This window comes from Gardnerella sp. DNF01157, from assembly GCF_049244225.1.
GTDB lineage: Bacteria > Actinomycetota > Actinomycetes > Actinomycetales > Bifidobacteriaceae > Bifidobacterium > Bifidobacterium leopoldii.
The window spans coordinates 1384115-1441785 of record NZ_CP058388.1; the positions used below are offsets into that span (position 1 = coordinate 1384115).

At 42.1% G+C, this 57671-nt stretch carries 55 protein-coding genes and 1 tRNA gene (2 of these 56 running past the window's edge); 5 read left to right on the top strand and 51 right to left on the bottom strand.

Annotation, left to right across the window (positions count from 1 at the left end):
• The 17 genes from HXT38_RS05395 to HXT38_RS05475 all read right to left on the bottom strand — a co-directional run.
• Window positions 1-252 carry the start of a Fe-S-containing protein gene (locus HXT38_RS05395; RefSeq protein ID WP_410294578.1) on the bottom strand. Its footprint begins 1020 nt before the window's first position, so the window shows 252 of its 1272 coding nt (coding positions 1-252); its start codon is at window positions 250-252; its stop codon lies off the left edge, out of view.
• A 72-nt stretch (window positions 253-324) separates the two neighbouring features.
• On the bottom strand, window positions 325-969 hold the full coding sequence (locus HXT38_RS05400; protein WP_064340620.1) for an iron transporter: 645 nt from the start codon (window positions 967-969) through the stop codon (window positions 325-327).
• Between the two features lie 95 nt (window positions 970-1064).
• Window positions 1065-2783 carry an FTR1 family iron permease gene (locus HXT38_RS05405; protein WP_064340277.1) on the bottom strand — a complete coding sequence of 573 codons (1719 nt, stop codon included), beginning with the start codon at window positions 2781-2783 and terminating at the stop codon, window positions 1065-1067.
• A gap of 256 nt (window positions 2784-3039) precedes the next feature.
• Complete coding sequence (locus HXT38_RS05410) at window positions 3040-4071, bottom strand: FAD:protein FMN transferase (RefSeq protein WP_421791780.1); 1032 nt, start codon at window positions 4069-4071, stop codon at window positions 3040-3042.
• A gap of 344 nt (window positions 4072-4415) precedes the next feature.
• Window positions 4416-4625: an ATP-binding protein gene (locus HXT38_RS05415; RefSeq protein WP_004574165.1), complete on the bottom strand. Its 210-nt coding sequence runs from the start codon at window positions 4623-4625 to the stop codon at window positions 4416-4418.
• A 126-nt stretch (window positions 4626-4751) separates the two neighbouring features.
• Complete coding sequence (locus HXT38_RS05420) at window positions 4752-5471, bottom strand: Fic/DOC family protein (protein WP_101892180.1); 720 nt, start codon at window positions 5469-5471, stop codon at window positions 4752-4754.
• A 20-nt stretch (window positions 5472-5491) separates the two neighbouring features.
• Entirely contained in the window at window positions 5492-5677 is a 186-nt protein-coding gene (locus HXT38_RS05425; RefSeq protein ID WP_004105736.1) for an antitoxin VbhA family protein, read from the bottom strand.
• 394 nt (window positions 5678-6071) lie between these two features.
• On the bottom strand, window positions 6072-6311 hold the full coding sequence (locus HXT38_RS05430) for a hypothetical protein (protein WP_421791782.1): 240 nt from the start codon (window positions 6309-6311) through the stop codon (window positions 6072-6074).
• Between the two features lie 278 nt (window positions 6312-6589).
• Window positions 6590-6904, bottom strand: a complete 315-nt coding sequence (locus tag HXT38_RS05435) for a F0F1 ATP synthase subunit epsilon (protein ID WP_032835331.1) — start codon at window positions 6902-6904, stop codon at window positions 6590-6592.
• A gap of 2 nt (window positions 6905-6906) precedes the next feature.
• Window positions 6907-8394, bottom strand: a complete 1488-nt coding sequence (gene atpD, locus HXT38_RS05440) for a F0F1 ATP synthase subunit beta (protein ID WP_004105740.1) — start codon at window positions 8392-8394, stop codon at window positions 6907-6909.
• A 6-nt stretch (window positions 8395-8400) separates the two neighbouring features.
• Window positions 8401-9405, bottom strand: coding sequence for a F0F1 ATP synthase subunit gamma (locus tag HXT38_RS05445; protein WP_004574170.1), 1005 nt, complete (start codon window positions 9403-9405; stop codon window positions 8401-8403).
• A gap of 3 nt (window positions 9406-9408) precedes the next feature.
• A complete protein-coding gene (atpA, locus tag HXT38_RS05450) occupies window positions 9409-11070 on the bottom strand; it encodes a F0F1 ATP synthase subunit alpha (RefSeq protein ID WP_415707394.1) in 1662 nt (553 codons plus the stop codon).
• 16 nt (window positions 11071-11086) lie between these two features.
• The gene (locus tag HXT38_RS05455; protein WP_421791784.1) at window positions 11087-11668 is read right to left on the bottom strand and encodes a F0F1 ATP synthase subunit delta; all 582 of its coding nucleotides are present in this window, start codon (window positions 11666-11668) and stop codon (window positions 11087-11089) included.
• 98 nt (window positions 11669-11766) lie between these two features.
• Entirely contained in the window at window positions 11767-12309 is a 543-nt protein-coding gene (locus HXT38_RS05460) for a F0F1 ATP synthase subunit B (RefSeq protein WP_004105751.1), read from the bottom strand.
• A 60-nt stretch (window positions 12310-12369) separates the two neighbouring features.
• Entirely contained in the window at window positions 12370-12603 is a 234-nt protein-coding gene (gene atpE, locus HXT38_RS05465; RefSeq protein ID WP_004105752.1) for an ATP synthase F0 subunit C, read from the bottom strand.
• 100 nt (window positions 12604-12703) lie between these two features.
• Window positions 12704-13558 (bottom strand): F0F1 ATP synthase subunit A, encoded by an 855-nt coding sequence (gene atpB / locus HXT38_RS05470; RefSeq protein WP_004105753.1) that lies wholly within the window; start codon window positions 13556-13558, stop codon window positions 12704-12706.
• A 199-nt stretch (window positions 13559-13757) separates the two neighbouring features.
• Complete coding sequence (locus HXT38_RS05475; RefSeq protein WP_032842366.1) at window positions 13758-14789, bottom strand: homoserine O-succinyltransferase; 1032 nt, start codon at window positions 14787-14789, stop codon at window positions 13758-13760.
• A 155-nt stretch (window positions 14790-14944) separates the two neighbouring features.
• On the opposite strand from HXT38_RS05475, the gene HXT38_RS05480 reads away from it, so the two are divergent.
• A tRNA-Met gene (locus HXT38_RS05480) sits at window positions 14945-15018 on the top strand.
• A gap of 99 nt (window positions 15019-15117) precedes the next feature.
• Here the strand turns inward: HXT38_RS05480 and HXT38_RS05485 are convergent.
• Genes HXT38_RS05485 through HXT38_RS05495 form a run of 3 tightly spaced genes read right to left on the bottom strand, consistent with a single transcriptional unit; the run spans window position 15118 to window position 19038 of the window.
• Window positions 15118-16143 carry a tetratricopeptide repeat protein gene (locus HXT38_RS05485; RefSeq protein WP_004574175.1) on the bottom strand — a complete coding sequence of 342 codons (1026 nt, stop codon included), beginning with the start codon at window positions 16141-16143 and terminating at the stop codon, window positions 15118-15120.
• Between the two features lie 41 nt (window positions 16144-16184).
• Window positions 16185-17249 carry a hypothetical protein gene (locus HXT38_RS05490; RefSeq protein WP_004574176.1) on the bottom strand — a complete coding sequence of 355 codons (1065 nt, stop codon included), beginning with the start codon at window positions 17247-17249 and terminating at the stop codon, window positions 16185-16187.
• Window positions 17242-19038 (bottom strand): hypothetical protein, encoded by a 1797-nt coding sequence (locus HXT38_RS05495; RefSeq protein ID WP_415688526.1) that lies wholly within the window; start codon window positions 19036-19038, stop codon window positions 17242-17244. Before HXT38_RS05495 ends, HXT38_RS05490 begins: the two co-directional genes overlap by 8 nt.
• A gap of 79 nt (window positions 19039-19117) precedes the next feature.
• Between HXT38_RS05495 and HXT38_RS05500 the strand changes: the two genes are divergently transcribed.
• Window positions 19118-20104, top strand: coding sequence for an FKBP-type peptidyl-prolyl cis-trans isomerase (locus HXT38_RS05500; RefSeq protein ID WP_064340281.1), 987 nt, complete (start codon window positions 19118-19120; stop codon window positions 20102-20104).
• Window positions 20105-20201: 97 nt separating this feature from the next.
• On the opposite strand, the gene nucS is transcribed toward HXT38_RS05500, so the two are convergent.
• From nucS to HXT38_RS05620, 24 genes are all read right to left on the bottom strand, one after another.
• Window positions 20202-20909, bottom strand: coding sequence for an endonuclease NucS (nucS, locus tag HXT38_RS05505; protein ID WP_004105764.1), 708 nt, complete (start codon window positions 20907-20909; stop codon window positions 20202-20204).
• 36 nt (window positions 20910-20945) lie between these two features.
• Window positions 20946-22379 (bottom strand): amino acid permease, encoded by a 1434-nt coding sequence (locus HXT38_RS05510; protein ID WP_100066591.1) that lies wholly within the window; start codon window positions 22377-22379, stop codon window positions 20946-20948.
• Between the two features lie 225 nt (window positions 22380-22604).
• On the bottom strand, window positions 22605-25358 hold the full coding sequence (locus tag HXT38_RS05515; RefSeq protein WP_421791786.1) for an FtsX-like permease family protein: 2754 nt from the start codon (window positions 25356-25358) through the stop codon (window positions 22605-22607).
• A gap of 13 nt (window positions 25359-25371) precedes the next feature.
• On the bottom strand, window positions 25372-26073 hold the full coding sequence (locus HXT38_RS05520; RefSeq protein ID WP_004105770.1) for an ABC transporter ATP-binding protein: 702 nt from the start codon (window positions 26071-26073) through the stop codon (window positions 25372-25374).
• A 109-nt stretch (window positions 26074-26182) separates the two neighbouring features.
• Window positions 26183-26803, bottom strand: coding sequence for a DUF5701 family protein (locus HXT38_RS05525; protein ID WP_004105772.1), 621 nt, complete (start codon window positions 26801-26803; stop codon window positions 26183-26185).
• A 52-nt stretch (window positions 26804-26855) separates the two neighbouring features.
• A complete protein-coding gene (locus HXT38_RS05530; RefSeq protein ID WP_101885840.1) occupies window positions 26856-27923 on the bottom strand; it encodes an aspartate-semialdehyde dehydrogenase in 1068 nt (355 codons plus the stop codon).
• A gap of 92 nt (window positions 27924-28015) precedes the next feature.
• Entirely contained in the window at window positions 28016-28585 is a 570-nt protein-coding gene (locus HXT38_RS05535; protein ID WP_004105778.1) for an ACT domain-containing protein, read from the bottom strand.
• A 63-nt stretch (window positions 28586-28648) separates the two neighbouring features.
• Entirely contained in the window at window positions 28649-29413 is a 765-nt protein-coding gene (locus HXT38_RS05540) for an aspartate kinase (protein WP_112928851.1), read from the bottom strand.
• A 129-nt stretch (window positions 29414-29542) separates the two neighbouring features.
• Complete coding sequence (recR, locus tag HXT38_RS05545) at window positions 29543-30151, bottom strand: recombination mediator RecR (protein WP_004105782.1); 609 nt, start codon at window positions 30149-30151, stop codon at window positions 29543-29545.
• A 6-nt stretch (window positions 30152-30157) separates the two neighbouring features.
• Entirely contained in the window at window positions 30158-32563 is a 2406-nt protein-coding gene (locus HXT38_RS05550; RefSeq protein WP_004574186.1) for a DNA polymerase III subunit gamma and tau, read from the bottom strand.
• Window positions 32564-32668: 105 nt separating this feature from the next.
• Window positions 32669-33073 carry an Rv3654c family TadE-like protein gene (locus HXT38_RS05555; protein ID WP_004574187.1) on the bottom strand — a complete coding sequence of 135 codons (405 nt, stop codon included), beginning with the start codon at window positions 33071-33073 and terminating at the stop codon, window positions 32669-32671.
• Window positions 33070-33450, bottom strand: a complete 381-nt coding sequence (locus tag HXT38_RS05560; RefSeq protein ID WP_032835337.1) for a TadE/TadG family type IV pilus assembly protein — start codon at window positions 33448-33450, stop codon at window positions 33070-33072. Before HXT38_RS05560 ends, HXT38_RS05555 begins: the two co-directional genes overlap by 4 nt.
• Before the next feature lie 29 nt (window positions 33451-33479).
• On the bottom strand, window positions 33480-33755 hold the full coding sequence (locus HXT38_RS05565; protein WP_004574189.1) for a DUF4244 domain-containing protein: 276 nt from the start codon (window positions 33753-33755) through the stop codon (window positions 33480-33482).
• A gap of 138 nt (window positions 33756-33893) precedes the next feature.
• Complete coding sequence (locus HXT38_RS05570; RefSeq protein ID WP_064340586.1) at window positions 33894-34541, bottom strand: type II secretion system F family protein; 648 nt, start codon at window positions 34539-34541, stop codon at window positions 33894-33896.
• Window positions 34542-34544: 3 nt separating this feature from the next.
• Window positions 34545-35120 carry a type II secretion system F family protein gene (locus tag HXT38_RS05575; RefSeq protein ID WP_421791789.1) on the bottom strand — a complete coding sequence of 192 codons (576 nt, stop codon included), beginning with the start codon at window positions 35118-35120 and terminating at the stop codon, window positions 34545-34547.
• A 29-nt stretch (window positions 35121-35149) separates the two neighbouring features.
• Window positions 35150-36226, bottom strand: coding sequence for a CpaF family protein (locus tag HXT38_RS05580; RefSeq protein ID WP_012913743.1), 1077 nt, complete (start codon window positions 36224-36226; stop codon window positions 35150-35152).
• Window positions 36213-37388, bottom strand: coding sequence for an ATPase (locus HXT38_RS05585; RefSeq protein ID WP_012913742.1), 1176 nt, complete (start codon window positions 37386-37388; stop codon window positions 36213-36215). The genes HXT38_RS05580 and HXT38_RS05585 overlap by 14 nt, the downstream gene beginning before the upstream one ends.
• Window positions 37389-37511: 123 nt before the next feature.
• Window positions 37512-38879 carry a ClC family H(+)/Cl(-) exchange transporter gene (locus HXT38_RS05590; RefSeq protein ID WP_012913741.1) on the bottom strand — a complete coding sequence of 456 codons (1368 nt, stop codon included), beginning with the start codon at window positions 38877-38879 and terminating at the stop codon, window positions 37512-37514.
• A 39-nt stretch (window positions 38880-38918) separates the two neighbouring features.
• On the bottom strand, window positions 38919-39329 hold the full coding sequence (locus HXT38_RS05595; RefSeq protein WP_004574195.1) for a fluoride efflux transporter FluC: 411 nt from the start codon (window positions 39327-39329) through the stop codon (window positions 38919-38921).
• Window positions 39329-39748 carry a fluoride efflux transporter FluC gene (locus HXT38_RS05600; protein WP_012913740.1) on the bottom strand — a complete coding sequence of 140 codons (420 nt, stop codon included), beginning with the start codon at window positions 39746-39748 and terminating at the stop codon, window positions 39329-39331. The genes HXT38_RS05595 and HXT38_RS05600 overlap by 1 nt, the downstream gene beginning before the upstream one ends.
• 179 nt (window positions 39749-39927) lie before the next feature.
• Window positions 39928-41229: an adenylosuccinate synthase gene (locus HXT38_RS05605; protein WP_012913739.1), complete on the bottom strand. Its 1302-nt coding sequence runs from the start codon at window positions 41227-41229 to the stop codon at window positions 39928-39930.
• Between the two features lie 116 nt (window positions 41230-41345).
• Window positions 41346-42401, bottom strand: coding sequence for a class II fructose-bisphosphate aldolase (gene fbaA, locus HXT38_RS05610; RefSeq protein ID WP_004105911.1), 1056 nt, complete (start codon window positions 42399-42401; stop codon window positions 41346-41348).
• Window positions 42402-42548: 147 nt separating this feature from the next.
• On the bottom strand, window positions 42549-42890 hold the full coding sequence (locus tag HXT38_RS05615) for a chorismate mutase (RefSeq protein ID WP_421791792.1): 342 nt from the start codon (window positions 42888-42890) through the stop codon (window positions 42549-42551).
• Window positions 42891-42895: 5 nt separating this feature from the next.
• Window positions 42896-43357, bottom strand: coding sequence for an Lrp/AsnC family transcriptional regulator (locus HXT38_RS05620; protein ID WP_004105907.1), 462 nt, complete (start codon window positions 43355-43357; stop codon window positions 42896-42898).
• A gap of 282 nt (window positions 43358-43639) precedes the next feature.
• Here HXT38_RS05620 and HXT38_RS05625 point away from each other — a divergent pair, with 282 nt between their 5' ends.
• On the top strand, window positions 43640-44845 hold the full coding sequence (locus HXT38_RS05625; protein ID WP_064340313.1) for a pyridoxal phosphate-dependent aminotransferase: 1206 nt from the start codon (window positions 43640-43642) through the stop codon (window positions 44843-44845).
• A 96-nt stretch (window positions 44846-44941) separates the two neighbouring features.
• On the opposite strand, the gene rho is transcribed toward HXT38_RS05625, so the two are convergent.
• The 7 genes from rho to gatC form a co-directional block, all read right to left on the bottom strand.
• Window positions 44942-46912 carry a transcription termination factor Rho gene (gene rho, locus HXT38_RS05630; RefSeq protein ID WP_004574201.1) on the bottom strand — a complete coding sequence of 657 codons (1971 nt, stop codon included), beginning with the start codon at window positions 46910-46912 and terminating at the stop codon, window positions 44942-44944.
• A 339-nt stretch (window positions 46913-47251) separates the two neighbouring features.
• Window positions 47252-48871, bottom strand: coding sequence for an NAD(P)/FAD-dependent oxidoreductase (locus HXT38_RS05635; protein ID WP_032835339.1), 1620 nt, complete (start codon window positions 48869-48871; stop codon window positions 47252-47254).
• Window positions 48872-48962: 91 nt separating this feature from the next.
• Entirely contained in the window at window positions 48963-49277 is a 315-nt protein-coding gene (locus HXT38_RS05640) for a DUF2469 domain-containing protein (RefSeq protein WP_004105898.1), read from the bottom strand.
• A complete protein-coding gene (locus tag HXT38_RS05645; RefSeq protein WP_064340577.1) occupies window positions 49277-50185 on the bottom strand; it encodes a GNAT family N-acetyltransferase in 909 nt (302 codons plus the stop codon). The genes HXT38_RS05640 and HXT38_RS05645 overlap by 1 nt, the downstream gene beginning before the upstream one ends.
• Before the next feature lie 256 nt (window positions 50186-50441).
• A complete protein-coding gene (gene gatB, locus HXT38_RS05650; RefSeq protein ID WP_064340578.1) occupies window positions 50442-51941 on the bottom strand; it encodes an Asp-tRNA(Asn)/Glu-tRNA(Gln) amidotransferase subunit GatB in 1500 nt (499 codons plus the stop codon).
• A gap of 33 nt (window positions 51942-51974) precedes the next feature.
• Window positions 51975-53516, bottom strand: coding sequence for an Asp-tRNA(Asn)/Glu-tRNA(Gln) amidotransferase subunit GatA (gene gatA / locus HXT38_RS05655; RefSeq protein WP_421791794.1), 1542 nt, complete (start codon window positions 53514-53516; stop codon window positions 51975-51977).
• Between the two features lie 3 nt (window positions 53517-53519).
• Window positions 53520-53816, bottom strand: a complete 297-nt coding sequence (gene gatC, locus HXT38_RS05660) for an Asp-tRNA(Asn)/Glu-tRNA(Gln) amidotransferase subunit GatC (RefSeq protein ID WP_004105888.1) — start codon at window positions 53814-53816, stop codon at window positions 53520-53522.
• A 500-nt stretch (window positions 53817-54316) separates the two neighbouring features.
• Here gatC and vly point away from each other — a divergent pair, with 500 nt between their 5' ends.
• The gene (gene vly / locus HXT38_RS05665; RefSeq protein WP_410299514.1) at window positions 54317-55867 is read left to right on the top strand and encodes a cholesterol-dependent cytolysin vaginolysin; all 1551 of its coding nucleotides are present in this window, start codon (window positions 54317-54319) and stop codon (window positions 55865-55867) included.
• Window positions 55868-56005: 138 nt separating this feature from the next.
• Window positions 56006-57671: the 5' portion of an ATP-binding cassette domain-containing protein gene (locus HXT38_RS05670; RefSeq protein ID WP_410299515.1), read on the top strand. It continues 710 nt past the right edge of the window; the window shows 1666 of its 2376 coding nt (coding positions 1-1666); the start codon lies at window positions 56006-56008; the stop codon falls past the right edge of the window.

Below are 57671 nucleotides of genomic sequence, written 5' to 3' on the forward strand. Positions count from 1 at the left end.
AGCAATATCAAGCGGAACTGCAATGCACAACGCCGGCATATTAATAAAGTTTCGCTGATTAATTACCACAGATGCGCGAAGTATAGCAAAAATAAGAGCTGCAACTGTGCCTGCAGACAGCCCATACAATCTCCAACGTGCGCTTAGAGGCTTATCTCGCCCCTCGCCAACAGTGAGCGATGTGCTTAATCCCATTGTGAGTAGCGTAAGAGGGAGCAGCCCAGGCATAACTGCCACAAACAGTCTGAGCATAACTCCCTCCTTTGCTGTTACTTATTATTTACTAAAATTATTAATTAATCGCTAATTATTAACTAGCTATCACTACCACTGACGAGGAGTGTACTTCCAATCGTCGAAGGTTGCCTTAATTGGCTCAGTCCAGAAGCGACCGGTTACGCCGGTAGCAGGATCGACGTGAAGCATCCAACCCTTCTTTTCTGGGGATTCAATAGAAAGCACGAGCTTGTAATTTCCAGCCTTGTCAAGCTTAACGTTTGCACCGTAGTGAGGGCCATCGGAAGCGTTCATCTGCATAAAAGTACCCTTGCCAACGGATTCACCGCTTGCCTTATCGACAATCTCATAATTCACAGTCAAATCTGGAATGAACTCGCCCTTACCGTAGCCAAGCTTTGTACCTTTTTGGTTAGCGTGGATATCGGCTTCAAGGTGGAAGCTTGCTTCACTTGCCTTCAAACCCATACCGGCTGGGAGCATATCAACTGGCTGGAAGTACACGGCACCAATAGTAAGAGGTCCAATGTTCTGATCTTGGTGAGGACCAACTGGAACCTCCTCAAAGCCCTTATCGTCGCCCTTGTCATCAGACTTGTTATCAGACTTCTGCTCGGTTGCTTGTGACTTAGCATCAGTTTTAGCTGAATTGCCATTGGAACCGCATCCAGCGAGCGCAAGCAGTCCAGCAAGAGCTAAAGCTGCAATTGCTGTCATTTTATTATTCTTCATATCTAACCTTCTGTGTTTGTTGTTAGTTATTTTTATTTAATTGTTGTTATTGGTTGTTTATTAATTATTTATTAGTTGGTTATTTGTTGTTTTGCTTATTTATTTTCTATCGCGCGTTTCCCACGACTTCGCGCAATAGATACGCAAAGCAGTGAAATCACAACAATTGCTGCCACAATTTGAGCAACAATCGTCTCAACATACGGATAGAACCCAAGCCAATCGTTAGTTGGCAAGCCTTGAATATACATTCCTTCGAGAGCATCGCCCTCGATTAACGCGTGCACGCCACCGCCCGCAAAAATTACTACGAGAACAGACATAAGAGCGCTTGTTCCAGTAAAGAATGGGCGAATTGGTATGCGCACAGATGCGAAACGAATCAGCAAGAATATCACTACAAGAACTGCAGCAGCGGAAATGAAGCCTCCCCAAATCATAGAGTCAGCTCCGTTTGAAACTGCAAAGATTGCTTGATAGAAGATTACAGTTTCAGCACCTTCGCGGAACACCGCAAGGAAACTCAATAACACTAAAGAAACCAAACTTCCCTTAGAAACTGCTGCCGTTGTTTGCTCACTAATATACTTATTCCATGCTTGCACTGAAGATCTAGAAATCATCCAATTACTCGTGTAAAGCAGCATAAGCATTGCGAACAATGCAACAACGCCTTCTGTAATCTCCTGCTGCGGACCAGAACCATTAAATAGCAAGCCGAATAGTGCAGCTACAGCAAGAGATGCCACAATTCCAGCCGCAATACCTAGGTAAATATACTTCACCATATTCTTGTGACCGGATTTAACAAGGTAAGCAATAATTGCTGCAACAACTAGCAACGCTTCCAAACCTTCACGAAGCAAAATTACGAAAGCCTGACCGAATGAGCTAGTTATGAATTGCATAAATGGATTTGCGCTTGAAGATGCGCCTTTGTCTAATTTTGCTGCGTCTTCAATAAGCATCGCTTTAAGATCCGTTACGAACTTTTTAGCTTGCTCAATAGTTCCGCCGTTGTTCATTGTTTGGCGGCACTCTTTGAATTGATACTCGACAGTCGAAACGCGACTTCCGCTTATTGCATTCATCACGTTCTTCTCGAAACCAAGCTTTTCGTAATACTGGTAATAGGCTTCGTTAATTAAATCAACTGCAGATGCTACTTGAGTTTTATTACCTTTTGCAGACTTGTATTTTGCAACAGACTTGTCGAGAATAACGTTCATTTCTCGAGCAACTTGACCCCACGTACGACCATTGCGCCCGAGGTTTTTCTTTTTTGCAGCATCAAGCTTTTTGCGCTCTGCTTTAATTTGCGCACGCAACTTTTGTGCATAAACATTTGGCTTATCCACTTTTAAGTTGGCATCGAGACTAGATGCAGTTTGTGCAACATCCACTGAAAGAGCCGTCGAAACAGCACTTATTTGTGAACCTTGATTTTGCTGGTATACAAGCGTTTGTAGCTGCTGGAATTGATCAGTTTGTGCCTGAACTTTATTCTGCCCGATTGCATCTCGCACAACCGTAATCATGTTAGAAGCAACATAAACGGAATTGTATGCTGCTTCAAATCGAGTTGCAGCTCCAGAATTATTGCCACTATTGTATTCTGATTGACCTTGTAGCAATTCTTTATTAATTGCTTTAGAAACTTCTGTCCAGCTAGTATATGAACGATCCGCATCTGTTGCAAAAGCTGGAATAGTTGTAGCGAACGAACTCACTATGCAACCTACCAACATGCACACAGCCAGAATCAGTGCAGCCGAGTCACGAATAATTCGGCGCACTTTTACATACGCGCGCATAACATCTCCTCGCGTTCTTCCGCGTCTTCTTGCGATTCCGCACTTCTCACGCGTTTTACGCCTTTTGCGTTAACGCATTTCTGCATATCTACGCGCTCTACCCCAAATTGAGCGCACCCAACTAAAACTTGCCATTACAAAGGCCCCACAGGTACATAATATCGACATATCATGTAGATTGATATAGTTCTACGCAAAAAACACGCAAATATTACAAAAATGATATTGATAACGATAATTATCAATCTTTTTGCGATTATGCAGCAAAAAAATACGCTGGAAAGGCGGCCGTTTTGCGAAGCGCATAATTTGGCGAGATTACAGCAAACTCAGAGCCGGTAGTTTGCACGATTTTTTGCAAATCGCTTTCTTGCGATACGAACAACGCAGTTGCGAGCGCGTCGGCATAAGCAGTTGGAAAAGCGCAAGTTTTAGCAGGAATATACGCCCAGCTTGCAGAAAGTTTTTGCGCAGGAGTTCCATCTAAAGCGTTGATTAAGTGAGTCGCAATTAAATTAGACTCAAAAGCATTGTCTGCAAGGCAATTTGCGTCTTTTACTTTCCAACGCTTTCTTGCAGCAGACGAAGCACACAACGCTCCGCTTGCAATTGATGCCACTCCAACTGCTTGCGTTGTGTCAAAAGGATTTTCCAGCGCAACTTTTATTTGGTAATCTTCATCGCTAAAGCAAGCGCGCATATCACCGCCGGCATTTACCAAAAAATCGCAATCCGAAAGCGAATCGTCACCAAGCTCGTCTTTAAGAATATTCGTTACAAGATCTACAAAATAACCCTTCCCAGCTGCCCCAAAATCAAGCTGCACTGGCTGATTTGTGTGAAGCGTTGTGCCGCTGTCATCTCGAGAAATATCTGCCCACTTAACTGGCAAAGCGCGGCGATATTTGCTCCAGCTGCCGCTGACACTGCCACTATTCTCGCTCGCGCTAACAGTAGATTCCGGAACGAATTGCACAGAATTATCGTAGCCAAGCGCAAGCAGATCCGCGCCAATACAAGCGTCGAAAGCTCCGCGAGTGGCATCGTAAAACTCGTCGTAAATTGCAAAAAGCGACCCAGCCCACGACGGAAACTCAAAATCGCCGCCATGCTCCGCACAAGCCATACGCGAAACAAGCGAATCTTCACGAAAGCGCGAAAGAGTGCGCTCATACTCTTCAACAAAAGCGTGAATCCGCTGCTCAACACCCTGCGGAATCGGCTTGCTACTGGAAATAATAATCCCCGTTCCAAGCGCGCGCTCAATCGCAACAACATTCCTAAACATCGCTTGCTTCAATCCCTAAGTCAAAACTCTCTGTTACTCGTCAAAATCCGCAACAAAACAACAAAAACAGCAAAATGTCGACATAGTTTACAGACAGTCTCATTCTATACCGACATTTTTAAAAAATAGCAGCATAGCACACAAAAACATTCGCCTATACCTACATTCTGGCAAAATGAAGGCATAGCGTGCAAAAAATATTCATCTATACCAAAATTTTTGCAAAAACGCATTATAGAAATATTTACGGCACTGGCAACATAACGCAACTCGTTTCTGCGTAGCACGATTTACGCGTTTTAATGAATACCCATAACAACTAGCTAAGAAACAAATAAACAACGCTACTTAAGCAACCAATCAACAATGTTTTCAACACGAATGCCGTCGTAATCATCATCTAAAGCCTTACTCAAAGTAATAACCAGCTTTTCATAATTATTCTGAATCTTCCGAAGCGGCTTTAACTCTCGCTCGCGCATAGACTCATCCATCATGCTTTCAGTTACTTGAATATAAAGCTTTTCGCAAGCAGAAGTCGCAACAAAATCCACCTTTTACAAGTTTAAGTTATTCATGATCTAAACTTTTCTTTTTCGTGAGTTTAAGTTATTGATAACTCAAACTTTGTATTTTTGCAAGTTTAGATTGCACACTATAGCGATACATAATTGCTAGATTCAATCTATACCATAACGCGTTTTATACGCAGCGTAATCCTTATCTTGCAAAACACTAGCCACATTCGGCGCGTATTCGTATTCTTCTTCAACAAGATGAGCAAACTGCTGTTGAGCTAAAAGCTCAATATTCAAAGGCTTTGTAATAATGTGGAACATGCCCTCAAGAAGCTTTGTCTTGTTAGTATCTTTAGCCTGGATCGAAGCTTCGTCGTTAACACGCTGCGTTATTAATCCCCAATCGAAATGGTATCCAGCATCTCGCGCAACTATATCCCAAAAAACGCGTTGCGTTCTACCATTGCCCTCACGAAATGGGTGTAAAACATTAAAATTATTGTAATTTACGCTTAGCTTACTAATAAACTCGTCAATAGATAAACCTTGCAATAAATTATCATTTTTAAGCGTTTGCTCACAGTAGCGAATCCCAACGCCCATATATTCAAGCGGATGAAACGGCTCGCCACCGCCTTTAGACATGTCAATAGTGCGAATCTGACCAGCCCAATCGTAAACATCCTGGAAAAGATAATGATGAATCCACTGCAATTGCTTAACAGTTCCTTCAGCATGCGGCAAATTTTCGTACAAAATAGAACATCTTGTGAGAACAGCATCGTTCTCATATTTATCTAATTCAATCTGATTATTTATATTAGATTTGTTCTTCAATACCCTTGTCTGAGGAATAAGATAAGGGTCAAAAACTGTTTCCACGACGCACACAACCCAATAACTTAATCCATTACGCCATATCTAGAACGCATTCTAGCAACAAATTCGTCACTGGTTATAAGACCTTTAGCATATTGATTTGCGTCATAAAGAAACTCTTTTGAAGGCGAATTGCCTTCAAGTCTGCCTGAAGCTATTGCAAGACCCAAATTTTCTTGACGCCTACGTTGCGTTTCTTTATCAATCATTTCTTCTCCCTGCCAACACACGCACCCAAATCAAAAATAACTACGCACTATTTTACTATTCGCAACGCATTTTGATTACTGCATATTCTGCTTACAACACATTTTTGTTGCATCATATTTTGCGATTTGACGAATCCAGCATCGGCAACATAACGCCACTAGTTTCGGTGCAACATGATTTACGCACTTTAAAACTAAGCAAATCCCACTTCGCAAATTTGAAAATTTTTTAATTTTGCGAAGTCAGATGATATTTGCACAAGCCGCAAAACACAAAAAACAGAACACAATCGGAAAATGCATAAAGAAAAGAGCCTTCGCGCGAGCGCAAGCAAGAAAACAAACAAGCGAACGCGAACACAAATAGGCACTCACTTTCAAAAGTGAAAAAATATTAAAGTTTTGAAAGTGAAACTACGCATCTATTTTCAAAAGTGAAAAATACTACATACTGCGATTCTGAAAACAAAATTAACGATGATTCCAAATTGGAGCGCGATACTGCTACTATCGCCAACACAATCCCAAAACCCAAACCAAAGCCTAAACCCAAACCAAAGCCTAAACTCAAACCAAGGCTCAAACCAAAACAAAGCCTAAACCCAAACCAAAGCTCAAACCGAAACCAAGCCAAAGCTCATAACAAACCTCGCACCACTGCGCGGCAGAAACTTTACAGCGGCGTAAAGTTTCGGTCGGATTAAGGCTGTAAAACGTCAGAAACTTTACAGTCATGTAAAGAAACAGTCGCGAAATAGCAGAAAAACGGCAGAAACTTTACACGCGAGTAAAGAAAAAGTCGTCTACACACCAAAAAACGTCAGAAACTTTACAACGCGCGCCAAAAACAAAAGGCAGGAGCTCGGGATACCCAAACTCCTGCCTTTTCGCTTACTTCACTTATACGTAAGCCTAAATCACCTTAGCGTTAGGCAGCACGTTGCCGTCTTTATCAACGTTACAACTATGCTCAACAGCAATAGTAATATGATCAGAATCAACAGAGAAGAAGCCGTCTGTCACTTTAAAAACGTGACGTACACCCTTCAAATCGTCAACCTTCACAAAACCGTGATCAATCAACGCAAGCACAGCCTCATGTCCAGGAAGCACGCCCATAGCGCCATTCACAGAAGGAATAACCACGAACTTGGCGTCACCTTCCCAAACAGGATGCCTGGCTGCCACCACACTAACGTGCAGCGATTTTACTTGCTTCTCCGACATAATCACGCACCAAACTCTTGCTGCATATCGTGCCAACGACGCTCAAGATCATCAATGCCACCGATACCAGAGAATGCCTGCTCAGGAATCTCATCGTAAACACCATCGCAAATGCGAGTGAATGCCTCAATGGTTTCGTCTGCTGGCACATAAGAACCTGGACGACCAGTGAACTTTTCAGCCACATAGAAGTTCTGACCAAGGAACTGCTCAATCTTACGAGCGCGGCTCACAGTAGTCTTATCTTCCTCACCAAGCTCATCGATACCAATCAAAGCGATGATGTCCTGAAGCTCCTTGTTACGCTGCAAAATAGCCTTAACGCGGTTTGCGCAATCATAATGAGCCTGACCAACGTAACGCGGATCCAAAATTCTAGAAGTAGAAGTCAAAGGATCCACAGCTGGGTAAATACCCTTAGCTGCAATATCACGTGAAAGCTCAGTAGTTGCATCCAAGTGCGTAAAGGTTGTTGCAGGTGCAGGATCAGTGTAATCATCTGCAGGCACATAAATAGCCTGAAGCGACGTAATGGAATGACCGCGCGTAGAAGTAATACGCTCCTGCAATGCACCCATTTCATCTGCCAAGTTTGGCTGGTAACCAACTGCGGAAGGCATACGACCCAGCAAAGTGGACACCTCAGAACCAGCCTGAGTAAAGCGGAATATGTTATCGATGAACAGCAACACATCCTGATTCTGCACATCGCGGAAGTACTCAGCCATAGTCAAAGCGGTAAGAGGCACACGAAGACGAGTCCCAGGAGGCTCATCCATCTGACCAAAGACAAGCGCTGTTTTCTCCAAAACGCCAGCATCAGCCATTTCGCCAATCAAATCGTTACCTTCACGGGTACGTTCGCCAACGCCAGCAAACACAGACACACCACCGTGATTCTGTGCAACGCGCTGAATCATTTCCTGAATCAACACAGTTTTACCAACGCCTGCACCACCGAACAGACCAATTTTACCGCCCTGAACGTAAGGGGTAAGCAAATCGATAACCTTAATACCAGTTTCGAACATCTGAGTCTTAGACTCAAGCTGATCAAAAGCAGGTGGGTTACGGTGAATTGGCCAACGCTCAGTTACTTCAATATGCTCGCCAGGCTTAGCATTCAAAATGTTGCCTGTAACATCGAACACGTGACCCTTAGTAACGTCACCAACAGGTACAGAGATTGGACCGCCAGTATCTCGCACTAAAGCACCACGAACCAAACCGTCAGTAGGCTTTAAAGCAACTGCACGCACAGTCGAATCACCAAGGTGCTGCTCAACTTCCAGCGTGATCTCGTGAACGGTATCACCTTCCGTGTTACCAACGGTAGCAATATCGACTTTGAGAGCATTGTAAATATCCGGCAGATAGCCGACTGGGAATTCAACGTCAATCACGGAACCCTGAACGCGGGTTACGCGACCAGCTGTTGGATCGACCTCCTGCTCAGCTTCTGGAGGCGCTGTGGTCTGATTTTCAGCCATATGCTCCTAATCCTCCTCATTATTCAGCGCATCAGCGCTGCCGATAATCTCGGTAAGTTCTTGAGTAATGGATGCCTGACGAGAAGCATTAAGCTTTCTTGTCAAATCATCCACCAAATTGCGGGCGTTATCTGTAGCCGTATGCATAGCGTTCTGTCTGCTTGCCGTTTCGGAAGCAGCAGAAGTAAGTAAGCACTCGTGAATACGAGACTGAATATACTTCGGCAAAACAGCATCCAATACTTCATCCGGGCTTGGTTCGAAGCAATACTCCACAGCTTCTGGATTGCTGCGACTCACTGCTTCTTCACGAGCCGAAACTGCGCTCGTAGACGACAATGCTGCTGAAGGACCAGAGGCTGCTTCATAGTCAGGACGATGCATAGAAAACTCTTCACCGTCCTTCAAAGGAACCAGCTCAACTGGCAGCATGCGTAACGTACGAACTTTTTGCCTCACCATATTTATAAATTCAGTGAACACAATATACAGTTCCGAAACTCCGCCTTCTGCTTCCGGCGTCATATAAGCGTCCATTAAAGTATCGGAAATCTTTTCAGCAATAGTAACGTCAGGATGGTCAGTAGAACCTTCCCAAGTACCTGCCACATCGCGATTGCGATACTTGTAGTAAGTTGCACCACGTCGACCGTACACGTACAGTTCTGCATGTTTACCTTCTGCATCGAGTTTTGCAAGAAGTGCTTCAGTCTCACGAATAATCGAAGACGTAAACGCACCTGCCATACCACGATCAGAAGTAAGAGCCAAAACTGCTACGCGATTGCCGGCATGCTCTTTACCAAAAATAGGATGCTTAATATTTGCTTCGTGATGAGCTACCAACGCCTGCACGGCATCGAAAATTGCGTCACTATAAGGCTTAGCATTAAGCGCAATATCTCGCGCTTTAGCGATATGAGAAGACGCAATCATTTCCTGAGCCTTAAAGATTTTACCCAAAGACTGTGTGGAAATAATTCTCGATTTCAATGCAAGTTGGGAGGACATACGCTACTTCCCCTCAGGCTCGCGACTGTCTGCTTTTGGCTTAGCTACAAGCTGTTCCTTCTCAACAGGAGCAGGGTTTTCAGCCGGCGGCAAAGAATCCTTTACAATCAAAGGCTTGCCAGCAGATGTCTTAAACGTCCTACGGAAATCATCAATGGCTGCATCAAGCTTAGCTTCAGTTTCCTTAGTGAAGTCTTCAGTATCGCGAATTACTTGCAAAATGTCGGTTCCTTTATCCAAGTAATCCAACAATTCGCTTTCAAAACGCAACACATCCTTCACAGGAATATCGTCAAGCTTTCCATGAGTACCAGCCCACACAGAAACAACTTCTTGCTCCATTGCTCGAGGAGAGAACTGCTTCTGCTTAAGTAGCTCAGTCAAACGAGCGCCGCGAGTAAGCTGTGCCTTTGAGGCTGCATCCAAATCAGAAGCGAACATTGCGAAGGATTCCAAAGACTTGTAACGAGCCAAGGAAATCTTCAACATGCCGGAGACTTTCTTCAAAGCCTTAGCCTGAGCTGCGCCACCAACACGAGACACGGAAATACCAACGTCTACTGCTGGACGCTGACCTGCGTTGAACAAATCAGACTGCAAGAAGATCTGACCATCGGTGATAGAAATCACGTTGGTTGGAATGTATGCAGAAACATCGTTTGCCTTGGTTTCGATAATTGGAAGACCGGTCATAGAACCGCCACCCAAATCGTCAGAAAGCTTAGCACAACGTTCAAGCAGACGAGAGTGCAAGTAGAACACGTCGCCTGGGTAAGCTTCACGCCCAGGTGGACGACGCAAAAGCAGGGAAATTGAACGGTATGCTTCTGCTTGTTTCGACAAATCATCGAAAACAATCAAAACGTGTTTGCCGTTGTACATCCAGTGCTGACCGATTGCAGAACCAGTGTAAGGTGCAATGTATTTAAAACCTGCAGAATCAGAAGCTGGGCTTGCCACGATTGTGGTGTACTTCATAGCTCCTGCTTCTTCAAGGCTTTGACGCACTGAAGCAATAGTGGAACCCTTTTGACCGATTGCTACATAAATGCAGCGAACCTGTTTCTTTGGATCTCCAGTTTCCCAGTTAGCCCGCTGGTTAATAATCGTATCTATTGCGATTGCAGTCTTACCTGTTTGACGATCACCAATAATCAACTGGCGCTGACCACGACCTATTGGCGTCATTGCGTCAATAGCCTTCAAACCAGTAGACAATGGTTCATCGACTGGATGACGGTGAATAACGTCTGGAGCCTGGGCTTCAAGAATACGACGCTCATTGCACTCAATCGTACCCAAACCATCGATTGGATTACCCAACGGATCAACGGTACGACCAAGATAAGCGTCACCAACCGGCACAGACAACACCTCGCCTGTGCGGTATACTTCCTGCCCTTCCTCAATGCCTGTAAAATCGCCGAGAATAACAACGCCGATTTCGTGTGCATCAAGGTTGAACGCAAGACCCAAGGTATCGTTCTCGAATGTGAGCAGCTCGTTTGCCATGCAGCCGGACAATCCAGCTACGTGCGCAATGCCGTCACCAGCCGTAACAACATAGCCAACTTCTTGCGTTGGCATGTCTGCAGGCTTATACGAGTCAACGAACCCGTCGAGTGCCTTGCGTATCAGGGCGGGATCAATAGATAGTTCCGCCATAATTCTCCTTAATTTACTACTTCATTGCCTGTGTCCAAGCACCATTTCGTGCAGAACGCTGCAACTGCTTAAGCTGCATCAACATGGTGCGATCGGTTATTTGATCACCGATTTGTATACGCATACCACCAAGCACATTTGGATCCACAATTGGGTTAATGTATGCACGATGACCCAACTTATCGCTGTAGATTTCAATCAAACGCTTAATTTGCTTATCTGTAAGCGGCTGAGCAGTAGTGACTGTAACCAATGTTTCTCCAGCTTCACGCTCAAATCCTGACCAAGCGCCGCCGAAGCTACCTGTTTTACCGCTTTCGGCACCTCCGTGCCAAGTTCCTACTAGATAATGCATAATGCGCAATACAACAGGGTGCGCCTTACCTCCAATAAGCTCGTCAATAAGGCGAGACTTATCTTCCGAAGACCTATTCGGATCAGTAATCGCATCAGAAAGCTCAGGATACTTATCAATCATGTCCATCATTGACGAAAGCTCGTCCGAAATGCGCTGCGCTTCATCGTGCGCATCTGAGATGGCCTGAGCAAGCGAAGAACGCGACAAACTATCGTTTACTCGCGCTGCCTTTTCTGGCATTCTTACCTCCTCGTTTCTGTAAAAACGAAGTAACGCAAATAATACAAAATGAAATAACCGTAATTTTATTTTGCGATTATTCAGTTTTGCACATTACTTTACTTGCTTTGATCCGAATTTTTAGTGTCTCCAACTTCATCGATCACATGATCAATAATCTTGGAACTGACGGTATCGTCATCCAATTTGGATGCAAGAATCTTGCCAGCTAAAGCTGCTGCAAGAACCGACACTTCTCCTTGGAGGCTGGACATGGCATGCTTATGCTGAGCCTCAATAGAATGCTGTGCTTCACTGATAATCTTCGCAGCATCCTTTTCAGCGCGTTGTCTAGCTTCGCCAATAATTTTTGAAGCTTCCGATCGAGCCTCTTCACGAGTATTTGCAGCATCAGTTTGAGCTTGAGAAAGTTCGTTTTCAATCTGGCTCTTTAACTCGTCTGCTTCACGCTGAACATTAGCAGCCTTAGCCATTCCACCTTCAATTTTTTCTGCACGCTCATCAAGAATTGCCTGGAATTTAGGCATAACGAACTTGTAGAAAAACACTGCAAGAACAACTAAAACAACCAGCGACCATATAACGTCGTAAGGCTCCGGCAAGAACAACGCCAGTTTATTAGTTTCGGCTGCATATGCCATGGCTTGTCCTTTCTATTCTTTCAACACTTGTATGCGTTGGAACGAGTTGTTTCGTTCGGTTCAGCTTCCCATAATGTAGGCAACGAATCCGAGCAAGCCCAGAACCTCAATGAATGCCAAGCCAATAAACATGAACAACTGAATACGGTTGCCGACTTCTGGCTGGCGTGCAGTGGATTCCATAGCCTTGGATACAACCATTGCCATTCCGATAGCAGGGGAAAGAGTAGCAACGGCAAAGCCGAGAATGCTAAGGTTGCCCGTCAATCCTGCGAGAGCGATGATACTATTCATTGGTTTCCTTTCTTTAGGAACAGTAACCAGTTATAAACCCTAAGATTATCAAACCTGTTTTATCTGTTTGCTTTAACTAGCTTTAATTAGTTTTACCTATTTATGCAATAGCAACAGCAGATTTTTCTTCTTTCTCGGGGTAACTTTCCGAAATATACACAGATGCAAGAACGGTAAAAATAAACGCCTGCAAGCCTGCGACTATTACTTCGAATACTGTAAACAGAATGCCACCAAGCAGCCATAATGCACCGCCTAAGGCAAGGAGTTTATTGCTGGAATCCACCACAAAGAAGTTGGTGAATACTAGACAAGTGGCCACCAGCAAATGGCCAGCAATCATATTCGCAAACAAACGGATTGTAAGCGAAAGTGGTCGCACAATCAACAATTCCAGAAGCTGCAATGGCGTAAGAATAAAGTAAATTGGCCATGGCACGCCTGCTGGGAACAAGGATTCGCGGAAGAACGTTAGGAATCCTTTTTCTCTAATTCCAGTTATTAAGTATTGGCATACAACCCAAAGAGCAAACACTAATGGCCCTGTAATAGTTGCTGTTGCAGCCATATTTAAGCCTGGAATAACTGAGCAAAGATTAAAGAAAAATATTGTTATAAAAAGAGTTGTTATCATTGGCACATAACGCTTGCCGCGCTCTTCGCCAATCATTTCGTACACAATGTTAAATCGCACAAAGTCCATTAGAATTTCTAGCACGCTTTGGAATCTTCCTGGAACCACTTTTGCGCGAGCTGCTCCAATGCCAAAAATAATCATAACGATTACGGCCATAATAATACGCACCATAACAATTCGGTTCATGGCAAATGGAGTGCCTTGGAACAAAATCTCTGGAGGCAAAAACTCACTAATATCAGGTAGCTCTGGTTTATTCGAAGCTACAGTAGAAGCTACAGTCGTGGTCTTCTGTAAAACATCAACCATCACATCCATAAGTGCCTCCTTATAGCAATCCGTTCACACGCCTCAATTCAGTGCCGCTCACTCACATACTCAATTCAATCATTCTCGCGGCATATATATCAACTAGATCATATGTTTCATATTTCGTAAGGCGCGGGGCACGAAACGAAAAATATATCTAATTGCTGATTGTACTCTTTGCTTGTACATAATTACGCAACTTCAAAATTTATTTGTTCATACCGTACTTAATGCCGTCAAATGGATAAAAATTATCGGAGCGCGGAGAAGCCGGCTCATGCCTTATAGAACGTTCAGTTCCAAGCCTTCCAGCAGCTCTTAAATGAGGAATATCAGAAAGATTGTAAGGCGTAGTTTCGTACACCCAATTAAGCCAGTTGCGCCAAAGCAAATTCGCGTGCGCACGCCAAGAAAATAGTGGCTCTAATTTTGGATCGTCATGAGGGAAATAGTTGTAAGGGAATGGCACGTTGCTCAAACCTTTTAACATGTCACGCTCATATTCCTGCGCAAGAGTCATTTTGCCATATTCCCAATGTCCTAGCGCAAAAACTTCAGAAAAATCACGCGTAGCAACTAATCCCGGACCAGATTCGGGACCATACGTAAGAATTTGTAAACGCTGATCTGCAGAAATGCTGTCAACATCAACACTCGCTATTCTAGAATGCGGCTGTAAAGCGATTTCATCAAAACCATTTGTAAGAAAACAGTACTCATCCTGCAAATATTGCGGGAACACGCCAAAAACTTTTTTGCTGAGAACATGCTTTTTTACGCCATATCGATAGTAAAGCGCGCCCATTGCGCCCCAGCACAAATACATTGTTGAGAAAACGTGTGTTGATGCCCAGTCAAGAATTTGCGTAAATTCGTGCCAGTAGTCGACTTCTTCAAATTCCATATGCTCAACAGGAGCGCCCGTCACAACAAATCCGTCGTAATAGTTGTTACGAAGTGCGTCAAGATTTTCATAGAATTTTACTAAATGATCAGCGCTAACATGTGTCGATACATGCGTAGAAGTTTTCATAAAATCGACGTCAACTTGCAAAGGAGACTTAGAGATGAGTCTCAAAAGCTGAGTTTCTGTCTCGATTTTTTTGGGCATAAGATTCAAAATCAACAAACGAAGTGGTCGAACATCCTGCTGTTCTGCTTCTGGGCGTTCCAATGCAAAAATTCGCTCAGCATCTAATATGCTTCGCGCTGGCAATCCTTCAGGAATCTTAATAGGCATGTGTTTATTATACTCCACACTTGTTTATGTTTATTATGTCTATGTCACTCATGTACACGAATCGTAAAATTCTAACCAAATACAGCGAGACACGCCCGAAAGTTGACAAATCTAAATTTGCACCTATCGTAGATAGAGCTGCTAAAAGTAGCCGACGCGGGGTGGAGCAGCTCGGTAGCTCGCTGGGCTCATAACCCAGAGGTCCATGGTTCAAATCCATGCCCCGCTACTAAAGCCAAGAATCACACAAATTTCTCACGATTGTTGTGGTTCTTGGCTTTTTTGTTTAATACTACATAAGTCGCCCAAAAGCGTCATCGCGCAATAATCAATAAAGAAGAATTGCAAGACGGCGACGAGCGCGCGCAAGACGCTCATCATCTGCAGGAAGTATGGCAAAATACTCAAGCATACGAGAACGAATAGCATCCGCATCACTCTTATGACCAGATGCAAGGAAGTCAAGCAGTCGCCCAAAAGCGTCATCAATATGACCGTCAATCATATCTACATCTGCTACTGCAAGCTGCGAATCTAAATCATCCTTATTATCGCCAGCAGCCTTTCTAACCGCAGCAACATCAGTATTAGTATTACGCGAAAGCAACAAAGCTTTTGCATGTTCACGCGATGCAAGCACATCATGAGGATCTGCTTCCATTACTTTTGCATACTCGCGTGCAGCACCTTCATAATCACCCTTCATAGCAAGCGAATGAGCTTGCTCATGAGCAGGCGGAACATTCTCAACAGAGTTATTCCCGGAACTATCTTGATCTGAGTCTTTAGACATTTCAGACTTTTTCTCAACCGAGGATTCCACAAAAGGAGCAGTTCCAGCAACACCAGAGCGTTCAGCAACCTGAACCAATTGCGGCAAAATAGTGCCACAAATCTGCTGTAATTCCTCGTCGCTAGGTAAACCTTGCGCAATAGGCATAGGACGTCCGCCAATTAAACCGTAAATTGCAGGAAGCTGCTGCGCTTGCAATGCTTGAGCAATACTTGGGCTTTCATCAGAGTCGATACGAGCTAACTGCATACGACCGTCAAGCGCGTTAACAGCATCCGCTAATTTCTGTGCCACATCATAATAGGCCTCGTCATTAGCTTGCCAAAGCAAAATAACAATTGGGAAACTTACAGACGTTTGCACCATCGCCTGAAAAGACTGCTCATTAACATCGATTACATAGCCGCCAGCTTTTGGAGCAGAAGAACCAGTAGAGCCCGATGCAGCTTTAGCAGCTTGCTTAGCTTGAGCTTCTACGCGACGCTTTACGCCTTCTAAATCTACAGCCCCAGCAAGCGAAAATCCGCCAGGATTCATGCCTTGCGCTTTACTACTCACCATTTTTCCTCTTTTCCAAGCACACTAAATTGTACTTACAAAATTTATAAAGCTTCTACCTTAATAGGCTGACGCTCAGCACCAACAGGAATAATCTTCATATGAGAACTAGCTGGAGGAACTACTAGAGCAATAACATTTACGTAAGTTACTCGCATAGTACCTTTTGCTTTACCATCGCCAAATAATGCTTTTTCTTCATCAGAAGCAGGACGAGATTCACGCCCTTCACCAGCTTTACGAGTCCACACAGAATCTATGCGCGCAACAACCAAATCGCTTCCATCGCTTGAACGCATAATGCTTATTTGTTTGAGATTTGGTGTAAAGATTTGTTCTTGAGAGCCTTTATTTCGCTCCATTCCAGCTTGCACTGCTTTAGAAAGTTCAACTAACTTTTTACGCAAATAATCGTCAGCAAAATGCTTCGCGTACTTGCTGTTTTCACCATTTTGTAAAACGTCTGCATACGCAGCTACCGCTTCATCTGGAGTCATCACCAAACCAGTATCATTAGATTTACCCATTGAAGAACCAATACTTGGCACAGCAAATTTAGGAAGATGCACTCCAGGGAATAAGCGCGCAACAGCCCAAAGTTTATAATTCGAACGCGCTCTCTGTTGACGTAAAACCAGCAAACGTTTTGACTGTTGATCTTTAGTAGTAGTTGTAATAGTCATTAAATCTCTTGGCCAACCAGAATTAGTTGGCACAATAGTTTGCGCGGCTTCACGCGGAATAGTGGTCTTAGGATCTAAGTTTCCAGTTTTGTTTGCAATCGTAAGCTCGCTCGTGCGAATATCGAGAGCAGGTCCAGAAACTGCTTGAGATAATGAATCCACATCTTTTTCGTCATTTGCCTTTTCTAGAGTGCGAAGCAACCCCAAGCGGATATCTTTTTCTTGGAGCATAGTCACATTAGGCAACTCTTGATTACTACGCGCTTCAGCAGGTTTCGGCACCTGCCCATCGCAAGCAGATAATCCAGTTACCATAACCGTTGATACAACACATGCTATTAATGTGACTATGTTGTTGCGCAATACGCCTCTATTTTTACTGTTTACGCGGTGAATATCGACATTAGTATTACGCATTTTATTCATTTCCTCGCTCACTTGAAGAATTACCGCGGTAGCCTTTCCCATTTTTTCTGTAACGACCGTTACCACCGTCTCCTCTAAACCCATTTCGTTTTATGCGAGACTGCTTATCGTTGCTATTTTTAGACGAATTTTGACGCTTGTTTGATTCTGAGTTGCGATAGTTTTCGTGATCATTAAGCTTTTTCTTACTAGATTCATGTGAAATCTTGCTATTACTATCTGAAGGCTTGACCGTTTCTAAACGTTTCTTTGCAAACTTTTCAGAATTATTAGCATTGTTTCTATCGTTCTGACGGTTACGCCTCTTGTTATTCTGCTGTGCATACTTATTTTGCTGCTGATGCTTATCCTTATGATCGTTCAGACTATTGCCATCCGACGCGCTTGCGTAAGATTTTTTCTTATTTCGCGGAGTCTTAATATTCTGAGAATTCCGCTTATATTGCTTATTTTCTGAATTTGCTGATTCTGCTGAATTTCCAGAATATTTCGCATTTCCTATATCTTCCGCATTTGCTAAATCTTCCCCGTTTGCCGCAGCATCCTGATTGTGCAAATCATTAAATTCATCATCAACATTGCCTAAGTCATCTAAATAAGAATTATCGTCATGTTGCTGCATAAAGCGCGCGGCAAACGCAAGCATTTCATCTTGTGCAATAACAGTAGTTTCAGCCAAAGAATCAGTAGATGCAACCGCTGTAGAAGCAGACGCAATTCGAGTTTGCATACCATTTGAGTCGCCGCTTTGCATTGAATCTTTGCGACGACGTGCATGACCCCCATGCCTTGCGTGACTTCCAGAATCCTTCTTGTGTCGTTTGTGACCAAAAATACCAGACATGGTTCCAGAAATCGCCTCAGCAAAGGTGACTTCGTCACGCTGTGCAGACTTTACTGCCAACGCTCCTGAACGGCTAGCTATTAATTGCTTATTACGACGACGATGCGGAGCCATTGCAAAAATAGTTGCAGAAAGTATAGCTAATACTGCAAAAAGTGCTCCTACAAAATATAAAGGCGTTGCAAAATCTGGAATTTGATTACGACGCCACCGCAATTCTATGGAAGCTTCCGGTACATTATCCCCCAAATCAATTAGCAAAACACGTCTAGCAGCCTGCGAACGCAGTGCAGAAGAAGCAGTATCAGAGCTATTTGACTTACTAGAGCGAGTGCCTGATTTAGACATTGTGCCGTTTGCAACAGCATGATCGTATGACGCAGAACCAGAAGATTGAACATAATCTGCAGTATTTATTGCCAATTTCGCTAAACCAAGCTGGCATGTAACTATAGGCCATAAATTAGATTCTTGGAATTTTACGTCAGGATCCTTAATGTCCACAGAGTCACCCGCTTGCACAGAGGTTCTACCAGACACTTCAGAAACTGAAAGATTATTCCAATCACGCAAACCAGTAATTCTTTGTACTGGAGAACCTGCCACCCAGCCTCTTACGTCTTTCGTTAAACCTACAGCAACACAAATAGGCTTACGCGTATGCAAAGCAGCGACACTAATACGAACCCTGTTATCTACAAGATTCAAAACACCAGGATCAGTGACAATATAACGAGTTCCAGATACTTTAGCGTACGCAATAACCACATTACTAGGCTTCCAAAATGTTGAGTTGGCAACACCAAGAACAACACTTAATACTGCAAGCAAAGCAAAAAATGGAGCTACAACGCCGCGCATGATTTTACTGCGCAAAGTGAGCCGTCGCATTGGTCGTCGCATTGGTCGTCCTTCTGTATCAGAAGCATCTTCTATATTTGTCATAACGATACCATTCTACAGTCTTTTAATATTACTTGCATGTTTTGATGTAAAAATCAGCGTCAAGCGGTAATGTAAGGCTATGAAAAAAATCAAAACATTAGGACAAAAATCTCTTTTACTTCGCGCTTTCGCAACTATTAGCGCAGTAGCAATGTGCGTAGTGCTTGCTTCATGCGGAGAAAATTCTGACAATAACAATTTAACTGATGAAAACGCTCAAAAAGCTGGAATGCAGTTGCTGGAAGGCGTAAGCGCATCGGGAGAGCTGGGCAAAAAGCCTAAAATAACGCTGAAAACGCCTGTAAAAGTAAAGCAAAATACTTATGCCGTTTTGCAACGAGGCAACGGAGAAACAATTAAAGAAGGCGATCGCGTATGCTCTCAGGGCATTGTGTTCGACTCCAAAACCGGCAAAGAGCTTATGAATACTTGGAAAGAAGGCAAAGTTGATTGCTCAATTTCCATTAATAAAAACTCTACAAGCCGACCATATTACGCTTTAATTAAGGGCAAAAAAATTAATACGACTATTGCTTTGGGCGTAAGCGGAGGAGCCAAAAATCCTTCATATATTATGGTTCTTACAATGGTTTCGCGATCAAAATCTCTAACTAGAGCAACAGGCAAAGCTGTTACGAATATTCCCGCAAATTTGCCGAAGGTAACTCTTGATAAATCTGGAGCACCAACCTTAGATAAAAATAACTACGTTCCAGACGGAAAGCTTGTTTCTCAGACTTTGATTGAAGGAACCGGCAAAAAAGTAACTGCAAAAGACACAGTTTCCGCTCATTACACTGGTTGGACTGCCGATAAAGACGGCAAACTTCATCAGTTTGATTCTTCTTGGCTTCGTGGCATACCTGCAGACTTCCAACTTGCTGGAGGAGTAATCCCTGGTTGGACTAAAGGCTTAACTGGAAAGAAAGTTGGTTCCCAAGTTCTTTTGGTAATCCCACCAGAAGATGGCTACGGCAAAGAAGAAAAGAAGGACGCGCGCGGAAACGTAACTATTCCTGCAAATGCCACGCTGTACTTTGTAGTCGATATTCTTTATGCTTCGTGAGATTTGTAATTTTGCAAACTGTTGCAAAATTAACTAGCGATTCATAAATAATAAACCCCTCCTTCCCGAGGGGTTTTTACATATTTAGAACACATATTTAGAACAGACGAAGATCGTTGGACTCGACTCCACGCATTTCATCGTAATCCAATATTAAGCAAGTAAATCCACGATCCTCAGCCAAAACACGGGCTTGTGGACTAATAGTTTGCGCAGCAAAAATACCTCTAACCGGCTTAAGTAACGGATCTCTATTCAGCAACTCACAATAACGCGTAAGTTGCTCAACGCCGTCGATACCACCATGCCGCTTAATCTCAATAGCGACATGTACACCATCCGCGTCCTGAGCCATAATATCCACTGGGCCGATAGCCGTAGGATATTCACGGCGCACCAACGTGGCACCATCGCCGATTCGTTCAATCTGCTCAGCCAAGTAACGTTGCAAATGATCCTCAACACCATCTTTAACTAAGCCAGGATCCTCACCCAAATCGTAAGTATTATCACTATAAACATGCTCAAGCGAAATCATAAGCAAATCATCGCTTTTAGCAGCAGCAACACGCAAAATACAGCCATCTACAACAATGCCAGCATCGGATTCGCCGCTATCTTCTTTACGTAAAACACGCATAGTACAAGGAGCTACCATCCAATTAAGAGGTTTATACGCACCAAGCTCAGAAAAAATAAGTACGCTGCCATCTGCTTTAATAAGCAACACTCGCTTAGCTAAAGGAAGCGTGGCATTTAACCTACCTGTATACTCTGCACTGCAATCTGCAACAATAATTCGCACACAGCAAGCATAACAGAAATCAAGTAAAGAAGTACCCTACTTCCCCAAAGCTTCAGCTAAATCGCGATTCTGCCAATGCTGATGTAAGGCGCAGTATCCGCCGAACAATACGAGCCACACTAGTCCACCAATTGCAGAAGCTCGTGTATCGTCACTAATAAACAAAGTCACATACACAAAAGCAAAGAACGCTATAGTAATAGAATTCAAAAGCTTATAATGCGGCATAACGAAACCGTCTGGCATAAAATCAGCAGATTCACGGTACTTACGATGCGTAACCATAATCAAAATATAAATCATGATTATCACTGCAGAAGAAGCCGAAGCAAACAAAATAAACGCACCATGAATGCCAGGGATCGAATTAATAATTGGCGAAAGAAGAATCAAAGCAGACGAGAACAAAATCGCGCGAGCAGGAACCTTCGTGCGTGAAACCTTACGCAACTTACCCAAAAGAGGCGAAGGTGACTCAAGCGCAATCTGATACATGTGGCGACCAGCAGAATACAGCAAAGAATTAAGCGCAGAAGAAGCAGCTGTAATAACCACAAAGAACACAAGCGCAGAAGCCCAATGCAATCCTGCGTATTGGAACACCATAATGAATGGTGACATAAATACGCCTTCCGCATTCGTAGCTTTAAACTGTTGCCACGGCACAATAAGCATAATCGCTATAAGAGCGCCAACATAGAAAACTAGTACGCGCACAATAATCTCGTTAATAGCCTTTGGTAAAACCTGACGAGGATTCTTAGTTTCCGAAACAGTCACACCAACAAACTCAATAAGCTGGTACGCATAAAACACCATTTGGAAGCTCATTAAGAAAGAAAGCCATCCGTTTGGCATAAGCGAAAAATTGTTGAAAATATTATCTAATCCAGCGTGACCAGCAGGACTTATTACGCCACCATGCAAAGGAGCTGCAGAGTAATGGTAACCAACTAAAGCCATAACTACGGCTGTAACAATAAGAGCAACAATTAGCGTGATTTTAATCATTGAGAACCAAAACTCAGTTTCCCCAAATAGCTTTACAGCTACCAAATTTATGCACACTAAAGCCGCTAAAAATACTACTTCTATAAGCCATTTCCAATGACTTACGTCAATATCGAAAGTTTGGAAGAATGTGACGCAATACGTACTAACTGCCGTAATTTCGCTCATACCAATAAGTACAAGCACAAACCAATACGACCATCCAGCAAAATTACCCCAACCTCTGCCAAGATAACGCGTAATAAAACTAATAAAAGTATGCTGGTTTGGATCCTTGTACATTAGCTCACCAATACCACGCATCAGCAGGAACATAATCAAGCCCACAATAATGTAAACGAATACAATACTCGGACCTGTTAAGCTAATTGATTTTCCAGAACCAAGGAACAAACCTGTTCCAATTGTGCCGCCAATAGCAATAAATTGCACATGACGCTTGGTAAGACTACGCTCCATTTGGTTTGTATTGCTACTTGCATTTTCTTGCGCAGATACGCTAGAAGATTGATTATGAGAAGATGTGCTATTGTGCGTCTCTGTAGATTCTGTTTGTTTAGAACCTACATTAATGTCACTATTCACAGTCTCACTCATTGTTACAACTCCGTTCCTTAATAGCCACGAATTTCTAATTTTATAGGAACCCTTAACTATTCATTACGCATTCTACAATTCGCGCAACTATTCCACACTTTTAAGTGAGCTTACTGGATCTATGCGATCCAAAGCTGGGTTGGTAGCCCATTGCACAATTAACGCAAAAATTAGTGTTGCAACGCCAGCAATGCAATAGCTTAAAGGAGCTACTTCAACTTCAAAATACAAAGACGGCATACGAAGCGCGCTAGTCAACAATCCTGCAATAAGCCTTCCTAATGGCAATCCAACTGCAATGCCGATAACAGTTAAGGTAAGCATTTCTTTATGCACATAGGAATGAACTTCTCTACGATAAAAACCAAGAACTTTCAGCGTAGCCATTTCGCGAGTACGTTCCGAAATATTAGTACTTGCAAGAGTAAAAAGCACAGCTAAAGCTAAACCAGCAGCCAAAGTTACGATTAAAGCAACAACAGCATTCATAAGATCAAAACTAAAAGCATGCTTCATACGCGTAATATTCATAACAGCAAGCACACCGTCACGTTCAGAAACCTTGTCAGCATATTTAATTTTATTATTATCGCTACCGCGCAAACGCAAAATTAACGCATTATGTTTCAAAAGCTTACTGTTTTCACCATTAAATAAGCGTTCGTAGCAACGTTCAGTCATGTAAATATTAGAACCGATAAGATTACGAACAATAGCTTTAACTTTAACCTTCGCACGTTTAAAACTAGTATTCGTCACATTAATTTCGCTACCACGAGTAATGTCCAGAGATGCAGCAGCGCTTTGAGAAAGCAACGGACCTTCACCCGTAAGTTTAATAGTTTGCAAATTATTGTTCACATCCTGCAAATTTACAAGATGAGACAAAGCTTTTGTGTCTTTTACAACAATCAACTGCACGCTTTCCGCATCCTCAACATGACGACTATTCGACTTATTTGATTGACTTTTAGCTATTTCTCCAGAGCCCACATAAGCCGGAAGTATAGTTTCTACTTTATTGTTTGACTTGTCTTGCTCAACGCTTTTCTTCATATTTTGGAAAGATCCTGGAGCCGAGATAGAAATCATATCGTATCGATAAATTCCCTCGTATTGGCGAATACCCAAGGTCGCAACAGTATCGTTCAAAGCAAGACCGCAAACAATAAGCGCTGTGCAACCAGCAACTCCACCAATAGTCATGCACAATCTGCCTTTAAATCGCGCCAAATTGCGAACGGTAACCTTATTTAAGAAACTCATTCGCTTCCAAATCCAAGGCAACCTTTCAAGAAGAACGCGAGAACCAGCTTTTGGAGCTTTTGGTCTTAACAAAGCTGCAGGAACTTGCTTTGTTTCTCGCCAACTAACAACGATTGTGCATATTGCAACAGGAATCACAAATGCTAGCACACACAAAGAGCCATATAGCCAGTCATACTTCAACCTAACGTCTGGCACAGCGTATAAACCACGCAAGATTTTTAGTAAAAGTGAAGGGATTGCAAGAAAACCCATAATATCGCCAATTCCGCCGCCAACAAAGCACGCAAATATCGCGAAGAAAGCATGTCTTGTTACTGCAGTAGAACGACCGTATCCCAAACTTAAGTATGTACCAATAAGCCCTCGCTCTTCTTCAACCATACGAGCCATAGCAGTTAAACTCATCATCATTGCTACAACAAGAAATACCGCTGGGAAAGCGTATCCAAGTGACTGTATTGAAGCAACGTCAGAACGCAAACTTGCATAACTATCGTTAGCTATGCGAGTAGATATATGCCATTGAGCTTGAGGAACACGTTTTTGAATCTCTGACTTAATTTGTTTACAAATTTGCTTTTTTGCTTGCTCTTTAACAAAATTTGGAGCGCGCTGAAGCCTAGGATCATTTGCAATAATATTTTTTAATTCTAAATTAACTTGTTTGTCGATAATTTGATTACGTCGAGCTTTTTCGCGTTTAGATTGCACGAGTTCCTGAATCTGTTCAGATGCATCGTCAACAATGCCACGATAATCTTTAGAAAAAACATTGACACGTTGAGCATCATTCAAACGCACCGACATTGCTGTATACGGCAAGCTAGTCACGTTATCAGGAGCAGCAGAAGTAAATATTGGGTATCTAGACGTCACAGAGTTACGAAATGCTTTAGATTGATAGCCATCAGGATTGTTTAAATCGTTGCTATCTAGCACGCTACCAGTTATGCGCAAACGATAAGTTTTAGACTTTGAATTAGAAGAACCAAGACTTCCAACGCCCGCATTTTGCTGCACGTTGACTACTATCACATTGCCAATGCTCAATCCACTATCGTGTAAAAATCGCTGAGTTACAACAGCTTCACTATTATTTTTAGGCATGTTGCCCTTAAGCAAATGCAAGCGATTAAGATTTTTTTGTGATTCTACATAATGCACGAAATTCATTGCGTATGAAGACTTTGCATCATCTGTTGCGTGCGCTGTTGCTTTCCAAGAACGCTCTGCTTCAACTTCACTCACACTTGGCAACGCGCGTAATGCTGCAACATCGTCTTTAGTTAAACCAAGAGTAGATACGATTTGCAAATCATAAGCATGCAATTTCGCATACATATCGTTAGTAGCGAGAAACATGTCGTTGCATCCTGCATAAATACCAGTCATAACAGCAACGCCAAGCATTGCAATAACCGCAAGAACGCAAAAGCGGCGCCATTCGCGAACCCACATTCTAATTGCGCTAATAAATACTATTGGCAGCAACGAATGCATGCGCTTAACTTCACCACCATTATTGGCATTTTTATTATCAGATTGCTTTGAAACTGCTGCTGCTTTCCGCATAACAACCACCTAATCACCACTCAATATCGGCTATAGCCATAGGATGTTCTTGCACAGTTTCGTCTACAACTTTTCCAGAACGGAAACGAACAACTTTGTGAGCCATCGGAGCAATGGCAGCATTATGAGTAATAATCAGCACTGTCATGCCTTCAGTTCGGCAAATATCTTGCAATAATTGCAATACTGCCTTACCTGTTTCATAATCCAAAGCACCAGTAGGCTCGTCACATAGCAATAGTTTAGGTTTTTTAGCAAGAGCGCGCGCAATAGATACGCGTTGCTGCTCACCGCCAGAAAGTTGCGCTGGGAAATTATGAAGCCTTTCTTTCAAGCCAACATCAATAAGCGTTTGAGCAGGGTCAAAATGATCTGCACAAATTTGCGAAGCTAGCTCTACGTTTTCAAGAGCAGTTAAATTTGGAACTAAATTATAAAATTGAAAAACAAAACCAATGTCTTCTCTGCGGTAGCGAACCAAATTACGACCTTTTAGCTTAGTAACATCGCAATCGCCAACAACAACACGACCGCTTGTCGCAGTATCCATACCGCCCAAAATATTTAATGCTGTAGTTTTTCCAGCGCCAGATGCACCTAAGATTACTGTAAGCTCACCGCTTTGTGCAGTAAAACTGGCATCATCTAAAGCTCGCACAGCACCAGAACCTGATGGGTATTCTTTCACTACATGATCAAAAGTTATATATGCCACAATGCACCTTCACAATATGAGAAACTATAAAAATTCAACTTCTCTTTATTTGTATTATCTACCGTTATATTTCGTACTATTTTACTAAATGAGCGCAAAATTCGCTAACTTACTTCAGCGACGACACTCCACATCTTTCCATGCAATATGCATTACCAAGCCAAGTATGACGAGAATTTGGCCAAACAGCACCTAAACGCGGAGCACACTGACTCATCCATATACTTGGCACACGCCCATCTGCGCTTTGCGAACCAAGCAAATTAAATCCATTCTTGCTTTCAAGCCAATCTGGATGCTGTGTTGCAATAGCAAGCCCTTCCTCAAGAGTAAGAGGCAAACGTTCATCAGAATCAATAAGCTTACGAGCGACATCAGGCTCTCGATTCAAATACGATGAGCCAGTATGTGGATCGACGACTATATAGAACGGGCCTTTAGGAAACTCATACCCGTCTTTGGGAAGAAAACTTATGATATCTCGCGGAGGCATAGTGGTGAATCCAGCCATGCGATTAATACTCGTACGAGAAATCAACGATTCAGGCGAAACTAATTCACGCGTAGGAACCAATAAAATATTCGCACCTAAACTACTATTTTCAAGCGCACACAATATAGGATTTGCCAACTTACGAAAAGCATCGGCACTCATATCAGCCACATCTGGATACCCAAGTGCCACTATACGATCGAGTTGCTGCTGTATTTCTTCAGATGCTATTGACATAATTCCAGTTTACGCAAAATCTTACATAATCGCGAGCGCAATATAACCATAATTAGTTTAGGAAATTACGCTTTTTAGCAATAATTTCAGCCAATTGCACAGCATTTAGTGCAGCACCTTTTCGCAAATTATCGTTAGTGATGAAAAGTGCCAATCCCTTATTTCCATCGATCGCTTGGTCTTGCCTAATTCTACCAACATAACTTGCAGACTTTCCTGCCGCTAGCTGAGGAGTAGGAATATCGTTAAGCTCAACTCCTTCAGCCTTGCTTAATACTTCGCGAGCCATGTCTGGAGTTACATCATGCTCAAACTCAGCGTTTACACTCATGCCGTGACCAGTGAAAACACCTACGCGCACACAAGTACATGAGGCTGCAAGATTTGGCAAATGCAAAATCTTACGGCTTTCATTGCGCAATTTTTGTTCTTCGTCAGTTTCTTCAGAACCGTCATCAACTATTGAACCAATAAAAGGCACTACATTAAAAGCAATAGTACGAGCAACTTTTGTAGGTTCAGGGAAATCTATTGCACTACCGTCGAAAACGAGTTTATCTGCTCCTTGGTTTAATGCAGCTTGAGCCTCATTCATGAGTTGCAAAGCACCTGCTCGACCGGCGCCAGAAACAGCTTGATAAGACGAAACTATTAAACGTTTTAATCCAAAAGCATCAGCAAGCGGCTTTAATACAGGCATGCAAGCCATAGTTGTGCAATTTGGATTTGCTACTATTCCTCTTGGAATAGTATCTAAATCTTCAGGGTTTACTTCCGCAACTACCAAAGGCACATCGTTATGCATACGCCATTGCGAAGAATTATCTACTACAATTGCGCCAGCTTCAGCGAATTTCGGAGCCCAAATTTTTGAAGTTCCGCCGCCTGCAGAAAAAATAGCTATGTCAATTCCGTGCAAATCTGCTTTTTCTACATCTTCTACGACTACGTCTTTGCCACGATATTGCAAAACTGTGCCAGCAGAATGAGCGGAAGCCATAAAACGTAAATCTTTTATTGAAAAATCGCGCTCGTCAAGCACTCGACGCATTACCATACCAACTTGGCCAGTTGCGCCGAGCACTGCCACGTTCACGCCTTTTTCGTTGATAATTGTCATCGAGACTCCCCTAAAAGTAAGTACGTATAATTTCTACAGTTTTTACAATTCTACAATTTAGTTAATTTAATAATTTAATAATTTAAATTGCTTCAGCGCCCGCTTCCACCGTACACCACTGCTTCAACTTGGCTTGCGTCCAAACCGTAAGCAGTATGCAAAGCACGAACAGCTTCATCAATTTGTTCAACAGGAACCATGGCAGCAATACGAATTTCCGAAGTAGAAATCATCAAAGTATTTATACCATGTTCACTTAGCGCAGTGAAGAAGGTAGCAGCTAGACCTGAATGTGTTTTCATACCAACGCCAACAACAGCTACTTTTCCTACTACTGGAACGACATCCATAGAAGTAAATTTCAATTCATCATGCGCTTCTTCTAGAACTTTACGGACTGCTTCCATTGACGCTCCTGGAGCAGTAATAGAAATATCTGCTGTACCAGTAGAAGCACTTGCTTGCGCAATCATGTCAATATTTACATTTGCTTTTGCAAGAGTTGTAAATACTTTCGCAGCCATACCAGGAATATCTGGAATACCGCGAACCGTAATCATTGCCTCACTGCGATCATGAGCAACGCCAGAAATAACAGGAGTTTCCGGACCTAAATCAGGAAATAAATCGCCCATAGTCGAAAGAATATCGTGGTTTACCATTGTTACCGCCTTTAAGCTCGAAGATTATTTGACATTATCTATTAATATTTAGTTTCGTATTTTCTAACTCAGATTAGGCAAATCGTTCGGATTAATATTATTTGGAACTATAAGCGTTCCGTTCCTATGTGAGAATGAACTTCTAACATGAAGAGGCATACCAAAACGCTGAGCGTACTCAACACAACGCAACGCAAGTACGCGCGAACCGCAAGATGACATTTCAAGCATCGAATCATAATCGATTACAGGAATACGTTTTGCAGTTGGCACAATACGTGGGTCTGCAGTAAATACTCCATCTACATCCGTGTAAATCTCACATATATCAGCACCTAAAGCAACCGCAAGAGCTACAGCTGAAGTATCCGAACCACCTCTACCGAGAGTCGTGTCATCTCCAACTTCGTTAATTCCTTGGAACCCGGCAACAATTGCAACACTGCCTTTGCTAAGAGCTCTTCTGACACGATCAGGCTTAACCGCACGAATATGCGCAGCTCCGAACTGAGTATCTGTCATAAATCCAGCTTGAGAACCAGTAAAAGAATAAGCATGAGATCCTTGAGCATGAATAGCCATTGCAAGCAAACTCATAGAAATTCGTTCGCCTGCTGTCATAAGCATATCCATTTCGCGAGCAGGAGGATTAGTATTTACACTCATTGCTTGATCAATTAAATCGTCAGTTGTATCTCCCATCGCTGAAACTACAACAGCAACATCATTGCCTTCTGCTTTTGTAGAAAGAATGCGTTTGGCAACACGTTGTATGGAATCCGTATCCGCTACAGAAGAACCACCGTATTTCTGTACGATAAGCGCCAATTTTTACCCCTTGCTCATGTCAATATTGATAAACGCACAGGATATGCCGAATAATGGCTTCGATATCAGACTACCAACTATGCCCTATTTATTGATAATGATTTGTGCACATAAAAACAATATTCAAAATTACACAGATTGACGGCCAGAAAATGCACGACCTAAAGTGATCTCATCCGCATACTCTAAATCTCCACCAACAGGCAATCCACTTGCCAAGCGAGTAACTTTAATTCCTAGAGGATCGAGCAATCGAGCCAAATACGTAACAGTCGCTTCACCTTCTATATCAGGATCAAGCGCAAGAATAATTTCTTGAACTTTTGCATCTTTAAGACGTTCAAGTAATTGCGTAATTGCTAAGTCCCCAGGTCCAACATTTGCCATTGGGTTAATTGCACCACCAAGAACATGATAAACACCTGAATACTCATGAGTTCGCTCAATACTCATAATGTCTTTAGGTTCTTCAACTACGCAAATTTTGCTATGATCACGCCGAGGATCTGCGCATACTATGCAAGGACTCTGCTCACATACGTTTCCGCATACATCACAAAAACGCACACTTTCTTTCATGTTATTAATTGCGTCTATTAGCTCTTGAACATCTTTATCCGAGGAAGAAAGTAAGTAAAACGCAATACGCTGAGCGCCTTTAGGTCCAATCCCTGGAAGCTTTGAAAATGCTTCAATTAAGCGACCAATTGCTCCATCATATGACGATGAATTATGCACTGTAAACTACTCCTCTTGCTTTTTCTTAACGCTCATAATCGCATTTTTAGGATTTTTAGGATCAGTGGAAGCAAATTCTTCAACAGATTTAACTTCAAAAATTTGTTTAAGCTCATCAGTGCTTACAGATGTTGCTGATTCTAATGAAGCATCGTCCATTGAACATTCGTCAGCAGTAGCTCCATTCGTAGGAGAAACAGTAGTCTGAATTGATTCAGCAGACAATTCTGAAGTATTAGTTGCATTCTGAACTTGAGACTGTAGTTTATCTTGATCCAAGACACCAGAAATAGCTTCATCTTGGTTATGAGAATGCGAACTCTTCTGTATTGTAATCTCGTCATCATGATTCATAGGCTCATCTTCAATAGAAGAGCCTTTAGAAGAAGACTCTTCAGAAGAAGAGTTTTCTGGCATTGCAATCACATCCGACATAGGCATAGACGACATGTCTGCCCAAACATCATCATCCGCATTCGCAACATCACTTAACTCATCCGCAGTATTTTCAGAAGCTACTGATGCTGCGGAGCCATCAGCGCCACTAAAACCCGAAGATTCTTTTTTAGTAGGATTTTTATTTATTCCGCTGCTATCAGAATCAGTTTTATTACTAAAACCAGCAGATATACCTGTTTTACGCAATAAAATATCGCGCTTAACTTTTGCAAGCTTCTGCGGATCCATTCGAGCAACAGATTCTACTTGTTCACCATTAGCAGCAACTGGTGCAGGAGCAATCATTACTTGCGTGCCAAATATCTCATGCACTTCATTCATTACTACTTTTGGCACTTTTTGTCCATCATATGGAGAAGTAGTGCATACTGCGAGCGCAAACGCATGTTGACTCATAGGCTCATTAAAAGTCAAAATAAGACGCTGTCGACCTGATTGTGCTGAAGTAAGTTGCACTGTAGGAACATACTCACGAGTTACATACTCACGTACGTCATCAGGCAATTTTGAAACTACTTTATCCCACATTGCATCAGTATCCATGGAATCATTCTTTGAATTAGCATTATGCGCATCGTTCAAAAACACTTTTTTAGATTCCGTTTCTTTTGTGTTTGTAGCAGATTGCGTTTCTGCTTTAGCAATAGGAGATGCTGTAGTTTCAGAAGGTAGTGAAGAATTTGAAGTACTATTATTCTCACTATCTGCAGAAACATATTTCTTATTGCTTGTAGAACCTACGAAATGAGCACCAGAAGATACTTTATTTTGAATATTCTGCGTAGAAGTGGAAATATTTTGTTGTTGCACGTTATTGATGCGCAAATTAGTTGCAACAGTATTTGAAGTTTCGCTGTCTGCAAGCAAACGAGCAACTAAAATTTCCAAATTCATGCGAGGAGAAATTGCACTAGCCATTGCACTTAAAGCATCATTAATTGTTTGAGCCATACGTGCTAAATCATGCAATGTCATGCTTGCAGATTGCTTATTCAATATTTCCAAATCTTCTGGAGAAACATCATTAAGTAAGCTTGAAGCCGCTTTAGGACCTGCAGATACCATAAGCAACAAATCACGAACTCTACCTAATAAATCTTCTACAAACTTACGAGTATCGTAACCTCCAACAATAACGCGACGAACTACATCGTATATCGAAGCACCATCATGATTAATAAGATCGTCAATGAATTCGCTAATCAATGAATTAGGCGTAAAACCTAATAAAGCAACCGCAGAATCCAAAGAAATTGAACCATCAACAGCACCCACCATAAGCTGATCGAGCACAGATAACGTATCTCGCATTGATCCCGCACCAGCGCGCATAACAAGGCGAAGAACTCCCGGCTGCGGCAGAATACCTTCCTTTTTGCAAATATCTTCAAGATATGGAGACATTACCTCTGGAGGCACAAGTCTGAAAGGATAATGGTGTGTACGCGAGCGAATAGTGCCAATAACTTTATCCGGCTCAGTGGTAGCAAAAATAAACATTACATGCTCAGGCGGCTCTTCTACAATCTTAAGCAAAGCATTAAAACCTTGCTGTGTAACCATATGAGCTTCGTCGAGAATGAAAATCTTATAACGGTCACGAGCAGGAGCGAAACCAGCACGCTCACGCAACTCTCTAGCATCATCGACACCGTTATGGCTTGCAGCATCAATCTCTACAACGTCGATAGAACCTGCACCGCCAGTAGCTAAATCTTTACAGCTTTGGCACTCTCCGCATGGGTGCGAAGTTGGTCCTTTTTCGCAATTAATGCAGCGAGCTAAAATTCGCGCAGAACTTGTTTTACCGCATCCACGTGGTCCAGAAAATAAATATGCATGCGTTATTTTCCCTTGGTCTAATGCTCTAGACAAAGGTATGGTAACCTGATCCTGCCCAATAACACCATCAAACGTGTCAGGACGATATCTACGATACAGTGCAAGTGCCATGTTTCCTAACCTACCGCGACCTAACTATTTCCCCGATATATCTTAGTTAAGACTATCAGCAGCCGCCACCCGACTGCTGATATTTATATTCGTTTTTGCTACTTACTACTTATTGCAATCTTCTAGTCCTGCTCTAGCAGAAACTTCCACGTTAGAAGCAAATGGAATATTCAGCCCAACAGAAACACGAACAGTTACATCATTACTAGTAGAGTTGCAAGATTTCAAAAAAGCATTGCTTGAAGCAACAGTACGCGCAACAACCTCACACGCATTATCCTCCATCCTTTGCAACGCAGAAGCACCGGATAAAGCAGCAGAAGTTGCAACAGCATAAGCTTGATGTTTAGCTCCGAGAACATTACATAAAATAGCAGAAAGCACTAGTATTGAGCAGACTGCGATCACTAGCATAATGCCAAGCATAGTGCCAGAACCGCAGTCGATGCCCTTACATCGCTTATGAATGAAATTTATTGAATGCTTCACAAAATTCTTGCGCCTACTCATACTAAAACCTGGCTTACATGACTTTCCACTAGAGGCGGCAAAATATGAAGAGGATCAGGAATAAGAGGACATTTAACAACAATATTCGCCATATTATTGCTACGACTTATTTTCACCGACGCTCCTTGACCTGCGACCGACTGCACGATACTTGCGGCAGCTTTATCGTCCTTATGAGTCACAAGATAATACGCAACTTGCGCAGCAGCATCATGACAATTCATAGTACATACAACTGCTCTACCTATGCCAATCAATACAAATAACAGTATTAATGCACAAGGTAAAACAATAGAAAATTCAGCAGTTACCGTCCCTCTGTCATAATCACTAATTTTGCGCAACAACCTTTTGCACACAATAACTTTCCGCATCATAAGCTCATTTCATCCGCTAAAGCATGCCGTTAGCCGATTTTCAATGCTTTTTTAACTAAATCTGTCAACGTTGTGCGAACCGTATCTGATTTCAAAATAGCAACTAGCAGTGCAGCAAAACCAGTGGCAGCAATAATAACTACTGCATATTCAGCTGTTACAGCTCCAGAATCCTTATTTTTAAGACCGTCAGCGTACAATTTTCTTTTTTGACACAAACATGACTCAATATTCACTAATTGTTCATTTACTTGAAGCATAGACACAGAGCATCGTGCAACAAGTTTTTGCATTATCCCAACCATCATCTTGTACCTTTCACTTCAAACTATCCGAAATTTTCGGATAGAAATATTATTACAACTTGTTTTGCGAATGAAAATAAAAAAATTGCATTGTGGATAAAAGCTAATTTATTTTTCTAGAAATTTATTTTTAAAAAGCTAGCGCATAAGTGACATAACTGTTGGCAAAATTCCTATGCATATAAAAGATGGCAAAAAACATAATCCAACAGGAAGCAGCAATCGCACAGACAACCTAGAACTTTCTTGTCTAGCAATATTGGCCATATTTCTCTCATAATGTTGAGCAAGTGCAGACAATACAGGAACTGGAGATGAACCATAACACCATGATTCTTTTAAAGATGTCATTAACCATCTAGCTAATATTTCTGAAGAATCTAAGTTTTTACGATTAGTAAATTTTGATTTATTTTCTAATTCAAAATCATCTTGTCTAGTATAAGTAGAAGACCATGCTTCATGCCACGTATCTCCTGCAAGTAAAGCATTGGAAACAGAGCAAAGCCACATGCCTTGACCGCAAGGAAACACTTGCCCAACAGCACTAAGAGCCCTAGTAATAGCAACACCACTACGAAGTGAAACAATAATCATATGTAAACCAAGAAGAGGATCTACATATGAAACTTTTGAATTACGCCATTCGTATTTAAATAGCATAATTTTACTGTTAAAGCGCATACGATTATCTAATGAATCGCACTCTAATTTCAAACTCACCCATTGCCAAACAATTACAACAAACAATGGGATGATAAACAAAAGCTGCTTTGTGGATTCCATAAATCATCCTTCCAGCGAAGTAGCATCCATTGCATGCTGAGATATTTGCAACATAGAACTAACCCACGCCAAACCCAATCCATAACATATTCCACCTATTGTTAATAAAATCCATCCATTTACTGTTGTAATTAACATCAAAATAGGGTGACCACCTAGTAATTCACCAGCAAAAAGAGCCAAAATAGGTAGAGCAGTAAGTAATTTTATTGTTGCTTTTGGCATTGCAGCTACGTCAGCACGTAAATCTTCTGCACGCTTCTGAGCATGATATGACGCTGCCGTAGCTTCCACACATTCTGCCATAACGCAACCAAGAGTATTACTCAATTCATATGAAGCCATAAGACTTTCAGAAACAGTATGCATATGTTTTTCAAGCTGACGACGTTGAGTCTTATTCATATTGCGCTTCTTTGGAAAACAACGTTCATAAAGCCATTTATAAATAATTTTTGTATTAACTGCATTACTGCAAATACATTGTTGAGACTTAGAGTCACTGTGAACAATCATTGCAAAAGTAGAACCAGAACGTAATGCAGCAATCATTCCAGCAAGAACTTCTTCAATATCCATTTTTACGCTCCAAGCAACACAATCGACTACTAATTATTTGAACTGTCAACACATACGCTTGCCATATTTTCGGGAAGATTCCAATAATTTGAAAACTTAACCCATGCAGGCAAAAATTTCATGACAATACTGCCGTCAATTCCACAAGATAATTGCAAAACTGGAACGCCGCACAGCAACGAAGCGCTAGAAGCGTATTGCAAAATACCGAGTTCTTTGATCATTCGACGCCCGTTAGAGGATCTCTCTACATGAATAACAACATCGAATGCTCCAGCAGCTAAAGCACATAAAGCTGCAGGCTCCAACCCAGCCAATAACCCTAATGCCATAAGACGAGCGGGAACTTTTTCTATTTCATCTGCATGAAGAGTTGTCATTCCACCCTTATGCCCGGAAGTAAACACTCTCAACAAATCAGCAATTTCTTCCCCACGACATTCACCAAGAATAATGCGATCCGGACGCATTCTTAATGTTGCTTTTACTAATTGAGATAAGCCAATTTCTCCTACACCTTCTACATTAGCTTCTCGCGCACTTAACGAAACATGATTTTGCGTCAACTCGCCAAGCTCTCTAATTTCTTCAACAGATACAATACGATCTTCGCAATCAGCAGCAGCCAACAAAGCCTTCATAAGTGTGGTTTTCCCAGATCCAGTACTTCCAGTGATCATTATATTTGCTCGCTTTTTAACTAGAACGCTTAGAATACAAGACAATTCTTTTGGAAACATGCCTTGATCACTCAAAGAAACAAGATCATAACGATTAATTGAAGGAAAACGAATTGACAATGCTGCTCCTTGAGATACAAGTGGCGCTAAAACAGCATGTATGCGAATGCCAGAAGTACTTGAAGCATCAGCAATAGGACACGCATCATCCAGTCTTTTGCCTAATTGTGCACAAAGCCATACAGCATATTCTCTTAACAAAGCAGGGTTGTTAAGCGGAACTCGAGTTGCGCGTTCCTTAAGACCTTGCCCACAATCTACCCACACACGACCAGACTCGCTTACAACCATGTCTGTGACTCTTACGTCATTGGCAAATTCCTGCAGAATTCCAAAATCGATATCACGAATATTATTTACGATCATATTTACCTCTTGAATATTTCGAACGACGATATTGCGAACGACGATATTTAGTTACAGCATTTTTTGTATTTGATATAACATCTCCAATAAGCCAATTATTTATGCATTGCATGGTTTCCTTCATTGAAGATGGCACATTTCGAATACCGTAGCCCCCTATAATGTCGGTGTGCATGCGAGCATCATGTTGCAATGAACCAAGAAATGTAGTTGATAAATATTCAGAAGCTTCATCGATACTTAAAACATAAGATTTTTGCGTTAAACCGCGAGGAGACAATCCAACAACAGCAAATTTGTTGAACTTTACGCCAGAATCACACAAAGTATCTAATTTTTGCAGCAACGCTCTAAACCTTGCTAAATCAAGCACAGATAGCTCAACCGCAGCAAGAGTCGCACTGTCAATAAATTGCGGAATATTACGGTAAGACTTCATAGCAGTCTCGCCAGAACCTATATCTACAATAACTACATCAACAGCATCAGCTAAACCTCTAATAGCAGCTTCTAAAACCCAAGGTTCAGGATATTTACCATGCCATGGAGAAAATGCTAAAACACCCACATTATCCCAATGCAATAGCTCATTGCGCAACACATAGCCATCGCATCTACCTAAGGGAGCATCAACTTCTTGCAACCTGCGACCTTCATCTGATTCCAAACCAAGCAGAACGTCTAAACCGCCATGAGTCAAATCAGCATCTACAAGAGCAACACTATGGCCTTGTTCACTTATATAGCGAGAAAGAATAGATAGAGAAGTGCTTAGCCCAATGCCATCTGCAGCAGACATTCCAACCAAAATATTTTTAGGCAATGGATCTAAAGAATCACGCGCAATAAGATTATCTTCTTCAGCATTATTAAACATACGAGATTTATGCTTAATAGAAATATCTTGCGAGCGTTCAGTATTTTGAAAACTCTCCACATCTTGAGAACTCTTAGGAAAAAGAGTCATCACAGTATGATCGTCAGCTATACATGGCGCAATTTTTATACCATTAGACACAGATTCGTATATAGATTTATCTGCAACTTGAGGAGGATAAACATAACGTTTAACATCTCTAAATGCGCCTACAGCTTCGCCATTGTTATAATTCTTATCAATCTGCTTAACGCCAATTGATTTATTGTTTACACTCATATTCATACTCATGCGCCTATTGAAACGCATATAGCAATGAGTTTTCAACAATATTCATGCAATGTGGTTAAAAGCTCAGGAAATATTAAGAATAAGCAAATATTGCACAAAAATTATCTATAAAAACATCTATTTTACAGAATTTACAGATGGCAATACTAAATCTTTATTAACTTTCATATAGCGTTCAAGTAACTCACCATAAATTGGCTTAGTTTTTAGAATATCTGAAATAAGCAATGCGATAAATGCAGAAGCTGCAACTGGGAGCGTATGAATCATAGTTCCAGACATTTCAACAGTAAGCAAAATCGAAGTGAGTGGAGCTTTTACAGATGCAGACAACGTACCAGCCATAACGCAAACTGCAAACACAGATACAAATTTTGTATCAATGCCAAATGCTGAAACGCTAGTAATCCAGCGCGCAGCAACACCACCTGCGAGCGCACCTACTGCAAGAATAGGCATAAAAATACCGCCAGGAGCACCACAGCCAAAACTTGTAGAAGTAAACAACATTTTTGCCACAAATAGCAAACAAAGCATTGCAAGACTTGCTTTTCCATATTCAGAAAGTCGCACTAAATTAGATCCGCCACCAAGAACTTCAGGCAGGAACAAGCCAACTGGTATTGCAATTAAGCAAGCAATAGCAACAGGCATCCACTTTGGCAAATATCCGTATAATGTTTGCAAACCAAGTAACGAACGATTCATTATCGAGCCTACAAAACCTGCAAAAATACCAAGAGGAATAATCCAAATATGCAAGTTCATCGGCAAATCTGGAATCTGACCAAAATCAAGAACTGGACGCAATCCGAAACAAGTTTGCGAAACAAAATCAGCACATAAAGCAGCTGCAGCAGCTCCTATAAGAACAATTGAAGTTAAGCCGTGCTGAATCTCCTCCATAGCAAACATAACTCCAGAAAGTGGCGCAGAAAACGCAGCAGATAAGCCGGCTGCAGCTCCAGCAGTTACCACATAATGCTCTTTAATATCGTCACGCCTACCTTTACGGAAAATTCGAGACAACATCTGAGCACCACATGCACCTATTTGAATAGATGGACCTTCACGTCCAAGAGACAATCCAAATAAAGAACCAAGTAAACCGCCAACAAAACGCACTGGCAGAATCGTGTGCCATCGCATATTCAAACCGCGATTAACATACCCCACGACTTGAGGAATACCACTTCCAGAAGCCATACTTTCTTTACGACTCATCCAGCCAATAATTAGACCTGCAATTACAGCAAAAATTAAACATGGCAAAATCCACCATGCGTTATGCCGGATTTGTAAATACATCCAACGCGCAAAATCCGTACCGTATTCAATACCAAGCCTGTAAGAAGCTACTAATGAACCAGAAACAGCGCCGACAAATATCCCAGCTAATATTACTTTCCAACGAAGCTGGCAAAAAGTTTTTGATATTTGCTTTAACTTATTGCTTAAAAAGCTCAATGCATTCTTAAACTTCACTACAACTCGATTCTGCGCACAACACTTAACTTCTAAATACTAAATTACGTGCAGTAACAATATTTGCGAAACAATATACCCAACAGAAGCAGCAAAGAATGGAACAATAAGTTCTGCAAAAAGCAAGAACACTCCATCTTTTATGCGCTTTCTTTGAATAAGATCCACACCTTCAAAAATTGCAGTAGAAAACGTGGAAAATCCACCCAAAAATCCCAAAATCATCAAATAAGCAAAACGTACTCCACATATTGCAGCTGCAACCATGAAAACATTAGACACAACACCTATAGCAAATGAAGCAACGCAATTGATAAATAGCGTTGCAACTGGAACTTCGCTTTTATGAGCAGCTGAAATTTTTTTAGTCATTGCGCATCTTAAAACAGCACCTAAACCGCCAAAAAAGCAAGGCAAAATAAACATAATAAAAACGTATAAAGAATTCATCACTTCATCACCTTAGTATTAGCTTCTGCAACAGATCGACTTTGCTTTTTATTCATGCAATTCGCAATTCCTGCTCCAACCCAATTACCAACAAAAGCCATAAAAACGCCAAAAAGCAGCGAAAAAAGCATGCCCAAAACAACAAGCGTCATGCGTGGAGCCATAAAAGACATTGCACTTTCAAACGCGAAAGTAGACATAGTCGACAATCCGCCACAAAAGCCTGTTCCTAGCGCATATTTATACAAAGTTTGCTTTTCTTGCGTTAAAGCTTTAACAGATATTGCAGTAACAAGAGCAAAAATAAAGCATGCAATCATATTTGACAAAAAAGTCCCTAAAGTAAGCTGGCCAAATATAAATGATTGTCCGTCTACTTGGTGAATCGTGTGCGCATAAGAAGAAATTACTGCGCGCACGAAAGCTCCACATGTACCACCAATAAAAACTAAAAAGTATAATCGACAATTATTTTTTTTATTTTTCCCGCTTATTTTACTCATTTTCACTCTTTTTGAAATTATCGTCATAAACCAAAACGACACTCCCAATCGAGAAGTGCCGTTTTGCTAAGTTGATCATAAAATAATAAACAATTTCAGTCAGTTAGTGAGTGAACACTAATGATATGATCACGCTGCGGACCAGTTCCAATAGCAGAAATACGGCAATGAGAAAGCTCTTCCAAACGCTTTACATAACTTTGCGTATTTTGAGGCAAATCTTCAAACTTATGGATTTGAGAAATATCCTCATTCCAGCCTGGAAGCATCTCGTATACTGGTTTCGCAGAAGCAAATAGTGATTGATCTACAGGCATTTCTTCCATACGCTGAACTGTTCCATCAGACAAAGCCACATCATAAGCCACGCAAACTGGGATTTCCTTCAAACCAGTCAAAACGTCAAGCTTAGTAAGAACAATATCCGTCAAACCATTTACGCGAGTTGCATAACGGCTTACTACAGAATCAAACCATCCACAACGACGAGGACGACCAGTTGTAACACCATATTCATGGCCTTGCTCACGCAACCAGTCACCCTGCTCATCCAAAAGTTCAGTTGGGAATGGACCTTCACCAACACGAGTAATATACGCTTTCGCTACTCCAATTACGCGCGTAATACGAGTAGGACCAACACCAGTACCCGTGCAAGCGCCACCAGCAGTAGGGTTTGAAGAAGTTACAAACGGATAAGTGCCATGATCGACGTCAAGCATTGTGGCTTGTCCACCTTCAAACAGCACAGTTTTGCCTTCATCCATTGCTTCATTCAATACTAATGAAGTATCAGCAACATATTTCTTCAAGCGTTTGCCAAGCTCCACAAGTTGAGCGGTAACTGCATCAATATCAATAGGATGTTGATTATAAAGTTTTACAAGCATTTGATTCTTTTGATGCAAACTTGCTTCAACTTTGTCGCGCAAGTGATCAGCATTAAATAAATCATGCACTCGAATACCAACACGATTAATTTTATCCGCGTAAGTAGGTCCAATACCACGACCAGTCGTGCCGATCTTGTGTTTACCAAGGAAACGCTCAGTTACTTTATCAATAACTCGATGATACGGAGTAATAACATGCGCGGCTTCGCTCACAAGCAAGCGCGAGCAATCTACACCGCGAGATTCCAAAGCGTCAATTTCTTCAAGCAATACCTCTGGGTCAACAACAACACCATTACCAATTACAGGCGTAACATTAGGGCTGATAATTCCGCTTGGAAGTAAATGTAATGCATAAGATTTATCGCCAACAACAACAGTGTGTCCGGCATTATTACCGCCATTAAAACGTGCGACAATATCAACCTTTGAACCAATTAAATCTGTTGCTTTGCCTTTACCTTCGTCACCCCATTGAGCTCCAATAAGCACAATACCAGGCATGCCGCACCTCCATTTTTGAGCTAACGCTGCTCAAATAAGCACAATTCTTACCTGTTAAGACTATCTCTATGCCACTACCGAATAAGAAAAAGAAATATATAAAATTAAAAAATTTACTATTTCAGTGCTTTACCAGCAGAACCTAACTGCACACAAGCTTCTACTACACGCTGAGCCATGGCTTTTTCGGCTTCACGACCCCAAGATCGAGGATCATACAACTTCTTTTCGCCAACTTCTCCGTCTATTTTAAGAACAGAGTCATAATTACTGAACATGTGACCAGCAATTGCACGAGTAAAAGCATATTGAGTGTCAGTATCTATATTCATTTTAATTACGCCGTAGCGCACAGCTTCAGCAATTTCTTGAGCAGTAGAACCAGATCCGCCATGAAATACCAGCAGGAACGGCTTTTTAGAAGCGCCAAAGGTGCGAGTATCACAAATATTTTGATAGTTCTGATATACAGTTTTTTGGATTTCTTGCAATAATTTAGGATGCAGTTTTACAACGCCAGGCTTATAGGCTCCATGAACGTTGCCAAAAGTAAACGCTGCCATATACCTGCCACGTTCACCCAAGCCAAGCTTATCTACAACACGCAAAGCATCTTCAGACGTAGAATACAATCTCTCGTCAATATCAGCACGATGCCCGTCTTCTTCTCCACCAACAGCACCAATCTCAATTTCAAGAATTGTGCGAGATTTTTGCGAAGCGTCAAGCAACTGTTCTGCAACGTCTAGATTATGTTGCAAAGGCACTGTTGAACCATCCCACATATGCGACTGGAATAACGGTTCTTCGCCTTTTTTGACTTGTTCTGTTTCATAAGAAATTAGTGGTTTAATCCAACCATCTAAATATTGCTCAGCACAATGATCTGTATGAAGCGCAATAGTAATATTAGGGTATTGAGCTGCCACTTCGTGCGCAAACTTTGCAAATGCTATTGAACCAACAACACGATTATTGAGAGATTGACCTGAAAAATAAGCAGAACCACCGACAGAAACTTGAATAATGCCATCAGATTCAGCTTGAGCGAACCCCTGCAAAGCTGCATTAAGAGTTTGCGTACTAGTAACATTGATAGCAGGGTATGCGTAGCCACCTCGACTTGCAGCATCAAGCATATGCGCATAACGTTCAACAGTTGCAATAGTCATACTTGTATTATCCGCCTTTATTACTCAGATAGCTATGCATATGCACAAAAACATTACATACTGGTATGCGAAAATCTATCTTCAAAATCTACAAACTGATTGTGATTCTATAGTTCAGCTCAATTAAAATAACAGAAACATCTAATCTCAAAACTGCATTTGCTGATGACGTTTTTTAGCCTCAGTAACAACAAACTCGTGATATTTCAACGCAATCGAAGAATCTAATCCGGCATTTTCCGCAATATTTAGCAAACTTTCTATTTGCTGCCGCTCTCTTCTAGAATCCTCAGGAGCAAATCCAGCTTCAGCCTTCAACTCACCAATTCGTTTCGTAGTTTTAAACCGCTCAGCAAGCAGCGCAACTATTGCATTATCAAAATTATCAACAGATTGACGCAACACGATAATCTCTTCGGCAGCAACTTTGCAACATGTCGTAAGAGATGTATCGCGCGCGTCAACCGTTGTTTCAGAAAAATCACACATATTATTTAATCGAAATATGTTTGCAGAACCATAGTTGTTTCTGTACTGACAGGGACTATGCGATGAATGGTATTAATAAGTTCTTCCAATTTGCTTGGCGTAGCAACACGCACTACCAGCATAAAACTTGGACTACCAGTAATCGAATAGCAAGCTTCAATACCAGAAATATCACGCAATTTGTTAGGTATTGTAGCTTCCTGCCCAAAATCAAGTGGCGTAACAGACACAAATGCACTTACAGGTAAACCACGACGCTCATAGTCAATTAACGCGCGATAACCGGTAATAACACCTTTACGCTCAAGCTTTTGCACTCGAGATTGAACCGCAGAAACAGACAAACCCGAAGCCTTAGCCAAACGAGTTAACGTCGCTCGGCCATCATGCTCGAGAATATCAACAATGATTGCATCAGTTGAATCCATAGCTATACTAGTTTCAGCTTTATGAGGATTTCCAGCCATACGTCCTCCATTCTCCAGTCGACGCTGAATTGAGAATCTAAAACGAATCTATGTAGCGCCACATTGCAGTCTCTTTTATGGTACAGTATTTTTTACAGAAAAAGAACAAATTTATTCAAAAAATAATAAAAAATACAAATTATTACGTTAAAAATAATTTTTTCTTTTAACATCAGCCGTAATAGTGTTGTACAATTCGCATAATAAGCGTATAAACGAAACCTATAACCTTTAAAGATTATTCTTATAAAATCAAAACCAACAATCAAAAAGGAGCACAGCATGGCAAAAGTAGCGAAACATGCAATTTCAATACCTCGTTCAGGTATTAGAGATGTATTTGACCGTGTAGAACAAATACCAGACGCTATTTCACTATGCCTAGGAGAACCAGGCGAAACTGCTTCCTCACACATTGTTGAAGCCGCGTGCAACTCATTACGAGAGGGAAAAACAAAATACACAGACGTTTTAGGCATACCAGAATTCCGCGAGGCAGCTGCAAATTATACGAATAGAGTAAAAGGTTTAAACTACAACGCAGACACAGAAATTCAAGCCGTTGACGGCGCTACTATTGGATTATATTTAGCTATTAAATCAGTAATAGATCCGGGAGATGAGGTTATTATTCCATCTCCATACTTCACATCATACGATGCAGAAGTGCTAATGTGCGAAGGAATTCCAGTAACTGTAGCCCTTAAGCCAGAACATGGAATGCATATTAATGCAGAAGAAATACGCAAAGCTATATCACCACGCACTAAAGCCATCATTATCAATTCTCCATGCAACCCAACCGGTGCAGTAACAACCGCAGAAGAACTCGAAAAAATTGCAAAATTATGCCAAGAATTTGATCTTTGGGTAATTTCTGACGAAGTCTACCATCCATTCGTATTCGCAAGCAATCCAGAAACTGAACCTTGCGGAAATGCTGTAGCACCATCTATTGCAGCAGCTGAAGGAATGCACGAACGAACCATTATTGTAGAAAGTTTATCGAAAACTTACGCCATGACAGGCTGGAGAATTGGATATATTCTTGCACCAAGTCAAGTTATTGAGCAAACCAGCAAAATTGCAGAAATGATGCATTCTTCTGTAAATTCTACCGCACAATATGGCGGCGTGGCTGCATTAACAGGTCCACAAGATCACGTGCGTGAAATGAGAGAAGAATATCGCGCAAAACGTCAGCTTGTTATAGACGGATTGGCAAATTGCAATGCATTGCGTCTTATAGAGCCTCAAGGTGCATTCTACGTTTTTGTTGACGTTCGACCAACTGGTTTAAGTTCAGAAGAATTTAGCAAAAAACTTTTAGATGAAGAAAAAGTTGCTGTTGTACCAGGAGAAGCCTTTGGCGCAGAAGGAAGCGGATTCGTGCGACTATCTTACGCTGGAAGAGCAGAAGAACTTAAAGAAGGCGTAGCGCGCATAAGCAAATTTGCACTTGCGCAACAAGCTTTACATGCTGCATAAAATATTAGTTATTAATAAATATAAATATAAATAAAATTATTGCCCCTTGGTAGATAATCCAAAGGGCAATAATTTTAATTCCTTACGAAATAAGAACTACGCAATAGTCGTAGAAGAAGAATTATTCGTAGCAGTGCCAGTTTGTTGAGTTATAGCAGCTAAGAAATCACGGTTTGAAGCAGTTTTCTTCAATCGAGGAATCAAAGTCTGATACGCTTGCTCTGCCTCAAGACCACCAAAGAGACGGCGCAAACGATAAATAACTGGCAAATCTGCAGCTGGAGTAATTAACTCCTCGCGACGAGTTCCAGAAGCATTAATATCTACCGCTGGGAAGAGACGCTTATCAGCCAAATCTCTACTCAAGCGCAATTCCATATTTCCAGTGCCCTTAAACTCTTCGAAGATTACTTCATCCATCTTAGAGCCAGTTTCAACCAATGCAGAAGAAATAATCGTCAAAGAGCCGCCGTCTTCAATATTTCGAGCAGCACCGAAGAACTTCTTTGGTGGGTACAACGCCTGAGCATCAACACCACCGGAAAGAATACGACCAGAAGCAGGAGCTGCAATATTGTAGGCTCTAGCCAAACGAGTCATAGAATCAAGCAAAACCACAACATCCTGGCCAAGCTCAACCAAACGCTTAGCGCGCTCAATAGCAAGCTCAGCAACAGTAGTGTGATCTGTTGCAGGACGATCGAATGTAGAAGAAATCACTTCGCCTTGCACAGTACGTTCCATGTCGGTAACTTCTTCTGGACGCTCATCTACAAGCACAACCATAAGATGCACTTCAGGATTATTTGTAGTAATTGCATTTGCAATATTCTGAAGAGTAATGGTTTTACCAGCCTTTGGTGGCGACACAATCAAACCGCGCTGACCTTTACCAATTGGGGCAACTAAATCAATAACACGTCCCAACATGCGATTCGGAGTAGTTTCTTGCTTCAAACGCTCCTGCGGATATAACGGCGTCAACTTAGCAAATTGCGGGCGGGACTGAGCTTCTTCAACGCTCATTCCATTAATGCTATCGATTGTTTGCAAAGGAACAAACTTTTGACGCTGATTTCGACGATCGCCTTCGCGAGGAGCACGAATGGAGCCTTGAACTGCATCACCCTTACGTAAGCCATATTTTTTAATTTGGCTCATTGAAACATAAACATCGTTAGGACCAGGCAAATAACCAGAAGTGCGCACGAATGCGTAAGATTCTAAGACATCAACAATTCCAGCTACTGGCACGAGCTCTTCCTGAGGCTCTTCACGACGAGGCTCGCGTAAATCATGCTCTTCGCGAGCATCGCGCGCATCACGTGCATCGCGATCAAGACGAACATTGCGATCGTTACGATCTTGACGTTCTCCACGCTCAGCACGACGTTCATCACGATCTTCACGTTCTACTCGATCCATGCGTTCTGAACGATTCTGCCGATCTGAATAATCTGAACGAGACTCATCGTAATCACGTGCACGACCGCGCATACGACGCTGGAAACGATCAGCACGATTTTGTTGTTCTTCTCTATCAAAGTCACGAGAAGCTACACGCTGACGACGCGGTTCACCCTCTGCATGAGAATCTTCACCAGGCAATGTTGCCAAAATTTGATCCAACTCATGCGAGTCCATACCATCTTCTCTACGATCGCGATTATCATTACGATCTTCTGAGGAACGACGACGCTGGAATGTATTATTACGATTCGCATCGCGTCGATAATTTTTATTCCCAAAATCTTCTTCGTCTCTATAGCGACGATCTGAAGTAGCATTGGGAACCAAAACTTCTAATGCTTCTAAATCACTATTGTCTTTCGATGATCCAGCATCTTCTATATCTGTACTAGTATCTGCAGTTTTATTAGGATTTACAACATCACGAGGAACACGAACACTTACACCTGCAGGCGCTTCTCCCCCATTACGAGCAGCCGTCAGTGTAGCCACCAACTCAGGCTTACGCATTGTAGATGTTCCGCGCAAACCCATCTGTTTTGCAAGATCTTTCAATTCTGAAAGCTTCATTTTTTCAAGATTCTGGCCTGTTGCCACAATTTTACCTTTCCTTAACTCACACGGAATAGAGCCCCGGCAAGTCTTTACATGGAAGATTACGGAAAAATCCGTCACGAACTCGCTGCCATTTCATAACAATTCATATGTACATAACAACGAACATTATGTATGCTACTACAGCTATACGACGCTGTACAACGCGACGCGCCATAGTATTTAGTATTTTTTATTACAATTTTTATAAAGCTTTTAAAGCGATATTAGAATAAACAAAAAGCGCCAATAATATGGGTAACACCCAGTATTATTGACGCTATATCGCTAAATTATTTGCGCTTTAAAATCAAACGCTCAAATTTATACGAGAATTAATTACTACTTCTTTTCGTGATACGACTTTTCAGTGTTAACAGACCACACGTTCTTCTTAGAAGTTTCTCCAGTTCGGATATCTTCTACAGCCTCAATAGCAGTTGCCATTGAATGATCTTGGTTATTATAACGATGCTGTCCATTGCGACCAACACAATACAAATTACCGAAGCCATCAAGATAATCAATCAATTCAGGCATCTGAGCGTATGTGTCAAAGTAAGCAGGATATGCCTTTGGCACTCGCTCACGATGAGAATCAAGAACGTCTTCCTCACCATTGATAACCTGCATACGAGTCAACTCGTCAATAGCCATCTTACGAGCATCATCATCACTCATATTCCAGAAGTCGTCGCCTTCTTCGCAGAAGTACTCAAGACCGATCCAAACAGTGTTATCAACATCCTTAACGAGATATGGGCTCCAGTTGTTGAAGATTTGCAAACGTCCGACTTTATATCCAGGATCCTGCACGTAAATCCAGCAATCAGGAACAATAGGAGGATTACCAAGCGTTGGAATAGTGGTAGTATTACGCAGACGCACGCGCTTAACAAGCAAGCCTACAGTCACAAAATCGCGATAAGGCAAACCCTTGGCAACGCGTTGCATTTCTGCTGGAACTTCAGCCTTTTCGTCACCATCTGCACCCTGCTCAAGAGCAGCTACCAAATCCTTAATTGGCATAGAAGATATAAACTGGTCGGCGTGCAATTCTGAACGCTCTCCATTTGCATCTTCAACTACAACACTGGAAATCTTTCCGTCTGCTTGCTTAATAGCAACTACCTTTGCGTCTGTGCGCACAGTAGCACCGTTTTCGCGGCAACGGCGCTCAACTGTTTCCCATAACTGACCAGGACCAAGCTTTGGATACCAGAATTCCTCAATTAATGAGGTCTCTACTTCCTTCTTCTTGCCTTTTTTCTTAGGGAAAAGCTTGGAAAAAGCATTCTTCAACACTTCCACAATGCTCAAACCCTTAACGCGCTGAGCACCCCAATCGGCAGAAATCTGGCTTGGATGCCTACCCCAAAGCTTCTCTGTATAGCCCTCAAAGAACATGGAATAAAGTTTCTTGCCGAAACGATTAATGTAGAAATTCTCAAGATTAGTTTCTGGCAATTTGTGAATCATAGACCACAAATAGCTGAAGCCAACTTTCATTGTCAAAATAAAGCCCATAGAGCGCAAGGTTGCTGCAGAAAGAGAAATTGGATAATCAAAGAAATGATGATTCCAGAAAATACGAGAAACGCGATGACGCTTCAACATCACTTCATCTTCAACTTCAGGATCAGGTCCACCTGCTTCCAAATCGTGATGACGACCAAGCTTTTTATCATCATATGAAGGCGCACCCTGGAGAGGCAGCATTTCACGCCACCATTGCATAATACGGTCATCTTTTGAGAAGAAACGATGACCGCCGATGTCCATACGATTGCCGTTATACTTCACAGTACGCGAAATACCGCCAAATTCACGCGTGGCTTCGAGCACTGTTACGTCGTAGCGGCTAGATCCACCATCCTTAACGAGTTCCCAGGCTGCCGTCAACCCTGCCGGACCGCCACCAATAATTACCACAGATTCCTTTGGGGATTGTGTATCCGTCACTTGTCCTCCATCTTAATACATCAAATTTTTACGAAAACACTTTGCGTGCTAGGTAAGCAATTTCTATATATCCTTATTGAGCATACTCGCATCACGCGATAGATTCAGGAATGTCAATGTCTGTTTTCTGTACTTCTTCAACATTTACATCTTTAAAAGTTACTATTCGGACATTTTTAACAAAACGCGAAGGGCGGTAAACATCCCATACCCAAGCGTCTGTAAGTTGAACATCAAAATAAACATCCTGACCTGCTGAACGCACATTAAAATCGACTTTATTGGCTAAATAAAATCGTCGCTCTGTTTCTACGACATAAGTAAAAAGCTTAATAACATCACGGTATTCTTTATATAACGCAAGTTCTGCATCGGTTTCATAGTTGTCGAGATCTTCGGCGCTCATTACTTACCTTCCGTATTACGTTTGCGTCCACGACCTATAATGCGCCACCAAGCTTTTTTTGATGAACTTCCTTCAGAGACGTTTGCATTGTACGGCCATGCTTCATCAAGATTATCACGATGCACAGGTATAGCCACAGAATGTTCATGCGCGCTCAAAGCTTCGATTACACCAGGATTTTCTTCAATAACGTGTAGACCAAACGCATCCAGCGAACGAATGGCATCATATTCATCTACAAGAGTGTCCATTACAACAAAATCTTGATATTTTTGATTTTGAGCATCCCATAATGCGTCGCGCGCAGTGCCGGTTTTTACAAATCCAAGAGATTGATATACAGAAAGTGAGCGAGTATTAGTTGCCGGAACTCCTACCCAAATTCTATGCAACCCTAGACCAGTCGGCTCTGATGCAAAAGCATAAGTCATAACCCTAGGCATTGCGTCGCGCGAATAGCCTCTTCCTCGATAATTTTTGCCTAAAACAACTTGAATTCGAGCACTGCGAGACCATCCGTCAATATCTATAAGGAAAATCATGCCGATAATATCGCCGGAAGCGTTATTTGAATCATCCAAAACATCAGGAACAATCGCCCACGCAATAGTGTGACGCAACTGAACATCGCCAGCAAAACGACAAGATTCAGAAGGATTTTCGCCAATAAGACTATCTTTAGTCCATTGCATAGAGCTTTCAACCCACGAATGAACCATAGAACGCTCTGAATTAGCATCCTTTCCAGTAATAACTGCAGCACCATCAAATGCGCACAAATCATCCATTCTTTGAAAATCATCGCACGTAGCTGGACGAAGGTGCGCCATCTCTCCACGAATTTGAGGAATTACTATAGATTTTGGTAACTCGCGAGAGTTAATAACACCATCATTGGTTTGTTGCATAGTCACCTACTTGTATTGTGCCTTTGAAAATTAAGCCCTTCGCATAATTCTCACATCGCATAATATATGATAATCCAGAAGACGAAAAATGCCTCGCAATGTTGATAAATAGTAAATTCTGCGCACCTGCTACACAAACAAATCTGATTTGAGTATGCAGCAAGTACGCAGCACTTACTTTTGAATATTGATTACGCTTTTACGTTTATACATTAGCGTTATCAAATATTAAATTTTTCAGCCTTTACGGCACTTTTCAGCCTTTGATTTTTGCCATCACAATCTTAGTAACAGCCTTAGCATCAGCCTGACCTTTAGTTGCACGCATAACAGCACCAATAATTGCACCCATCGGCTTCATATTTCCAGCCTTAAGCTTTTCTGCAACTTCAGGATCAGCAGCAAGAGCAGCGTCAACAGCAGCTTCCAAAGCACCGTCGTCGTTCATAACCTTAAATCCGTGCTTCTTAACAACTTCATCAGGCTTACCCTCGCCAGCCAAAACGCATGCAACAGTTTGCTTAGCGAGCTTATCGTTAAGATTGCCGTCTGCAATTAGCTTTTCAACTTCAGCCACATCTTGCGGAGTAATAGGCAATTCTTCCAAAGTCACGCCACGAGTGTTTGCTTCGCGAGCAAGCTCACCAAGCCACCACTTCTTAGCACCTGCCGCACTTGCGCCAGCCTTAACGGTTTCTTCAACCAAATCAAGAGCATCTGCGTTCAAAATATCGCGCATTTCAAGATCGCTAATACCCCATTCGCTTTGCAAACGGTTACGGCGCTCACGAGGCATTTCCGGCATTTGCGCCTTCATTCGCTCAATATGCTCTTTAGTGATGTGAAGCATAACCAAATCAGGATCTGGGAAGTAGCGATAATCGTCAGCATCCGACTTCACACGACCACCAGCAGTGGTCTGAGTTGCCTCATCCCAGTGACGAGTTTCCTGCAAAATCTCGCCGCCTTCGCTCAAAATAGCAGCCTGACGACGAATCTCATATTGCAGCGTCTTCTCAATACCGCGGAATGTGTTCACATTCTTAGTTTCTGAACGCGTACCAAATGGATCGGTTGGCTTGCGACGGAGCGAAACGTTCACGTCAGCACGCATATTGCCCTGCTCCATACGAGCGTGAGAGATGTTGAGAGCGCGAACAATATCGCGAATAGCACGCATATAAGCACCAGCAATTTCTGGAGCGCGGCTACCTGCACCTTCGATTGGCTTAGTTACAATCTCGATTAAAGGCACACCTGCACGATTGTAATCAACCAAAGAGTGATTTGCGCCTTCAATACGGCCGTCAGCGCCACCAACGTGAGTATTCTTACCAGCATCATCCTCAATGTGAGCACGTTCAATCGGCACACGGAACACGGTGCCGTCTTCCAGCTCAACATCCAAGTAACCGTTGCCATTAGTAGGCTTATCGTACTGGGAGATCTGATAATCGCGAGGCATATCTGGGTAGAAGTAGTTCTTACGAGCGAACTGGCTCCACTCAGCAATTTCGCAATGTAAAGCCAAACCAAGCTTAATTGCATAATCAACTGCAGTCTTGTTTACAACTGGCAAAGAGCCTGGCAAACCAAGGCTTACAGGAGTTAGCTGAGTATTTGGCTCACCGCCAAAAGATACTTCTGCTGGGCAGAACAGCTTCGTACGAGTGCAAAGCTCAACGTGAGTTTCCAAACCGAATACTGGATCGAATTGCTCAACAGCATCGGCATATTTCATAAGTTTTTCAGCCATTAGATATCCTTCTTACTTAAGCTTTACTTCACTTTACTTAGCCAATGAATCGAGCCAACCAGCTTTAAGCGACTTCCAAATTGGACCGCCCCACTGCTCTTCGAGCGCTGCTTCCAACGCTGCTGCAGGCTTGTACATCTTTTCATCGTGGCATTGCGGAGCAATAATCTGAATGCCAACAGGCAAACCGTCGTCGCTTAAGCCAGCTGGGAGGCTCAAAGCAGGAACTCCAGCCATGTTTGCAGGAATTGTAGCAATATCGTTCATGTACATAGAAAGTGGATCATCCATCTTCTCGCCAAACTTAAATGCCGTTGTAGGGCTTGTTGGAGAAACAAGAACATCTACTTTCTTAAACGCTTCTTCGAAATCGCGAATAATAAGCGTACGAACTTTTTGCGCAGAACCATAGCAAGCATCGTAGTAGCCAGCGGAAAGTGCGTAAGTGCCGAGAATAATACGACGCTTTACTTCGTCACCGAAACCAGCTTCACGAGTTGCAGCCATCATATTTGCAGCAGTCTGAGGCTTGTCTGCTGGTGGCATGACGCGCAAACCGTAGCGCATACCGTCGTAGCGAGCCAAATTAGAGCTAACTTCTGAAGGCATAATAATGTAATAAGCAGCCAAAGAGTAAGGGAAGTGAGGGCAGGAAACTTCCGTAACATCTGCGCCCATATCCTTAAGCAATTGCACAGCTTCATTAAAGCGTGCTTCAACGCCTGGCTGGAAGCCTTCACCGCTAAGCTCCTTAACTAAACCAACCTTCAAGCCCTTCAAATCACGGCGAGCGCCCTCACGAGCAGCTTGAGCCATTGGAGGAACAGGAGCTGGAATAGAAGTAGAATCGCGCCTATCGTTACCGCCGATAATTTCCTGCAAAAGCGCAGAATCAAGAACGGTACGAGAAACAGGTCCAATCTGGTCGAGAGAGCTTGCCATAGCGATTGCACCAAAACGGCTAACACCACCGTAAGTTGGCTTTGCGCCGACTGTACCAGTTAAAGCACCTGGCTGGCGAATAGAACCACCAGTATCTGTACCCAAAGCAATAGGAGCTTCGAATGCAGCAACAGCTGCAGCTGAACCGCCGCCGGAACCACCAGGAACACGCTCAGTATCCCAAGGATTGCAAGTAGTTTGATAAGCAGAATGTTCTGTAGAAGAACCTTGAGCAAACTCATCCAAATTAGTCTTGCCGAGAATTGGCATGCCAGCTGCTTTGAGCTTTTCAATAACAGTAGCATCGTAAGGTGGAACCCAGCCTTCGAGGATCTTCGATGCTGCAGTAGTAGGAATGCCCTTAGTGACAATCATGTCTTTAATGGCAATTGGCACACCAGCCAACTCAGGCAATCCTTCAGTCTCACCCTTAGCGTTCTTAGCATCAAAAGCATCTGCCTGCTCGAGAGCAATATCTGCAGAAACATGCAAGAATGCCTTAATTTCTGGCTCTGCAGATTCAATGACTGCCAAGTGAGCTTCAACAAGTTCACGGCTAGAAACTTCTTTAGCTTTTACAGCCTTTGCCATATCGGCAGCAGAAAGTTTTACCAAATCTTGAGTATTAGTCATGTTTTATTCCTCCCCCAAAATTCGAGGCGCTACAAACATGCCAGACTCACTTCTAGGAGCATCCGAAAGAGCTTCTTCTTGAGTCAAAGGTGTAGCAGGCTCATCTGGACGCAAATAAGCTTCCAAAGGCACTGGATTTGCAGTAGGTGGCACATCTTCGCCAGCAACTTCCTGCACTTTATTAATAGATTCTGCAATGACGTTTAATTCGCCTTGCAAGCGACTGATTTCTTCGTCGCTTAAAGCAATCTGGGACAAAACGCCCAAATGCTCAATTTCTTCGCGTGTGAATGTAGGCATAACCTCAACTATATGTGTGATACGTGACCTTCGTTAGTAGAAAAAAGCAATGTGGATAAAAGCTTTACGAGAGTTATTTGTTGATTATTTTTGTTTTATTGAGAAAGTACTACAAATTAATTTTTTAAGACTGAAGCAATTAAAAATTGCGCATGCGTAACACTAAATAATACTTGCACAAATATTTTGCATATATTTTCACAAAATTATCACGAATCAAAATACGTAAAATCCGCTCGTTTTATCTGTCAACACGCCGAAACAACAAAACTGACGTAACCAAAAAGTGTTGGTATTTCAGCATTATTTAAACTTTTGTTTGAAACTTAAAAAAATTATTTTAAACAATTATCGCATAAATAAAAAGTGTGTAATAATCATGTGATGTGAGAAGCTGAAGCTGATGCACTGAAGCATATATATGCACTGAAGCACGTATTTTGCGGCATCTCACTGAAAAATAATTTGAAATAAAATCTAATAAAAATCGAAGGATACATATGAAGAGCACAAAGTTCTACCGTAATGCAGCAATGTTGTTGCTCGCGGGCGCGACTATTATTCCACAATGCTTAGCAGTTCCAGCAATGGCAGATTCTTCCGCAAAGCCTTCTGCACCAGCTGCATCTTGCGCAGCTAGCAAGGACTCGCTGAACAACTACTTGTGGGATTTGCATTACGATAAAACAAATATTCTCGCACGTCACGGCGAAACAATTAACAATAAATTCTCCAGCGACAGCTTCAACAAGAACGGCGAATTCGTTGTTGTTGAGCATCAGAAGAAGAACATCACCAATACAACGTCAAACTTGTCGGTAACTTCGGCCAACAATGATCGCGTGTATCCTGGTGCATTATTCCGCGCTGACCAGAATTTGATGGATAACATGCCAAGCTTGATTTCAGCAAATCGCGCACCATTAACTTTGAGCATTGATTTGCCAGGCTTCCACGGCGGCGAGAGTGCTGTAACTGTGCAACATCCAACCAAGAGCTCCGTTACTTCAGCAGTTAACGGTTTAGTTTCTAAATGGAATGCACAATATGCAGCAAGCCATCATGTAGCAGCTCGTATGCAGTATGATTCCGCAAGCGCACAAAGCATGAACCAGCTCAAGGCTAAGTTTGGTGCTGATTTTGCAAAGATTGGCGTACCGCTGAAGATTGATTTCGATGCGGTACACAAGGGTGAGAAGCAGACTCAAATTGTGAACTTCAAGCAAACTTACTACACAGTAAGCGTCGACGCTCCAGATAGCCCAGCAGATTTCTTTGCTCCATGCACCACGCCAGAAAGCTTGAAGAACCGTGGCGTTGACAGCAAACGCCCACCAGTTTACGTGTCAAACGTAGCTTATGGTCGCTCAATGTACGTAAAGTTCGATACCACCAGCAAGAGCACTGATTTCCAGGCTGCAGTAGAAGCAGCAATTAAGGGCGTAGAAATCAAGCCAAACACCGAATTCCATCGCATTCTCCAGAATACTTCTGTTACTGCAGTGATTCTCGGCGGCAGCGCTAACGGTGCAGCAAAGGTTATTACCGGCAATATCGATACGCTAAAGGCTTTGATTCAGGAAGGTGCAAATTTGAGCACCTCTAGCCCAGCTGTTCCAATCGCTTACACTACTTCCTTCGTAAAAGATAACGAAGTAGCAACTCTCCAGAGCAACAGCGATTATGTTGAGACTAAGGTTTCTGCTTACCGTGACGGTTATTTGACCTTGGATCACCGTGGAGCTTATGTAGCTCGCTACTACGTCTACTGGGATGAGTACGGCACTGATATCGACGGAACTCCATACGTACGTTCTCGCGCTTGGGAAGGAAACGGCAAGTATCGTACCGCTCACTTCAGCACAACGATTCAGTTCAAGGGCAATGTGCGCAATCTTCGCATTAAGTTGGAAGAAAAGACCGGCTTAGTATGGGAACCATGGCGTACAGTGTACAACCGTACTGATTTGCCGTTGGTTCGCCAGCGCACAATCAAGAACTGGGGCACAACCTTGTGGCCTCGCTTTGCTGAAACTGTAAAGAATGACTGAACTCATATTGCAATTGAGCATAAATAAATAAAACTGAAAAATTAAGGACTTTATCTTATAGCCAGTTATGAGATGAAGTCCTTAATTTTTTACACAAATAGGATTTTTTTATTACATTTTTAGCAGTAGGATTTAGTTATGTTAGAGATACAAAATATATCTAAGTACTATAAAAAACAGCAAGTACTAAATAATATTTCTTTTGTAGCAGAAGATGGTAAAGTTACAGGTTTTGTTGGACCTAACGGTTCCGGAAAATCAACTGCACTATATTGCGCATTGGGACTCATAAAAGCCAATGGAGGTGAAGCATTATTCGACGGCGTCCCATACAAAAAATTTAATTCCCCAATAGAAACAGTCGGCACAGTATTAGATTTAAAAGCTAATTATAGAAATACTAGTGCTATAAAAAAGCTCACATTCGTCGCGAAGTATTGCAAAATTCCAAAAACGCGCGTATCGGAGATTATGGATATTGCCGGAATCAGCTCTATACAAAATATGAAAATTAAAGAAATGTCAACCGGCATGCGCAAACGACTTGAGATTGCTGCAGCACTTCTCGCAGATCCTCATAATCTTATTCTCGATAATCCATTCTATGGCTTAGACGTTGAAGGAGTTAGATGGATGCGCGATATCTGCAAATACTATGCAGAACGCGGTGGTGCGGTACTTATCAGCACTAATAACATTAGTGAGCTTTCTATTATTGCAGACGATCTTGTTATTATTGCGCATGGTGAGATTCTACAAAAAACAAGCGTGGCAGATTTGCTTGCTGCATATTCTCAAAACACTGTACGAGTTATTACTCCTGAACCAGAAAAGCTATTTGACATTATGCAATCGCAGCATAGTGAATGCTCTATTATGCAAGTTGAGCACAAAAGCGAAGACGTGCAGGAAGGCGCAGCTTTCGTTATAGATAATGCAAATATTGCAGATTTGGCGCAATTCTTTAACGATAAACAATTACTTACATATCAGTTGAGTAAAGAATGCGTTTCACTCGAAGATGCTTATATGGCGACAATAGGAGACAACGCAGCATACGTGTCCAAACCTCTATATGTTTATAACAATGAACAAAAATACCAGAATCCTACAGGAGTATATGTTCAAGAACAAATCCCTAATAATATCAACAATGAAACGACTCAACTAAATTCAGCACAACAATTAACGCAAGAGGTGGCAGTAGAACCTCAATTGATGACTGAAACTGAGACGCAATTGATGCCTGAAAATGAGCCTGAGACTCAATTAACGACTGAGTCTGAGCCACAAGCTGAGCCTGAGCCACAAGCTGAGCCTGAGCCACAAACTGAGCCTGAACCACAACTAACTCCTGAGCCACAATTGACTCCTGAGCCTCAATTAACAACAGAGAATACAACTGTAAAGGCAGAAGTAGCGACAGAAGTAGAGGCAGAAGTAAAGGCAGAAGTAGAGCCTCAGCTGACGGAAGAATCTCATATATATGCAGAGCCTCAAGCAGTTGAACCTCAAGCAGTTGAGCCTAAGGAAACAATCGCGGTTGAAACGCATGTGACTACTGAGCCTGAGGCACAGGTATCCCCTGAGCTTGATACGCAGCCAACGACAGAGCATGAAACAAATGTAGCGCCTGAGTCTGCAGTGCAAGCAAATACTGAGCCTGCTATGCAAGTAACACCTGAGCCTGAGCCTGAACCCGAACCCGAGGCACCAGCTGAGCCACAACCTGCACCTCAACCTGAACCCGAGATACAAGCAGAACCTGAACCTCAAGCCAAATCTGCACCTGTGCTACACGACA

Excerpts from the sequence above, each read along its gene's own strand:
- HXT38_RS05570 (WP_064340586.1), bottom strand. The coding sequence starts at position 34,541 with ATGGAATCCACAAAGCAGCTTTTGTTTATCATCCCATTGTTTGTTGTA.
- gatA (WP_421791794.1), bottom strand. The coding sequence starts at position 53,516 with ATGACTAATACTCAAGATTTGGTAAAACTTTCTGCTGCCGATATGGCA.
- HXT38_RS05615 (WP_421791792.1), bottom strand. The coding sequence starts at position 42,890 with ATGTGTGATTTTTCTGAAACAACGGTTGACGCGCGCGATACATCTCTT.
- HXT38_RS05475 (WP_032842366.1), bottom strand. The coding sequence starts at position 14,789 with ATGCCTATTAAGATTCCTGAAGGATTGCCAGCGCGAAGCATATTAGAT.
- HXT38_RS05525 (WP_004105772.1), bottom strand. The coding sequence starts at position 26,803 with ATGTCAATAGCATCTGAAGAAATACAGCAGCAACTCGATCGTATAGTG.
- HXT38_RS05530 (WP_101885840.1), bottom strand. The coding sequence starts at position 27,923 with ATGACAATTATCAACGAAAAAGGCGTGAACGTGGCAGTGCTCGGCGCA.
- HXT38_RS05560 (WP_032835337.1), bottom strand. The coding sequence starts at position 33,450 with ATGATGCGGAAAGTTATTGTGTGCAAAAGGTTGTTGCGCAAAATTAGT.
- HXT38_RS05435 (WP_032835331.1), bottom strand. The coding sequence starts at position 6,904 with ATGTCGGAGAAGCAAGTAAAATCGCTGCACGTTAGTGTGGTGGCAGCC.
- HXT38_RS05405 (WP_064340277.1), bottom strand. The coding sequence starts at position 2,783 with ATGCGCGCGTATGTAAAAGTGCGCCGAATTATTCGTGACTCGGCTGCA.
- HXT38_RS05595 (WP_004574195.1), bottom strand. The coding sequence starts at position 39,329 with ATGAATTCTTTATACGTTTTTATTATGTTTATTTTGCCTTGCTTTTTT.
- HXT38_RS05585 (WP_012913742.1), bottom strand. The coding sequence starts at position 37,388 with ATGAATATGAGTGTAAACAATAAATCAATTGGCGTTAAGCAGATTGAT.
- HXT38_RS05500 (WP_064340281.1), top strand. The coding sequence starts at position 19,118 with ATGAAAAAAATCAAAACATTAGGACAAAAATCTCTTTTACTTCGCGCT.
- HXT38_RS05495 (WP_415688526.1), bottom strand. The coding sequence starts at position 19,038 with ATGACAAATATAGAAGATGCTTCTGATACAGAAGGACGACCAATGCGA.
- HXT38_RS05460 (WP_004105751.1), bottom strand. The coding sequence starts at position 12,309 with ATGGCATATGCAGCCGAAACTAATAAACTGGCGTTGTTCTTGCCGGAG.
- HXT38_RS05640 (WP_004105898.1), bottom strand. The coding sequence starts at position 49,277 with ATGAGCGCCGAAGATCTCGACAACTATGAAACCGATGCAGAACTTGCG.
- HXT38_RS05510 (WP_100066591.1), bottom strand. The coding sequence starts at position 22,379 with ATGGAGCGTAGTCTTACCAAGCGTCATGTGCAATTTATTGCTATTGGC.
- fbaA (WP_004105911.1), bottom strand. The coding sequence starts at position 42,401 with ATGACTATTGCAACTGTTGAACGTTATGCGCATATGCTTGATGCTGCA.
- HXT38_RS05550 (WP_004574186.1), bottom strand. The coding sequence starts at position 32,563 with ATGGCACTTGCACTGTATCGTAGATATCGTCCTGACACGTTTGATGGT.
- gatC (WP_004105888.1), bottom strand. The coding sequence starts at position 53,816 with ATGCCTACATTCACACGCGAAGAAATTGAGCATTTGGGCGTTTTGTCC.
- HXT38_RS05515 (WP_421791786.1), bottom strand. The coding sequence starts at position 25,358 with ATGCGGAAAGCAGCAGCAGTTTCAAAGCAATCTGATAATAAAAATGCC.
- HXT38_RS05400 (WP_064340620.1), bottom strand. The coding sequence starts at position 969 with ATGAAGAATAATAAAATGACAGCAATTGCAGCTTTAGCTCTTGCTGGA.
- HXT38_RS05575 (WP_421791789.1), bottom strand. The coding sequence starts at position 35,120 with ATGGATATTGAAGAAGTTCTTGCTGGAATGATTGCTGCATTACGTTCT.
- HXT38_RS05605 (WP_012913739.1), bottom strand. The coding sequence starts at position 41,229 with ATGCCTGGTATTGTGCTTATTGGAGCTCAATGGGGTGACGAAGGTAAA.
- HXT38_RS05410 (WP_421791780.1), bottom strand. The coding sequence starts at position 4,071 with ATGTTTAGGAATGTTGTTGCGATTGAGCGCGCGCTTGGAACGGGGATT.
- HXT38_RS05555 (WP_004574187.1), bottom strand. The coding sequence starts at position 33,073 with ATGAGTAGGCGCAAGAATTTTGTGAAGCATTCAATAAATTTCATTCAT.
- vly (WP_410299514.1), top strand. The coding sequence starts at position 54,317 with ATGAAGAGCACAAAGTTCTACCGTAATGCAGCAATGTTGTTGCTCGCG.
- atpB (WP_004105753.1), bottom strand. The coding sequence starts at position 13,558 with ATGGATGTGATGGTTGATGTTTTACAGAAGACCACGACTGTAGCTTCT.
- HXT38_RS05535 (WP_004105778.1), bottom strand. The coding sequence starts at position 28,585 with ATGGTAAACCACGATATTCTTTCGACTATGGGCGATTTATTTCCTGAT.
- gatB (WP_064340578.1), bottom strand. The coding sequence starts at position 51,941 with ATGGCTGAAAAACTTATGAAATATGCCGATGCTGTTGAGCAATTCGAT.
- HXT38_RS05490 (WP_004574176.1), bottom strand. The coding sequence starts at position 17,249 with ATGAATAAAATGCGTAATACTAATGTCGATATTCACCGCGTAAACAGT.
- HXT38_RS05565 (WP_004574189.1), bottom strand. The coding sequence starts at position 33,755 with ATGGTTGGGATAATGCAAAAACTTGTTGCACGATGCTCTGTGTCTATG.
- HXT38_RS05425 (WP_004105736.1), bottom strand. The coding sequence starts at position 5,677 with ATGATTGATAAAGAAACGCAACGTAGGCGTCAAGAAAATTTGGGTCTT.
- atpA (WP_415707394.1), bottom strand. The coding sequence starts at position 11,070 with ATGGCGGAACTATCTATTGATCCCGCCCTGATACGCAAGGCACTCGAC.
- HXT38_RS05625 (WP_064340313.1), top strand. The coding sequence starts at position 43,640 with ATGGCAAAAGTAGCGAAACATGCAATTTCAATACCTCGTTCAGGTATT.
- HXT38_RS05580 (WP_012913743.1), bottom strand. The coding sequence starts at position 36,226 with ATGATCGTAAATAATATTCGTGATATCGATTTTGGAATTCTGCAGGAA.
- atpD (WP_004105740.1), bottom strand. The coding sequence starts at position 8,394 with ATGGCTGAAAATCAGACCACAGCGCCTCCAGAAGCTGAGCAGGAGGTC.
- HXT38_RS05485 (WP_004574175.1), bottom strand. The coding sequence starts at position 16,143 with ATGGTGAGTAGTAAAGCGCAAGGCATGAATCCTGGCGGATTTTCGCTT.
- HXT38_RS05445 (WP_004574170.1), bottom strand. The coding sequence starts at position 9,405 with ATGTCCTCCCAACTTGCATTGAAATCGAGAATTATTTCCACACAGTCT.
- atpE (WP_004105752.1), bottom strand. The coding sequence starts at position 12,603 with ATGAATAGTATCATCGCTCTCGCAGGATTGACGGGCAACCTTAGCATT.
- HXT38_RS05455 (WP_421791784.1), bottom strand. The coding sequence starts at position 11,668 with ATGCCAGAAAAGGCAGCGCGAGTAAACGATAGTTTGTCGCGTTCTTCG.
- HXT38_RS05645 (WP_064340577.1), bottom strand. The coding sequence starts at position 50,185 with ATGCAACAAACCAATGATGGTGTTATTAACTCTCGCGAGTTACCAAAA.
- HXT38_RS05620 (WP_004105907.1), bottom strand. The coding sequence starts at position 43,357 with ATGGCTGGAAATCCTCATAAAGCTGAAACTAGTATAGCTATGGATTCA.